At 51.9% G+C, this 46,069-nt stretch carries 32 protein-coding genes and 5 tRNA genes; 24 read left to right on the top strand and 13 right to left on the bottom strand.

All coding sequences use genetic code 11. The features are described from left to right. Positions 1-8: 8 nt before the first annotated feature. From PGL01S_RS27415 to PGL01S_RS27340, 16 genes are all read left to right on the top strand, one after another. Positions 9-81, top strand: a tRNA-Lys gene (locus tag PGL01S_RS27415). Between the two features lie 16 nt (positions 82-97). Continuing rightward, a tRNA-Leu gene (locus PGL01S_RS27410) sits at positions 98-182 on the top strand. 316 nt (positions 183-498) lie between these two features. Next, the gene (locus PGL01S_RS27405; RefSeq protein ID WP_127498370.1) at positions 499-2,301 is read left to right on the top strand and encodes a sensor histidine kinase; all 1,803 of its coding nucleotides are present in this window, start codon (positions 499-501) and stop codon (positions 2,299-2,301) included. Beyond that, a complete protein-coding gene (locus PGL01S_RS27400) occupies positions 2,294-3,904 on the top strand; it encodes a response regulator transcription factor (RefSeq protein WP_164775608.1) in 1,611 nt (536 codons plus the stop codon). The genes PGL01S_RS27405 and PGL01S_RS27400 overlap by 8 nt, the downstream gene beginning before the upstream one ends. 113 nt (positions 3,905-4,017) lie before the next feature. Beyond that, positions 4,018-5,361: an ABC transporter substrate-binding protein gene (locus PGL01S_RS27395; RefSeq protein WP_127498366.1), complete on the top strand. Its 1,344-nt coding sequence runs from the start codon at positions 4,018-4,020 to the stop codon at positions 5,359-5,361. A 68-nt stretch (positions 5,362-5,429) separates the two neighbouring features. Then, positions 5,430-6,308, top strand: a complete 879-nt coding sequence (locus PGL01S_RS27390) for a carbohydrate ABC transporter permease (protein ID WP_127498364.1) — start codon at positions 5,430-5,432, stop codon at positions 6,306-6,308. Beyond that, positions 6,308-7,126, top strand: a complete 819-nt coding sequence (locus tag PGL01S_RS27385) for a carbohydrate ABC transporter permease (RefSeq protein WP_127498362.1) — start codon at positions 6,308-6,310, stop codon at positions 7,124-7,126. The genes PGL01S_RS27390 and PGL01S_RS27385 overlap by 1 nt, the downstream gene beginning before the upstream one ends. Before the next feature lie 146 nt (positions 7,127-7,272). Continuing rightward, positions 7,273-10,341, top strand: a complete 3,069-nt coding sequence (locus PGL01S_RS27380) for a discoidin domain-containing protein (RefSeq protein ID WP_127498360.1) — start codon at positions 7,273-7,275, stop codon at positions 10,339-10,341. Between the two features lie 160 nt (positions 10,342-10,501). Further along, positions 10,502-10,588 (top strand) — tRNA-Leu (locus PGL01S_RS27375). 3 nt (positions 10,589-10,591) lie between these two features. Continuing rightward, a tRNA-Gly gene (locus PGL01S_RS27370) sits at positions 10,592-10,666 on the top strand. After that, a tRNA-Pro gene (locus tag PGL01S_RS27365) sits at positions 10,667-10,743 on the top strand. A gap of 178 nt (positions 10,744-10,921) precedes the next feature. After that, positions 10,922-12,718: a sensor histidine kinase gene (locus tag PGL01S_RS27360; protein WP_164775607.1), complete on the top strand. Its 1,797-nt coding sequence runs from the start codon at positions 10,922-10,924 to the stop codon at positions 12,716-12,718. Next, on the top strand, positions 12,715-13,806 hold the full coding sequence (locus PGL01S_RS27355) for a response regulator transcription factor (protein ID WP_127498356.1): 1,092 nt from the start codon (positions 12,715-12,717) through the stop codon (positions 13,804-13,806). The genes PGL01S_RS27360 and PGL01S_RS27355 overlap by 4 nt, the downstream gene beginning before the upstream one ends. Positions 13,807-13,938: 132 nt before the next feature. Then, a complete protein-coding gene (locus PGL01S_RS27350) occupies positions 13,939-15,675 on the top strand; it encodes an extracellular solute-binding protein (RefSeq protein ID WP_127498354.1) in 1,737 nt (578 codons plus the stop codon). Between the two features lie 87 nt (positions 15,676-15,762). After that, complete coding sequence (locus tag PGL01S_RS27345; RefSeq protein WP_127498352.1) at positions 15,763-16,653, top strand: ABC transporter permease; 891 nt, start codon at positions 15,763-15,765, stop codon at positions 16,651-16,653. A gap of 15 nt (positions 16,654-16,668) precedes the next feature. Further along, positions 16,669-17,556, top strand: a complete 888-nt coding sequence (locus tag PGL01S_RS27340) for a carbohydrate ABC transporter permease (RefSeq protein ID WP_127498350.1) — start codon at positions 16,669-16,671, stop codon at positions 17,554-17,556. A 36-nt stretch (positions 17,557-17,592) separates the two neighbouring features. On the opposite strand, the gene PGL01S_RS27335 is transcribed toward PGL01S_RS27340, so the two are convergent. The 4 genes from PGL01S_RS27335 to PGL01S_RS27320 all read right to left on the bottom strand — a co-directional run bounded on the left by PGL01S_RS27335 (position 17,593) and on the right by PGL01S_RS27320 (position 21,128). Continuing rightward, complete coding sequence (locus tag PGL01S_RS27335; RefSeq protein ID WP_127498348.1) at positions 17,593-18,099, bottom strand: hypothetical protein; 507 nt, start codon at positions 18,097-18,099, stop codon at positions 17,593-17,595. Beyond that, complete coding sequence (locus PGL01S_RS27330; protein ID WP_174806609.1) at positions 18,099-18,572, bottom strand: hypothetical protein; 474 nt, start codon at positions 18,570-18,572, stop codon at positions 18,099-18,101. Before PGL01S_RS27330 ends, PGL01S_RS27335 begins: the two co-directional genes overlap by 1 nt. A 147-nt stretch (positions 18,573-18,719) precedes the next feature. Then, on the bottom strand, positions 18,720-19,778 hold the full coding sequence (locus tag PGL01S_RS27325) for a permease (protein WP_127498346.1): 1,059 nt from the start codon (positions 19,776-19,778) through the stop codon (positions 18,720-18,722). A gap of 156 nt (positions 19,779-19,934) precedes the next feature. Beyond that, positions 19,935-21,128, bottom strand: a complete 1,194-nt coding sequence (locus PGL01S_RS27320; RefSeq protein ID WP_127498344.1) for an MFS transporter — start codon at positions 21,126-21,128, stop codon at positions 19,935-19,937. A gap of 205 nt (positions 21,129-21,333) precedes the next feature. Here PGL01S_RS27320 and PGL01S_RS27315 point away from each other — a divergent pair, with 205 nt between their 5' ends. Then, entirely contained in the window at positions 21,334-21,912 is a 579-nt protein-coding gene (locus PGL01S_RS27315) for a TetR/AcrR family transcriptional regulator (protein ID WP_127498342.1), read from the top strand. A 67-nt stretch (positions 21,913-21,979) separates the two neighbouring features. Further along, positions 21,980-22,216: a helix-turn-helix domain-containing protein gene (locus PGL01S_RS27310; protein WP_127498340.1), complete on the top strand. Its 237-nt coding sequence runs from the start codon at positions 21,980-21,982 to the stop codon at positions 22,214-22,216. Between the two features lie 59 nt (positions 22,217-22,275). Here PGL01S_RS27310 and aguB read toward each other — a convergent pair whose 3' ends face one another. From aguB to PGL01S_RS27290, 4 genes are all read right to left on the bottom strand, one after another. Then, positions 22,276-23,154 carry an N-carbamoylputrescine amidase gene (aguB, locus tag PGL01S_RS27305; RefSeq protein ID WP_127498337.1) on the bottom strand — a complete coding sequence of 293 codons (879 nt, stop codon included), beginning with the start codon at positions 23,152-23,154 and terminating at the stop codon, positions 22,276-22,278. 70 nt (positions 23,155-23,224) lie between these two features. Further along, on the bottom strand, positions 23,225-24,259 hold the full coding sequence (locus tag PGL01S_RS27300; RefSeq protein WP_127498335.1) for an agmatine deiminase family protein: 1,035 nt from the start codon (positions 24,257-24,259) through the stop codon (positions 23,225-23,227). Between the two features lie 231 nt (positions 24,260-24,490). Then, on the bottom strand, positions 24,491-25,264 hold the full coding sequence (locus PGL01S_RS27295; protein ID WP_127498332.1) for an HAD family hydrolase: 774 nt from the start codon (positions 25,262-25,264) through the stop codon (positions 24,491-24,493). A gap of 591 nt (positions 25,265-25,855) precedes the next feature. Next, positions 25,856-26,251: a VOC family protein gene (locus PGL01S_RS27290; protein WP_127498329.1), complete on the bottom strand. Its 396-nt coding sequence runs from the start codon at positions 26,249-26,251 to the stop codon at positions 25,856-25,858. Between the two features lie 127 nt (positions 26,252-26,378). Between PGL01S_RS27290 and PGL01S_RS27285 the strand changes: the two genes are divergently transcribed. Both PGL01S_RS27285 and PGL01S_RS27280 read left to right on the top strand, forming a co-directional pair. After that, on the top strand, positions 26,379-27,014 hold the full coding sequence (locus tag PGL01S_RS27285; RefSeq protein ID WP_244935781.1) for a peptide-methionine (S)-S-oxide reductase MsrA: 636 nt from the start codon (positions 26,379-26,381) through the stop codon (positions 27,012-27,014). 190 nt (positions 27,015-27,204) lie between these two features. Continuing rightward, positions 27,205-30,456, top strand: a complete 3,252-nt coding sequence (locus tag PGL01S_RS27280; protein WP_244935780.1) for a carbohydrate-binding protein — start codon at positions 27,205-27,207, stop codon at positions 30,454-30,456. Positions 30,457-30,721: 265 nt separating this feature from the next. Here PGL01S_RS27280 and PGL01S_RS27275 read toward each other — a convergent pair whose 3' ends face one another. Next, the gene (locus PGL01S_RS27275; RefSeq protein WP_127498322.1) at positions 30,722-34,642 is read right to left on the bottom strand and encodes an endo-1,4-beta-xylanase; all 3,921 of its coding nucleotides are present in this window, start codon (positions 34,640-34,642) and stop codon (positions 30,722-30,724) included. A 683-nt stretch (positions 34,643-35,325) separates the two neighbouring features. Continuing rightward, a complete protein-coding gene (locus PGL01S_RS27270; RefSeq protein ID WP_127498320.1) occupies positions 35,326-36,585 on the bottom strand; it encodes an MFS transporter in 1,260 nt (419 codons plus the stop codon). A 126-nt stretch (positions 36,586-36,711) separates the two neighbouring features. Here PGL01S_RS27270 and PGL01S_RS27265 point away from each other — a divergent pair, with 126 nt between their 5' ends. Beyond that, a complete protein-coding gene (locus PGL01S_RS27265) occupies positions 36,712-37,074 on the top strand; it encodes a DUF423 domain-containing protein (protein WP_127498318.1) in 363 nt (120 codons plus the stop codon). Positions 37,075-37,222: 148 nt separating this feature from the next. On the opposite strand, the gene PGL01S_RS27260 is transcribed toward PGL01S_RS27265, so the two are convergent. Both PGL01S_RS27260 and PGL01S_RS27255 read right to left on the bottom strand, forming a co-directional pair. Further along, entirely contained in the window at positions 37,223-37,501 is a 279-nt protein-coding gene (locus PGL01S_RS27260) for a DUF2277 domain-containing protein (RefSeq protein ID WP_127498316.1), read from the bottom strand. A 180-nt stretch (positions 37,502-37,681) separates the two neighbouring features. Next, entirely contained in the window at positions 37,682-38,311 is a 630-nt protein-coding gene (locus PGL01S_RS27255; RefSeq protein WP_127498314.1) for a YfbR-like 5'-deoxynucleotidase, read from the bottom strand. 224 nt (positions 38,312-38,535) lie between these two features. Here PGL01S_RS27255 and PGL01S_RS27250 point away from each other — a divergent pair, with 224 nt between their 5' ends. The 3 genes from PGL01S_RS27250 (at position 38,536) to PGL01S_RS27240 (ending at position 44,530) form a co-directional block, all read left to right on the top strand. Continuing rightward, entirely contained in the window at positions 38,536-41,313 is a 2,778-nt protein-coding gene (locus tag PGL01S_RS27250; RefSeq protein ID WP_127498312.1) for a glycoside hydrolase family 3 C-terminal domain-containing protein, read from the top strand. 147 nt (positions 41,314-41,460) lie between these two features. Beyond that, positions 41,461-42,618 (top strand): YecA family protein, encoded by a 1,158-nt coding sequence (locus tag PGL01S_RS27245; protein WP_127498310.1) that lies wholly within the window; start codon positions 41,461-41,463, stop codon positions 42,616-42,618. 157 nt (positions 42,619-42,775) lie between these two features. Further along, a complete protein-coding gene (locus PGL01S_RS27240; RefSeq protein ID WP_164775606.1) occupies positions 42,776-44,530 on the top strand; it encodes a methyl-accepting chemotaxis protein in 1,755 nt (584 codons plus the stop codon). A 27-nt stretch (positions 44,531-44,557) separates the two neighbouring features. Here the strand turns inward: PGL01S_RS27240 and PGL01S_RS27235 are convergent, their stop codons facing one another. Continuing rightward, complete coding sequence (locus PGL01S_RS27235) at positions 44,558-45,418, bottom strand: chemotaxis protein (protein WP_127498306.1); 861 nt, start codon at positions 45,416-45,418, stop codon at positions 44,558-44,560. Between the last annotated feature and the right edge of the window lie 651 nt (positions 45,419-46,069).

Below are 46,069 nucleotides of genomic sequence, written 5' to 3'. Positions count from 1 at the left end.
TTATTTGAGAGCCATTAGCTCAGTTGGTAGAGCACCTGACTTTTAATCAGGGTGTCGAAGGTTCGAGTCCTTCATGGCTCACTTTACCTTGCTTTTTGCGGTTGTGGTGGAACGGCAGACACGCTATCTTGAGGGGGTAGTGCCCACCGGGCGTATGGGTTCAAGTCCCATCAACCGCACCATATGATTTGAAATTACGGAGCCTTGCTTAGCAAGGCTCTTTTTTGTTTTTCCGAAAGGATATGGAGCCTAGTTATATCAGTCAAAAAATTGAACATGGAATTAACGATAAATTGAATTGCAGGTATTCTGCCCAGACGGTATAATGCATCATCACCATTTGGCATCGATTTCATGAAAAGCGAGGGGTAGCATGATCGGTTGGACGAGCTCTACACAGGTTGGTCAAAAATTACGGACAGAGGATAAGGTCCGGATATTTGGAGTAATGGATGACTCCGTCTTTCCGGCGGGTAAGAGTCAGGAAGGTCCGCTGCCATGAAGGTAATCAAGTGGCTTTTCGTCAACCGGAGTATTCGGACAAAGATTGTTTGGAGCAGCGTAATCACGTCTCTCGTCCCGATGCTTGTGCTGTCTTATCTTTTTTACGAATCAAGCACGAAATCGCTGGAACGTACGATGTACCGCAGCACCAGCCAGAATGCGCAATATGTAGCCGGCTATTTGAATCAGTACTTTCGAGATCTGTCCTCTTCGGCGCTGCAGGTGTACGGTTTCCCCCGTGTCATGAATTTGATGGAGCACGGCCGTAACATGAACGACGAGGATTTCTTTGCTCTTGGCGAGTCGCTGAAGAACTACTATGCGCTTGTCTCCAATAAGAACAAGGATACCGTCATTAAAGTCATGATTTTTGGCAAGGACAATAAGCTGAAGGACTTTTGGTCGAGAGCGGCCAGTTATGATTCTATCCCTTTTAACGAGAGCATCCCCCATTACGAGGACATGCTCGATTTGCCGTTCCAGAACTCACTCTCCTTTTCCTACAGGGATTCTTCGTTTAAGCAGGATTTTTTCGTATTTGCCATTACGATCTATGACCCGTTCTACCATAGTAAAATCGGCACGCTTGTTTTTTACATTCAGGTCAAAGAGCTCGCTAAAGTAATCGAGGCGAATAACCAGTCTCCGAATGTCATCGTGCTGCGCAACTCCAGGGGCGAAACCTTCTACCATACGAGCGACAAATACGATGGTATTGTACCTTCATTCGACATGCCGGATGCCAAGCTGAAAAAGAAGCCGAAGGAGATCCGCTTCGAGCAGCGCCAGGATCTGCTCGTCAGCACCTCTTATCTGGATAACGGGAACTCCACGCTAACCATCATTTATCCGAACGAAGAACTGGCCCGCCATCGCAATAATACGCTTCTGATCGCAATCGGGGCCTTGGTATTTGCGGTTGTGTGCATTTCGCTGCTGTCGCTCTTTGCCCAGCAGTATTTGACACGACCGATTAAACGGCTTGGTCAGGCGATGAAAAAGGTGCGCAACGGCAACTTCCACGTCACGCTGTCACAGCCGTACCGTTACCGGGATGACATATCCGAGCTGACCCGAAGCTTCAACTTCATGACGGAAAAAATACGGGAGCTGATCGAGCAGCGTTACCAGATGCAGCTTCGGAACAAAGAGGCTCAGCTGCTTGCTCTGCAAATGCAGATTAACCCGCACTTCTTGTACAATACGCTTCAAACGATTGGCGGCAAGGCGGTGCTGATCGGAGATTATGAAATTCCGGAGATGTGCCGTTCTCTTGGCGACTTGTTCCGCTACAGCTTCTATGAGGGGAATACGGAGTCTACAATCCGGCAGGAGCTGGCGCATGTCGGCAACTATTTGTATATTCAGCAGTTTCGGTTTGAGGAGTCGCTGCGCATGGAGTTTGACGTGCCCGAGTCGTTAATGGAAGTCTCCACGATTCGTTTCGTTATGCAGCCTATTATAGAAAACGCGGTCATACATGCGCTTGGCGGGCCGGATGACGCGCAGCTGCTCATTCGGGTCAGGGCTGAAACGGACGAAGGGACAATCGTATTGTCCGTCAGCGATAACGGTCCGGGCATAGCGCCAACCAAGCTGGCGGAGCTGCGCAGCGATATGGAGAAGAAGTCGATGGAAGTATTCTCGGGGGTCTCGATTGGGTTGAAAAACGTTCACGAGCGCATACGGCTTGCATACGGCGATTCGTATGGCCTCGAATTGGACAGCAAGCTGGGCGAAGGAACGGTTATTCGTATCCGAATTCCATGCAGAAAGCGGGGAGAATCTCATGTTTAAGGTAATGGTCGTTGATGATGAGCCATGGGGGCGCAAATCGGTTGGCAAAATGATAGATGAGCTGCAGCTGGATGTCGAGGTTGTCGCGGAAGCCCGAAACGGCGCGGAAGCGCTGGAGCTCATTCCGGTCAGCAAGCCCCATATCATCGTAACGGACATGAATATGCCGGTCATGAACGGCCAGCAGTTCCTCGAGCAATTGTATCACCGGTACAACCATATTAAGGTTGTCGTGATCAGCGGTCATTCGCAATTCGAATATATGAAAGCGGCCGTTGCCTACCAGGCATGCGAATACGTGCTGAAGCCGGTGTCGCATGCAGACCTGAAGGATGCCATGGTCAAAGCTATACAGGCCAGCCGCAGTCATATGAGCGTCGAGCAGCGCCAGCAATTCGCAAGCGAAATGCGCAAGCTGCGTACCGAGACGTTTCTGCAAAACGTGACGGGACGGCGAATAGTGGGCAACGCCGATATCGTCTCCCAAGCAGCGGAGCTTCTCACGAGTCCGCCTATAGGCCGCTATCGGCTTGCCGTCTGCATGTTTCGAAGATTCCGCGAGCTCTCGGAAACCAAGTTCAACGGCAATGCGGACCTGCTTATGTTCAGCATCGAAAATATGATGAACGAATTGACGAGCGGCGCGCCGCTATACGTTTTCAAATCGGACGACCGTCAGCGTCTTTGCCTGCTGTTGTCAGAGCCGGCTATGGACGGCGGGACCGTGCGGGAGCTGCTGCTTCCCTTCCACGAGACAACGAGCCGCATGCTGCAGCTATATGCCGTCGTTGGACTAAGCGATCCGCGCGAACGGCTGGACCAATTGCCGGAGGCTTTCGAGGAAGCGAGCGAGCGTCTGTACGACAGCCCGCTGCGTGGAAGCGAGTTCGTGGTAAAAGCAGCCGATACGCCGCGGGAGCTGCGGGAGCGCGGCGAGATGCTCGGCGGCTTCGACGCGAAGCTGCTGCAGCAAGCGATCGTCGGCGGACAAACGGCTTCGGTTCGCAGAATGCTTGGCGAGTTTGCGCGCAAAGCGGAGATATCGGAATCATTGTCCATCCGGAGCGCGCAGAAGGAGCTGCGCAAGCTTGGCGCTGCCGCCGGAAACGAGTGGCCGGCTATTGCCGCAGCCAGTCTGTTGCTGTCCGATCAACGCGCGATTGACAGCGTGATGACGCTCTCCGCGCTTCACGCCTACGTGGCTGAGCTGTCAGCGGCTATAGAGGCGCATATACACGCCAGGGCGGCTTCGAATGATGCGGCTAATCCCATGAGCGAGATTGTGGCGTATTTGGACGGGCATTATTTCGAAGATGTCGGACTGATCGATATGGCAACCCGCTATCATATGGACCCGAGTTACCTGAGCCGGCAATTCAAAGCGGCAACAGGGGAAAATTTCATCGAGTATGTAACGCGCAAGCGCATGGAAAAGGCCTGCGAGCTGCTTCGCGAATCCGATCATAAGGTAAGCGATATTGCCGAGCTGGTCGGTTACGAGAATCAACGGTATTTCAGCCAGGTATTCAAAAAATTTACCGGGCAAACCCCATCGGAATTTCGGGAGTCGCCGATGCCAGAATTCCAGCCTGCAAAAAATTGAACATCGCATCTCCAATTTATTTTATTCCTGCAGCCGCCGACAATCAGTAAACTGAGCATCAGGACGAACGAGAACGCTCGATCCGAGAACATCAGACAAAGGGGATATGGAAAATGAACAAGAAACTCGGCCTTGGTCTCAGCGTTGCCTTGATGACCGCGCTGCTGAGCGCTTGTGGCGGAAATAACGGCAACAATGCCGCAAGCCCGGCTAATACGGCTTCGGCGCCCGCCAACTCGGCAACGGAATCGGCGAGCGCGCCGGCAACGGAAGATACCGAACCGGTTACCATCTCGTTCATGCATTTCAAGAGTGACGCGACGGACGGCATCAACAAAATCGTCGAGCAGTTCGAAGCGGAAAATCCGAATATCAAGGTGGACGTACAGCCGGTCAAGTTCGATGACTACGCCACTCTGCTGAAGACAAAGCTCGCCAGCGGCGATATCGTTGACGTATTTACTTTAAACGCCGGCAGCACGACCAAGCTGTACAAAGACGGCGGTTACCTGGAAGACTTAACCGACCAGGCATTTATGAAGACCTTCGATCCGGGCGTGCTCGCCGAGCAAGCAACGGACGGCCGCAACTACATTATGCCGCTGAACGCAGGGCCAATCGCCGTATTTTATAACAAGAAAATTTTCGCCGATCTCGGTATCGAGATTCCTACGACATACGATGCGCTTATCGCGGCAGCGCAAAAAATCAAAGATTCGGGCAAAACGCCGTTCGCGCTTGGCTGGAAAGACGGCTGGCCGCTTGGCATGTGGCTGAGCCGCGACTTCCCGAGCAACACGGTGCTCGTAGACAAGCAGACCGATTTCTTCGACAAGCTGGAGAAGGGTGAAGCGAAGTTCGCAGACAATCCAGCCACGAAGACAACGATTCAGCATGCCCTCGACATGTTCAAATACGGCAACAAAGACCAGCTTGGCGTTGACTACAACGGAGCGGTCGACATGTTTGCCCGCGAAGAAGCTGCCATGATGTACATGGGCACCTGGCCGCTGCCGGACATCGAGAAGAAAAATCCAGAGCTGTTCGCAACCGGCATGGGTTACTTCCCGTATCCGTTCAGCAATGATCCGGCGCTTAACAAGCTGGAATTCAACCCGGACGCTTCCGTAGCGGTGAACAGCAAATCCGAGCATAAGGAAGCCGCGATGAAATTCCTTGCTTACTTGGCTAGCGTTCCCGCGGCAAACACGTGGGTAGAAAACGTGAAGACGTTGACTTACGTCAAAGGGGCTTCGGCTGACATCGCTCCGGCCGTATCGGATTTGAAGCCTTACTTCGATAACGGTCAGCTGTACAACTCGCAAGTGTATATTACGACAACGATCGACTGGACGACGCAGTTCTCGCAATACGTGCAAAAAGTATTTTTCAACAAGGCAACGGCAGACGACATCATTAAGGATCTCGACGATTGGGTTGCCAAAAACCATAAATAATAGAGCACTGGCGACGCGAACGGCATAGGTACAGCCTATGCCGTTCCTTTCGGAAAGGAGAGAAAGCGATGGAAGTCTTGAAAAAAACGATTCGACGCGAGATGTGGTATGTTCTGTTCCTCGTTCCGGGCGTTCTGTTGTTTACGTTCGCCGTTATCTTGCCTTTTGTAACGGGAATACGTTATTCGTTCACGAACTGGGATGGCATCTCCCGCAAGTTGACTTATATTGGCTGGGACAATTACGTGAATGCGCTCCAAGACGCCGATCTGTGGACGGTTCTTGGCAACACGTTCAAATATGCGATCATTCTAACGCTGCTTGTCAATCTTGTTGCGCTTCTGTTCGCGCTGCTGCTCGACAGTTATTTGCCGCTGCGGAATTTGTTCCGCACGATTTTCTTTTTGCCAAGCGTTATATCGGTCATACTCGCCGGCTTCATCTGGAGCTATAACTACAGCCAAGGGTTCCCGAGGCTGCTCGCCCATCTCGGGATGGACGTAACCAGCCCGCTGGGCAATCCCGATCGCGCCCTGTATGGTCTAATCATTATCGCCGTCTGGCAGGGCATTGGCGCGCCGATGATTATCTACATTGCCGGCCTGCAGGGCATTCCGGCCGAGTTGTCGGAAAGCGCGCGCATTGACGGAGCAGGGCCGCTCCGCGTGTTCCGCAACGTTACGCTGCCGCTGCTTGCGCCGTCGGTGACGATCAACATGCTGCTCGTCCTGACCGGTTCGCTGAAGGTATTCGATCTCGTGCTTGTTACGACAAACGGCGGACCGGGCTTTGCTACCGAGGTGATCTCGACGTTTATTTATAAAAACGCGTTCTCCTCGTTTAAGGCAGGTTACGGCATGGCGTTATCGATGATTTTCTTTGTCATTCTGGTCATCGTAACGGTCGTGCAAGTGACGATATTCAGAAAGCGGGAGGTGGAGATGTAATGAGAAGCACGCGATTGCTTGTGTTTATTGCCGTTGCGGCGGTTGCCGCCGTGTTTCTGTTCCCGCTCTACGTGGCCGTGCTGATGGCGCTTAAATCGGCGAAGCAGACCTTTGATTCCTTTTACGCGCTGCCGCCGTCCCTGGATCTGGCCAACTTCGTTCATGCCTGGGATACGTCAAAGTACCCGACCGCGTTTCTGAACAGCGTAATCATCACCGTCCTTTCCGTGCTGCTTATACTGATCATCTCCGCTTTGAGCGGTTACGCGATCGCGCGCGGCAACAAGCCGCTCTACAATTTCTTTTTCCTGTTGTTTCTTTCCGGCATGATGGTGCCTTTCCAGGTTACGATGCTGCCTCTCTACCAGCTAGGCAAATCGCTTGATATGCTGAACAATTATTGGGGAATCGTCGTGATCTACGGCGGATTCGGCGTCCAGTCCGGGGTTCTGTTCTTTACCGGCTTCGTGCGGGGGATTTCGCGGGAGATTGAAGAGGCGGCCCGCATTGACGGCTGCTCTACGCCGGGGATTTTCGTCCGTATCGTTATGCCGCTGCTGAAGCCCGTGACCGCGACGGTGCTTGTCCTTAACGCGCTCTATATATGGAACGACTTCTTGCTGCCGTTATTGTATCTGCAAAGCAAAGACTTCCGGACGATCCCGCTGCAGCAGTACTTCTTCTTCGGGCAGTACAGCAGCGACTTGAACCTTGCGTTTGCCTATGCGGTGATGGGGCTTATCCCGATTATCGTCTTCTTCCTGTTCATGCAGCGTTTCATTATCAAAGGGATTGCGGCCGGGGCGATCAAAGGCTGAGGCGCAATCGAAAATGAATACCGGCTAAGCAAAAAAGCGGACATCGATCACACAAATAATTGGATTATTTTGGTCGGATGACTGTCGTACAATGGGTGGCGAGAGCAGGGTTGTCTGCTCATCACCACTCATTAGGAGGGAAAATAATGAGAAAGAATGGCATGAAGGTTGTGCTGCTTCTCTCGCTGCTCCTGTCGGTATTGCTGCCTGTCGGCACCCGTACGACGTATGCGGCACCCGTGTCGATCTCTCAGACGGGCAATATTGTAACCGCTACCAACGGGACCATTACGGTTGCGTACGACCTGTCAACGGGTAAAGGCACGTTTAAGGAAGGCAGCACAACACTCATCAGCGATTTTTACTCGGACTATGCGATCAGCGGAAGCCCGACCAGATATAAGTCGACCGATTCGGCGACCCGGACCGCAAGCTGGACAACAACCGGTACCGACGGTTATGGCACAAGCGGCAAGCTGCTGACGATTACGAATGCGCTTGCGTCGGGATCCACGATAACGCTGCGCATCACCATGTACGAGAACCGTTCCTATATCCTCACGGATATGACAGTCAGCAAAGGGACTTCGCAGACTATCGACTTCCTAGAGCCAATCGCGGCCAATAATCTCGACATCGGCTCCGGCAGCGACAAACGCATTTATACAACTCCTTATACGAACAACTACGATTTTGGCGTAGCGCCGGTTAACGATTTCGGCAACAGCCAGAACGGCGACGACCGTCCGTACGGCGCGGGCGAAACCTGGTCGGCGTTCAACGGCAAGAGCTACTGGGTTGCGGCCATGTTCGACAATGCCAGCAAGAAGGGCGTCGTCGCCGGAGCGGCTACGACAAAGACGTGGAAGAGCATGCAATACCTGGCCCCGGCCAGCGCGGCAAACGGTCCGCTCACCGGATTCTCAGTATATAACGCCGGCGGGAAAAAGAGCGGTACGTCCGTCGCGAGCGATAAGTTTTTCCTCGGTTATTTCACGGACTACCGCGACGGACTGGAGACGTTTGGCCAGGCTTATGCCGTTGGCGAGCCAAAGCTGAATTGGACCGGCGATGTGCCAATCGGCTTCAACACGTGGTACGCGTATTACACCTATGGTACGGCGGACGCGATGCTTCCGACAACGGATTATTTTTACTCCCATCTGAAGTCGCTTGGCTATAATTACATGAATCTCGATTGCTGCTATAAGGGCGTGCCTGCCAAGACGCCGGTGCAGAATCTGAAGGACTTCGCCGATTACGTGCACAGCAAAGGGATGAAGGCCGGCACATACTCCGCTCCGTTCGCGATCTTTGATCCTCTGACGGACACGGTGCCAACAACTTCGTATACATTCGGCGACATTGCGCTTAAGGATGCTTCCGGCAACCCGATCAAGTCGTACATCAATACGTATATCGTAGATGCGACGCATCCCGGCGGTCAGGCGTACTTGCGTTGGATCATGCAGACGCAGCATATCGACCCGGGCTTTGATTACGTGAAGCTCGATTTCATCGACCTCGGCATGTATGAAGGCAGCTTCTACGATTCCACGAAGAACGGGATGGAAGCCTACCGGATCGGCATGCAGGTCATGCGCGATACCTTGCTCGCGGCGCCGCAGGACATCTACATCAACGAATCGATTGCACCGCTGCTGCCATCGGGTTACGCGCATGGGCGCAGGACGGGCGTCGATACGACAATCGGACTGGAATCGTATCCCGGCATTGAGCGCCAGGCGCTTAACACGGCGGCTTCCTGGTGGACGAACGGTACGTTGTATTCGTACAATGACCCGGACATGCTGTTCCCGGAAAGCGTGATCGACGGCTTTAATAAAGTAACGTTGAACGAGGGAACGCTGCTGTCCACGGCCATTATAATGGGAGGCGGTCATCTCCTTATAGGCGACAATGTGCCGTTTATATCGGAGGATCGGATGAAGACGCTGTTTAACTCCGATCTGCTTAATCTGGTGAAGGCCGGCAAGGCGGCCCGGCCGGTGTCGATGACGAACTTCTATCATAAGCTCGAGCATCCTCCGACTGCGGTATACTTAACGGCGGCGAATGGCGATAAATACGTTGGGCTGTCCAACTGGGATATGAACAATTCGCAAGGCGCATCCGTAGCGTTCAGCGATCTGGGCCTTAGCTCAAGCACGGCCTATACGCTGACCGAGCTGTACAGCAAGACGAAGCTTGGCACTTATACCGGCAGCTACAGCCGCACGCTGAAGCCGGGCGAGTCGATTATCGTGCGCGTCTCCCCGCAATCCAGCTCATGGCCAACGGCTCCTGCGAATCTTGCCTCCGGCAAGGCCGCAACTGCTTCGTCTGCCTGGTCCGCCCAAGCCGGCTTTGAAGCTTCCAAGGTGACGGACGGCAGCCAAGCGACAAGGTGGAGCGGGGAGAACGGCACGGCTAACAATCAATGGATCGAAGTTGACTTCGGTACCGGCACAAGCGTTAATCGGGTCGTCGTGAACGAGTACGCTTACGGCAGCCAGAACTTTCAGATCGATACGTACGCCCTGCAATATTGGAACGGCTCAAGCTACGTGAACCTGACGAAGGGCTTTACGATTGGCGACAGGCGAGTATTCGACTTCCCGACCGTAAACACGTCCAAAATCCGGCTGTATATCAATAAAGCAAGGTTTATCCCGTCGATTAACGAGATTGAAGCTTATAATGTGAGCGGCAATACGGGCTTCATCATTGATCAGGACAACAGCAACGCCTCGTACTCCGCGTATTCGGATATTCGTGCGGGAATTCAAAGGATGCAGACGTTTACGTTAACCCAATCAAGCCTGCCAAGGCTGGATGTCTACTTGTATGAAAGCTATGTAAACAAGGTGCCGGAAGATAACTACTATCTGGATATCGTTCAGCTCGATGCGAGCAACAATCCGGTGCAAAAGCTGTTCAGCGCTTCGCTTAATCCGAACAATATACCGGGAGCAGCGACGCCTTACGCGGTATATCCGCGTTTGACGGGGCTGGACACCACGAAGAAGTACGGACTAATCTTACGCTCTCCGCAAACGCTTGACGACAACTCGACAAACAACAAGTACGGGTTCGCTTACAGCGACAGTAATCCGTATGCCGGCGGACTCGAGCGGCTGTCGACGAACGGAGGAGCAACCTGGACAACCGAGAACAGCGGCAATCGCGATTTGATCTTTACGATCTACAAGTAACAAAGGAAAAATAGCCGACTAAAAAGGTGCCCCGCAGACAGGCGATACGGCTGTCGCGGGGGCCATTTTTGCCGCTTAAGAGAGCCGCGAAGCCAATGAAAAATAACTGTTGCATAACCCGGAATGATGGGATATAATCTTCATTACGCGTTAGAAAAATGCGGTCATGGCGGAATTGGCAGACGCGCTAGATTCAGGTTCTAGTGTCAGCAATGACGTGGAGGTTCGAGTCCTCTTGACCGCACCATACGCGGAAGTGGCTCAGCGGTAGAGCATCGCCTTGCCAAGGCGAGGGTCGCGGGTTCGATTCCCGTCTTCCGCTCCACGGGATGTAGCTCAGCTTGGTAGAGCACCTGGTTTGGGACCAGGGGGTCGCATGTTCAAATCGTGTCATCCCGACCATTTAGAGCATATTGCGGGCAGCAAGCCCACTGCATATAGGAAAGCCCTTTATCTATTCGGATAAAGGGCTTTTTTGTTGGATACGATTCCCTATTGCGGCTTTCCTCCGCGTCAGGCAGGATAAACTCATAAAGCATCGAATATTGTCTTGTCCCATACTAGTTGTGAGGTGATGGAGTTGCAAGGCAAACGCTTGTTTAAGTCGCCCGGAACGGCTCATATTAGGAAAACGGGCATCCTGTCCATGCTGCGCAACCGGTTTTTGTTCTCCTCTCTCCGCAAACGCATTATGGTGTTACTGACCATCGGCTTTGTAGGCTGTGCCATTCTGATGGCATCCGTGTCTTACAATGCGATCTACACGATGCAGCACGATAAAATCAAAACCTCTATGGCATTTGATCTGTATCAGCAAACGACAAAGCAGAACCAAATGTACAATAACCTGCTCCAGGTTACCCAACAGATGACGCCGGAAGGCACGGTAGGCCATCTGATGGAGACGTATGTGTACACCGCGGACATTTATAGTCAGCGTCTTCTATCCCGCGATATTTCCTATAACATTGGATTAATAACCTTCTCGAACCCGGCTATGCAGCTGGTCATGTACTACAATGAAGCAAGCGGGCAAGCAGCCTATTCGAATCTGCCGGTACGCGCGGACTTTAAGCTTGGATCCTTGCCGGATGTAGCCGGCATGGGGGAGCTGAGATACCAGTCCCCGCATAAATCCTTATGCCGGTTCAGCGATGATCTCGTGGTGTCCGTCACCAGGGAAGTTACCTTTTCGGACGGCACCAAGCTTGTTGTCTACGTGGAAGCCAAGACCGATATTCCGACGGACATGAGCTCGGTTACCGAAAGTTTGAATATGCCCTACACGCTTGTATTCACGAATTCCGAAGGCAATGTAACCTACAGCAGCAACGGGAACGCGTTTGAAGCGGGCCAGCATCTTGAGCTGAAAGGCCAGTCGGGCATGACCGACGATTATGTCTGGAACCGGATGACCGGCGATTACGGCTATGACATCACGATGCTGCTCCCCGTCTCTTATTACAACCATGAGCTTTATACGTGGAAAAATCATATGTATTGGATTCTCGCCATCGCCCTTCTAATGATGTTTATGCTTACGCTTGTGCTGCGGCGGCTTATTAACCGGCCGTTCCGGTTGATCGAGAAGGAGATGCGGACGTTCGGCAAAGGGTACATGGGCACTACGCAGTACCATACGGGAATCGACGAGTTCGACCGTATTTTCGACCAGTTCAACATTATGAAGCGGCAGATTCAGCAGCTCATCATGGACGTGGAGCAGAAGGAGAAGCGCCGGCATCAGCTGGAGATCGAAAAGCTTGCCTACCAGATCAATCCGCATTTCTTGATGAATACGCTGAATTCGGTGCGCTGGCTGGCCGTTATGCACAAGCAGGAAGAAATCGAGAAGTTTATCTCCTCGCTTATTATTCTGCTGAACTACAATCTGGGCAAATCCGAGGAAAAAGCGACCTTCCGATCAGAAATTCAGGTCATGAGAACCTATCTTGAGCTGCAGCAGATGCGGCATGATTTTGAAGTGAAGCTGGATATTGCCGAAGGGACTTATCTGGACAGCCCGGTCGCAAGATTCATTCTGCAGCCGATCGTGGAAAACGCGGTCTGCCACGGCCTAGACGACAACGGTATGCTGGAAATCAGCGTTGTGCCGGACGAGGCGGCGCAGATGGTGCGCATTACGATCCGCGACGATGGCAAGGGGCTTAGCCAGCAGACGTTGGCCCTGCTGCAGCGCGACACGCCGGACCAGCAGCAGACGGGCTGGGGGATTGGGCTCCGGTACGTCCGCTCCATGCTGGAATCCTCTTACGGACATAAAGCCCGCATGGGTATAGATAGCACGCCCAATCAGGGTACGACGGTTACGTTAACCCTTCCTTTTCTCGAACAACGAAAGGAGAGAGCCATGTGATTCGTGTATTAATCGTTGACGATGACAAGCTTGCGCGCAAAGGATTTATTTCGATTATGCCTTGGTCCAATCATGGCATGGTTGTCGTTGGAGAGGCGGCAAACGGCGCCAAGGCGCTGGAGTTTATGGAGCAGCATGAGGTGGATCTTATGTTTGTCGACCTGTCCATGCCCGTCATGTCGGGAATGGAGCTGCTTCAGGTGACGCGCCAGCGATTCCCTGGGCTTCGTTCCGTTATCCTATCGTTTCATGAGGAATTCGAAAATGTGCAGACCGCTTACCGCATGGGAGTGCTCGATTATATATCCAAGGTGCGTCTGGAATCAGAGGATGACGAGCAGATTCTGAAAAGAATTCAGCAGCAGATGACGGGCGTGACGGCGCAGGAAGCGTCCGGTCAGCCTTCGGCTGCATCGCAGCCCGCGTCTTCACCTGCCGCTGAGCAAACCAGCCGTACGCAGGAGGAGGAGGGCTGGAGCGGGCTGGAGCAGGAATGGCGCGCTAACTACTGGCTTTATAATGAATCGGTCTTTCAGCGGCTATGCAAGCAGACCGCGCAAGCCAAGGTGTCCTTCCGTCGCCTGGAAGGGCTGTTTATGCGCGTGTTATCTCAGCTTGAGACCGACCTTGGGCTTCCTGCCGAACTAGGCGCCGATGCGGCCGATGTCCGCTCGGCGGTCGAATGGATGCGCGATTTCAGGAAACGCGTATATGCGCAGGTGGCGGCAACCACCGATTTTACCAATACGACAACAAGCATTCTGAAGGCGGTTCTGTTCATACGCGAGCAGGCTTCGGGTACGCTGCATGCCGAGGACGTTGCCGATCACGTGCACATGAGCCGAAGTTATTTCAGTCAATGCTTTAAGAAGCTGTCGGGCTCGACGTTTAACGATTATTTGAAGCAGGAGCGGATCAGATCCGCTGAGCGCCTGCTGTGCGAGACGAATCAATCCATCGCGTGGGTTGCGCATGCCGTAGGCTATAACGACTCTAAATATTTCTCCCAGCTTTTTTATGAGCAGACCCGTCTCTTGCCGTCCGAGTTCCGCGCGCAGTTCGTAGGGGGGAAGATTGATTACAATTAATCGAACAAATATCTACCCCCGTTTCTTGATTGAACACAAAACAGGGCACATCCGTCCGACTTTTTTTAAGCGCTTTCATTGTACAATGGGTAAGCAAGGAACGAACGAACGAAGAGTTCTAGGAGGGGTTAGATGAAAAGGAATATGGCACTAATGCTTTCTGCTGCATTGCTAGGTGTAAGCCTGACAGCATGTTCTTCTTCCAATGATTCATCAAACAACAATGTGAAAGCGTCTTCAAGCCCTGAAGCAAGTTCTAATGCAACAAGCTCCGAGAGTCCCGCATTGTCCGGGGATGACCTCGCCTTCTCCAAATTCCCTAAGCCCGTTGACGTTCACATCGGCATGGTGGTGGACCCGACGGACAAAACGCTGCCGGAAGGCGACAGCGTAAGCAACAACCAATATACGCGTTACTTGAAAGAAAAGTACAACATTAACGTCATTGTGGATTGGACGGCTGCTACAGGCAACGACTTCAAGCAGAAGGTCAGCCTGACGATTGCATCGGGCAAGCTGCCTGACGGCATGGTGGTCGACGACCGCTCCTTCATGACGAAAGCCGCAAGCTCCGGGCTGCTCTATGATATTGGCGATCTATTTGATCAATATGCCTCCAAACAGGTGAAAGATATTATGGCAAGTACCGAAGGCCGCGCCTTGGAGAACGCCAGCTACAAAGGCAAGATGGTCTCGCTTCCAAACATTACGGTGGATACCGACGGCGTTCACGTCATGTGGATCCGCAAGGACTGGCTGGATAAGCTCAGCCTGCCGGTACCGAAGACGCTGGCGGAGCTCGAGACGACGGCAAAAGCGTTTATGGATAACAAGCTGGGCGGGGACAAAACCATTGGTATTGCCGGCCCATCCAAAAACTCGTTCCCGTATTCCACATTCCTCGTCTCTTCCAACAATATGGCTGGATTTGACCCGATCTTCGGCGCGATGGATGCTTATCCGGGCTACTGGCTCGACAATGGCGACGGTACGGTATCGTACGGCACAACATCCGAAAATACGAAGAAAACATTGGCTTTGCTGGCCGATTGGTATAAAAAAGGTCTTATCGACCCTGAGGTGGGTACCCGCGATAACACGGGTGATCCGATCAACGCGAACCAGACGGGTATTTTCTTCGGACCATGGTGGGCCGGCGGTTACGGCAACGGGGACTCCTTCAAGAACGACCCGACGGCCAACTGGCAAGCTTATCCGGTCTACTCCGATGACGGCAAATGGAATACGCATATGAAAACAACGGGCAGCACGTACACCGTGATCAGCAAAAATGCCAAGCCGGACGTGGTTAAGGCCATTCTGATCATGAACAACGCTCTTGTGCGTGATGAAGCAACCTTCGACCTGTCCGTTGCGGTGGGCTGGTATCCGCTCCGTAACGTAATGGCTGCGGCGAACGAAACGGAATACGAGTATACCGAGCTGATGAAAGTTCTGAAAGGCGAGACGGAGCCTGAATCTTACAACGTACCGAACAGCTTGTACAAACTGATGTATGCCGATGCGAAAAAAGTAAGAGACGTCGTTAAACCGCCGTATGACGAACTAGGCGTGACTAATTACAGCACGGCTAACTTCGGCGACTTCCAACGGCTCTATTCTCTCTTAATCGGTGACCGTCCGTTTGCAACAACTCCTATCGACAAGAAGGTCTACAGCGTGACTTACAACCAGACGCCAACGATGGAAACTAAATGGGCGAACCTGAAGAAGATGGAGGATGAGACGGTTCTGAAGATCATCCTTGGGCAAGCGTCGCTCGACTCCTTCGATAAGTTCGTGAAGGACTGGAAAGCGCAAGGCGGAGATGAGATTACGGCGGAAGTTGCAGAGCTCTTGAAGAAATAAGGATAAGCAAAGCTTGCGGAAGGCACCTTGCGTTTCGGTGCTTTTCGCAAGCTTTCTCATCCATTAGAGTGACAGGAGGTTAGCCGCATGAGGAAATTAGGCCATCAGAAGCACTATTATTTGATGCTGCTGCCGGGTATGGTCTGGCTTGTCATGTTCAGTATTGTGCCTATGTTCGGGATTCTGATGGCATTTCAGAATTATAATCCGGGAAGCGGGCTGTTCAAATCCGAGTGGGTTGGACTTGAGAACTTCAAGTATATGTTTCAGCTGAATGACAGTAAAACCGTAATCAGGAACACCTTAATTATTGCCGTAGGCAAAATCGTGCTTAATCTGATCGTCCCGCTTGTCTTTGCTATATTGCTGAACGAGCTTCGCAACCTGCGATACAAGAAGCTGGTGCAGACGGTTGTTTATCTGCCGCACTTTCTGTCTTGGGTTATCATGTCCACCATTGTTATCGGAATCTTCGGCTATTATGGCGTTGTAAATACAGTCTTCGGTTATTTCGGAGCGGATCCCAAGCTGTTTATGGCGGATGCGGGAATCTTCCGGCAGCTGATCGTAGGCACGGACGTCTGGAAGGAATTCGGATATAACGCGATTATCTACCTGGCGGCACTGACGGGCGTCAATCCTAATCTGTACGAAGCGGCCGCTATCGACGGGGCCAATCGTTGGCAGTTAATCCGGCATGTCACGCTTCCGGCTCTGATCACTACGGTCGTCCTGTTAGGAGTTTTAAGTCTTGGCAACGTGCTTAACGCCGGCTTTGATCAGGTCTATAACTTGTATAACCCGCTTGTGTATTCGACGGGAGATATTTTGGATACATGGGTCTACAGGCTAGGCTTGCAAAATCTTCAATTCTCGCTGGCGACGGCGGCTGGATTATTCAAGTCGGTCATTAGCTTTGTGCTGATATATGTCTCTTATCGTCTGGCCTATCGTTATGCCGATTACACGATATTCTAAGAGGAGGGCGCTGCTGTGGTCAGAAATACAACATTAGGTTCACGGGCGTTTGATATTGCGAATATCATCCTCCTCGGGCTGCTCGTTATAAGCTGCGTTTATCCGCTGTGGTACACCTTCTGTGTATCCATCTCCGAGAAATCCGCCGCTAACGCGGGTCTGGTAACGATTTACCCGATCGGCTTCTCTTTGACGCCGTATAAGGAAATTATTAACGACAGCATGTTCTTTAACGCTTTCTGGATTTCGATCCAGCGTACCGTGCTTGGCACAAGCTTCGCCTTGCTGATGACGGTATTAATGGCTTATCCGCTGGCACGACCGAAGAAGGATTTCAAAACGCGCAATATATTCATGTGGATCCTGGTCTTCTGCATGTTGTTTAGCGGCGGCCTGATTCCATGGTATCTTACCATTCAGAATTATCACCTGATCGATTCGATCTGGGCGTTAGTGCTAGGCGGCGGGGTACCGGTATTCGACGTGATCCTGATCATGAACTTCTTCCGCAATCTGCCGAAGGAGCTGAATGAAGCGGCGGTTGTCGACGGAGCGGGTCCGTGGTCGGTTCTGTTCCGGGTCTATGTCCCATGCTCGATCCCCGTGCTGGCCGCGGTAGCGTTGTTCATCAGCGTCTACCACTGGAACGAGTTCTTCAACGGGCTTGTACTGAGCAATACCCAGTCCAGTTATCCGCTTCAGACCTATATCCAGCAGCTTGTCGTCAACATTCCGGTGGGCACCAACCTGACGCCGGAGCAGTACAAGAAGCTCTCGGAGCTGTCCAATCGGACGCTCAACTCGGCAAAGGTATTTATCGCCATGGTGCCGATGCTGGTCGTTTATCCATTCCTGCAAAAATACTTCGTATCCGGCATCATGCTAGGCGCCGTGAAGGAGTAACAAAAAGAACCACATCCTTAATCAGGATGTGGTTCTTTAATTTTTTTGCCAGCGGTGACTGGAAAAAGCAGCCCGGTACGCCCCTAGCTGAATACTGAGCACGACCAGGTAGATAGGGATGGAGTAGAGGATGTGGTATCCGTGTTTGTAGTGGAATACGCCACACTTGACTCCAAGCCATTCGAACAGGAGGGCGATGGCGGCCCATACAAGCATATATCCGATGGTTACAATCCCGGATATTCGGAAACGCTCAAACCCATAGATGTACATGTATCCGTAAGGGGCATACATCAGATAAGAGATAAAGTCAAACACCTCATAATTTGAATTGTCCCCAGTGTCGTATAAATCGAATGGCGGTATAGCGATCGTATGGTCAAAAATGAGCCCTGACGTGACGCTTAAAAGCATGGTAAAGGCGGTCTGCAGGGGAGACAGCGTACGCGGCAGCAGCCGATAGAAGGTGAAGCCAACTGTCATCAGAGTGATCACATATAACTCATTGCTATTGAATTGCTGGTCATAAACGATTGACTCCATTATCGAATCCATCCTTCTCTTGAAGCCATCCACTGAAAGAGCTTTCCGAATAGCAAGGTATATAGCATGACCAGGATAATCATCAGGGACTCATTGAGGTAGTTCCATTCTTTATAAATAAGAACCTGATTCCGACGCAGTTCCATACCAAGCAGCAGTTGTATGCCAAACGCGTAGACGGCTATACCGGTCCGTACGCTAGTTTTTGACGATAAGAGAAAAACGTTAGCGAAAGCAATCAGGATAAACGTTATGGTGAAGTCATTATGCAGAATCAAAGCGATAAAATGCGGGATATTCGGATTGATTTGGAATAGTTTAAGGTTGTGGCTGCTAATGGTCAGCTTGTTCGTAAGAACGACTTCAATGGCCATAAATAAAAGGAGGTTGACCGCAAGCGGCAGCTTAAGGCGCAGATTCATCAGTACTTGAATACAAAACCATGCGTATAAAATAAAAATAACGATGACCACCGGGGACCCTCCTTTCGTATCCAATCCAGCCTGAGGGTAGATTTCCCTTTGTATGTTAAAGATATCCTTTGTTCTGATTAATACAGGCAATAAATAAACCACATCCATAAGGGTGTGGTTTATTTATTGCAGCCAGATAGGATGCTTTTATAGGAGAAGTACTCCTGCAATGCCGCTTAAAGTCCCTAGAACGACAACCGATACGACTACAAATAGCAGCACCCTATAAGGGAACGACTTCCTAATCATAAGAATCGAAGGAAGGCTGATCGAAGGAAGCGTCAGCAGCAGCGCCGCAGCGGGTCCGGTGCCTAATCCGAAGGATAGCATCGTCTGAATGATCGGAATTTCGGCCGCCGTAGGAATAACGAACAGCATGCCGGCTATGGCGAACAACATAATAAGCAAAATATTGTTGGATGCGGTCTCGCCTATGGTTGGGAACAGCCATGCCCGGCAGGCGCCGAGCAAAAGCACCGCAAGGATATAAGCAGGAACGACGTGAAGCAGCATGCTGCCGATTGCTTTCAGCCATCTAACGAGAAGCGGGGCGGAATGCTCTTCCTGCTCCATTTTCTCAGGGGCGGAAGCAACCTGTTCAGGGAGGGCCTCATCCGAAGCGAACCGGTTAGCGAAATAGCTGACGCCAAACGTTAGCAGCAGTCCGAATACCAGACGGATCAACGTGAACTTCCACGACAGGACGAAGGTCATAAAGACAAGCGTTGCCGGATTAATGGTCGGATTGCCCAGCCAGAAGGCTAGCGTTGCCCCGACGGAGGCGTTCTTTTTCCTCAGGCCTATCGCTATAGGAGCTGCGCAGCACGTACACATCATGCCCGGAATGGAAGCCGCACCGCCAACAAGCGTGCTGCCGAAGGACGTTTTTCCGAGTGCCTTAAGCAGCCAGCGGGATGGAATAAGCACTTGAAGCAGCGAGCCTAGCAAAATGCCAAGGATAGCGGCCTTCCATACCGAGTTGTAATAGGCTTTTGCATAATCCCAAGCCGATTGCCAAGAGGGATCGGGAGCAGCTTGATTCTTACCCGAGACAATCGAAGAGCCTATGGTATGCTCCGTTGCCGCGTTTATGGCTTTGAGATAATAGGGCCACCATTTGACATAGGTGAGTCCGGCGATAGCGATGATGAGGAAAATCGCAGCCGATAGAAGTATTTTCTTATTTATGGGTTCGTTTCGTTCCATATGCCCCTCCGGTAGTTATCGTTTGAAAATAGCCGGTTATCATTATAGCACAATTGAGGAAATGGATTATTTTTCAAGGGAATGGACGAAAAGTCTCGAATTATCCGTATTCGGTAAAGCAGTCAGGCTTCAAGTGAAAGCCTGATTGCTTAATTCTTACTTCCGCTCCGTAGCGAAGTACAGCAGAGCAAGGATTGGAAATGCGATTCCGAGCCATAACGCCGCACTCCATCCGCCCGCTGCGTAAGCCCATCCTCCTGCAGCCGATCCGATCGCACCGCCAAAGAAGAAGATCGCCATAAACAACCCGTTTAGCCTGCTGCGGATATCTGCTCCAAGGGAGAAGATCGAGCGTTGGCTGAGTACGAGATTGGCCGATACTCCAGCGTCGAGAAGAATAGCGGCGATAACGAGAACAACAACGCCGACTGGCGAGCTGGTTTGAATCAGAAGAGGCAGAAGCACCGAGACGATAACGGTTATAAGGGCAATTGCGGTAGCGGGTCTGGTCCAGCCGCGGTCTGCCAGACGGCCGGCGAGCGGCGCCGCGACTGCGCCTGCTACCCCAACGAGTGCATAAAGGGCAATAGCCGTTTGCGAGAAATGGAACTTAGGGCCGGCCAAGAGCTGCGGCACGGTGGTCCAGAACAAGCTGAACGCCGCAAACAGCGTTGCGTGATACAGGGCGCGGCGGCGCAAAATCGGGGTGGTCCGCAGCAGCCTCCACATGGAACCAAGCAGCGCCGTATAGTTCGTGGCTGCTGTTGGTTTTCTCACCGGCAGCACCTTGGCTAGTACAATGGCCAGAATAACAATCGCTGCGGCGGAAATCGCAAAGATGGCATGCCAGCCGAGGAAATCAGCTACTAGGCTGGATAATGGCCTTGCGAGCATAATGCCGAGCAGAAGACCGCTCATCACATTTCCAACGACGCGTCCGCGCGAGGCATCGGATGCAAGGTAGGAGGCGAAGGGTACGAGTACTTGTGCGGCAACCGAACCTAATCCAACAACAAGGGTAGCGGTTAAGAAAAGAAACGGTTGTTTTGCCAGCGCTGCAGTGATCAGCGCAGCAGCGGTAAGGAGCAAGGCGGTAACAACCAGCTTGCGGTTTTCCACAATATCGCCCAAAGGTACGATAAACAAAAGTCCCGCAACGTACCCGATCTGGGTCAGCGTTACAATCAGGCCGGCGCTGCCGGGAGACAGACCGAGGGAGGAGCTGATTAATCCGACCAGGGGTTGTGCATAGTACAGATTGGCAGCAATCATGCCGCATGCGGTTGCGAGCAGTATCGTTAACCACGCCGGAATATTTTTCTCGAGCGTTTGCTGATTTGAAGCAGCCATAAGTATCACTCCGTTCTCTGGGGTTTCACTTCCGAGCGAATCAATTACTATACGTAACGTTCACTAATTAATGATTAAATAATATACTGAACGTATCGTTTTGTAAATAGGCTATTTTCTTTTTCTTTGACTCTTTTTTTAGTATACTGAACGTATCGTTTTTGTTTTCCGGTTTATGTACAAACAGAAGAAAGGGATGGTTCAGGTGGAAGCTAAAAGAGGGCGGCCGCGTAATATGGAAACGCAAAAGGCGATCCTTACCGCTTCTTATGATCTATTATTGGAAAGCGGCTTTGAAACGGTCACCGTAGAGAAAATCGCTGAGCGAGCGAAAGTAAGCAAAGCTACGATTTATAAATGGTGGCCTAACAAGGCGGCCGTAGTCATGGACGGGTTCCTGTTTGCTGCCGCAGCCAGACTTCCCGTACCTGACACGGGAGTCGCATTTGATGATATAGTTATCCATGCTTCGAATTTGGTACGTTTTCTAACAAGCCCTGAGGGGAGAATAATAAAGGATTTAATTGGCGGAGGGCAGTTTGATGCAGGTCTGTCGGAAGCCATTCGTACCCGGTATATTGAGCCCCGCCGACAAGAGGCGGGAAGCCTGTTCGAGAGGGGAGTTCAACGCGGGGAATTTAATAAAGATCAGGATATCGCCCTGGGCATCGATTTAATTTACGGGCCGATCTTTTATCGCTTGCTGATGACGGGCGGCACGTTGGACGATAATTATGTGAAGCAGTTGGTGGCAAATGCTTTTGAAGGAATCCGTTCGAACTGAGGTCTTTGTCCGAAGACATGTTATAATGAAGTATCCAATCGATTAGGAACGAGAGAGGAAACGACATATGAATGGATTTGAAGACTGGAACCAGAAATTAAAAAGAGATTTTAACGCAACGAGCAACCTCGTTGTATTTACTGTCACTGAAGCGGGCAAGTTACTGGGTCTCTCCAAAGACCAAATGAAAGTATTCGTAGATAAAAACCAGTTAACCAAAGTTCCTATCATGAGAAATGTTCATAGATACCTGTTGTTGAAGAGCGAGATCGATCAAATATTAGCGAATCGGGCTGTTGAATAGCAGCAGAAGGACCCTCAGGTTAACTTAGTTTAGCCCGAGGGTCCTTCTGTTATTACGGTTTATTTAATCCGGATTTCTCCGTCATACGAAGCGATTACGCCATACAGATCCGGACGGCGGTCGCGGAAGATGCCCCATTCGATGCGCTGCGATTCCAGCTGGTCGAGATCGAATTCGGCAACAAGCACACCATGCTCGTCACGGCCGGCTTCGGCAATCAGATTGCCTTGAGGACCGGCAATAAACGACGAACCATAGAAGTTGATCGACGAGTCTTCGTCAACTTCTTCGCCGATACGGTTGGAAGCGATAACCGGCATCAGGTTGCATGCGGCATGGCCTCTCATGCACATTTGCCAATGATCCTTCGAGTCGATGCTGCCGTCCTGCGGCTCCGAGCCGATAGCCGTCGGGTAGAACAGGAGCTCTGCACCCATAAGAGCCATGCTGCGCGCCGCTTCCGGATACCATTGATCCCAGCATACGCCAACGCCGATTTTCGCATATTTCGTTTTCCATACTTTAAAGCCCGTATCTCCCGGATTGAAGTAGAACTTCTCTTCATAACCGGGACCGTCGGGAATATGGCTCTTGCGGTATTTGCCCAGCACTTCGCCGTCAGCGTCGATTACCGCAAGCGAGTTGTAGCGTGCCCAGTTCTTCTTCTCGTAGAAGCTGATCGGAAGCACCACGTTAAGCTCTTTGGCAATGGCGCGGAAGTGATTAACCGCTTTGTTTTCCTCCAGCTCGGTTGCGTAAACGTAGTAGTCCGCTTTTTCCTTCTGGCAGAAGTAAGGCGTCTCGAACAGCTCCTGAAGCAGAATAATTTGCGCGCCTTGTGCCGCCGCTTCGCGCACCAGCGCTTCCGCTTTGCGAATGTTCTCTTCTATATTCGATGTGCAGCTCATTTGTGTAGCTGCTACTTTGACCGTTCTCATGGATTTGCATGCCTCCTAAAAAAGTTTTGCGAAGCAAAGCCTGCTTCGTAAGCTTTAGTTGTAGCGTATATTAAGCCCGGCGAGCAGGCATCTGTTGCGTTGTGCAGTGTACGTTGCCGCCTTCGCGGATAACCGCCATGCCGTCGATCGGACGAATGCGGCGATCGGGGAATGCCGCCTGCAGGGTTTCGATAGCTTTGCGGTCGGCTTCCTCAGCCGCGCCGCCGAACACCGGCAGGATAATGCCGCCGTTAACAAAATAGAAGTTCAGGTAGCTCAGCGTCAAACGAGTGTCCTCGTATTCCGCGTAAGGCGGCTGATCGATCTCGATAATCTCGAGTTTGCGGCCTTTGGCATCTACCGCTTCGCTCAAGATGCGGCGGTTTTCTTCCGTAATCGCGTAGTTCTCGTCGGAAGGATCGTTGCACACCTGCAGAATTACTTTGCCCGGCGCCGCGAAGCAAGCGATGTTATCGACATGGCCGTCGGTCTCGTCGCCGCTCAGGCCGCGCTTCAGCCATACGATCGTGTCCACGTTAACGAATTCTTTGACATAGCCTTCAATTTGCTCGCGTCTGAGCTCCGGATTGCGGTTCGTATTAAGCAGGCATTCCTCGGTGGTCAGAAGCGTGCCTTCGCCATCCGTATGGATGGATCCGCCTTCCATGACGAGAGGAGCGTCGAATTGCTTCACGTCAACATGCTTCAAAATTTGCGGTGCAACGGCATCATCCAGATCCCATGGCGAATATTTGCCGCCCCAAGCGTTGAACTTCCAGTTCACGCCCGCCAGCTCGCCTTCTTGATTCACGACAAACGTTGGGCCGTTGTCGCGCAGCCAAGCATCGTTATGCTCGATTGGCAGACATTCCACGGCATCGTTGCCTGCGAACAGGGCGCTGACCTTCTCCAGGTCCGCCGGGTTCACAACAACCGTGATCGGTTCGAATTCCGCGATTGCCGTAACAAGCTCGGCGTAACCCGCGCTTACCTGCTCGTAATGCTCCGGATAGACCATCGAAGCTTGTACAGGCCAGGAGATGAAGGTACGCTCATGCGCCGTCCATTCGGCCGGCATTGTATAGTTCAATTGTTTAGGATTCATATTAGTTAATATTCCTCTCTTATCGCAATGAAAATGTGTCTTTAGCGGGCTTAAGCCGCTTAAACCCTTCTTATCATATAACAAAAAGGTTGACAGCTCAATTACGGGGTTTATCCAGTTTTTTAGCGGGATTTACCGTTTTGCCGCCGGATAAAAATTTGCTGAATCAGCTGCTCGTTACAAGAAGACCCCCGAGCCAACGTCTCGGGGGTCTTCTTATTGTTCCCAGCGCTATTCTTGGCGGGTTGCCTGCCATGCTAATTGGTCCTGCTCATCAATTAGTTCGCCAACGGATGGAAGGATTAGACCGGCATAAGGAGCAAGCTCTTCCCGCTGGCTTGTGCCGGATAGAACGCCAATGGCAAGTCCGGCCTCCGAGTTTTGGGCGAACCTCATATCGGTTAACGTATCGCCAACAATGGCGACTTCGCTTGGCTGCAGTCCGGTCAACCCGCAAAATTCGTTCATCATGACGGGACTTGGTTTTTTCTCGTAACGGTCCGAGGTGCCAATGAAATCAAAGTAGTGCGCAATTCCGTATTTGTTCAGGAAGAAGAGGGTTGATTCATAATCGTCGGCCGTAGCGATTCCAAGCTTCAATCCTTTATCTCTTAGCCGCGGCAGCACGTTCTCCAAATCTGCCGTAGGCAGCAACTGGTCGCGATGGGCTTGGGTGAGCCGGTAAATCTCTTCCGTCATCCATTCATGCAGTCCTGCCGTTTGTTCCGGCCCATAACCATATTCGGAAAGCACCTTTAAGTATGCCCCTGCAATATCCGCGGTTGTCCCCCCAGCCAGATAACCTTTCGAATCTACCTTCCCGTCCGGGAAGAGTCCAATGGATTCGAGCAGCGTTTCTTTTAAACCGGAAGCTGTCTCATTCGCATCCATACTGGATAACAAGTGATCCGTAAATTCCTCCGCGATCGGCACCCAGAACGAATGGAACTGAATCAAGGTGCCGTCTTTATCAAACAGAACTCCTTTAACCGGAAAACCGGACATCGTCATCCCTCATTTTGTTTTGTTGTTGTTTCATTCGTTCTAATTCTATAACTCCAATGTTAATGGGGTGCTAAGTATTTGTATATTGAATGAAATACAGAGTAAGCCAAAGTATTCTGACTAAAAACCACATAAAACAACATTATTTTTTAGCGGTATATCCATAACTATAAGCGTAGAGGGGACATTTGTACATGATACGGCGGCACGGTTAAGCTCGAAACCGAGATTGAACCGGCCTATAGCGAACGGGAAATCATTCATGCGGAAGAGAAGCGGGCGATTGGAGTGCTTGCGGCCAGACTAGTCGAAGACAATGAAGTGCTGGTTATCGAAGAGGGCAGTACGCCATGCAGATCGACGGGAGAGCGATATTTATCGGGGGAGAAGTGAATCCGAAGCATCTGAGGGTGTCGGGGCTAATGCGAGAATCGCCGATCTGTCCGATGTGGATTACGTCGTTTCCAATATCGAGCCTCCTAGGAGATGGAACGAGATTCTTCGGAATAAGGGCGTAACCTGGCGCTCTTAAGTTACTTTTATGCTTAAAAGCCCAACCTTGCGAGGTTGGGCTTTTTGCGAGACGTTAGCTTATTTCGCATTCTCATCCGGCTGATGAATGCCGATGACATTACCTTCGGTATCGATATAATAGCCTTGCCAAGCCATGCCCGGCAGCGCGTATTTCGGCAGAGCTACCTGGCCGCCGAGACTTAGGATTTTCGCTTCCGTCGCATCGTAATCTTCCACACCCATCGTGCATGCAAAGCCGCTAACCGGTTGCCCCGGCTGCGGAGGAGGACCCATGCGCTTCATCAGCGCGCCGTTAATGCCCATCGCGTTGGCATCGCCCGTAGTAGCTCCGAAATAGGGTACTCCCGCATATTCGCTCCAATCCTCGAACGTCCAGCCGAATACCTCGCCGTAAAACTTTTTTGCGCGCTCCATGTCATCGACATGAACTTCAAAATGAACGACTCTTCCCATGATAACCCTCCCGATTTTGGACTTCCTACTTTTTTCTTCTAATAGCGTTGCCGTTCCTGCTTGAGATAAACCGTTTACGGAAATTATAATGTATCGATACAATTCCTTAGGAAGTGGAGGGGACAAGGTGAACGAGAATAAGGCTGAGAAAACGATAACGCTTGGCATGGGCTGCTACTGGAGCCCGGAAGCTTTGTTCGGCGCGGTTCCCGGCGTGATTAGGACACGCGTAGGCTTTGCCGGAGGGACAACGGCCGAGCCTTCTTACCGCAGCATGGGCGATCATACCGAGACGGTTGAGCTGCAGTTCGACGCTGCCCTTGTTTCCTATGACGAGTTGCTGGAGCTTTTCTGGAACAACCATAATCCTTATAACATCAACGGTTATAAGGACCGGCAATATCAGTCCCTGCTGCTCTATCGGGATGATGAACAGGCAGAGGCTTTCCGGCGGATAAAGAGCCGTATGGAGGAAACGAAGGGCATTTTGGATACGGAGCTGTCGCCTTTTAACGCTTTTTATCCGGCAGAGTCCCGACATCAGAAATATTATTTAAAGAGGTTCCCGGATGCAGTGGAGAAGCTGATGTCGTTGTATTTATCAGAGGAGGAGCTGGAGAGATCCACCTTGGCTGCGAGGCTGAACGGAGTGGCGAAGGGATTTCTCAATCTGGAGCGTCTGCAAAATGAGATGAAGGGGTGGCCGGTAGCCGAAGACGAGCTGAAAAAGATACTCTCCTTGATTCGACAAATTCGGTGGTAAGTAGTACTTCCTTCATAAATGTTATAACATGATATATTATTAATAAGTAGTCTAAAGGATTTAATTAAATATGATATATTGACATAATATTAACCTGACTTTATATTATTAGGTGACTAAAGCCGATCGTATACCCGCATGCGAATCGGCTTTTCCTTTGCCAATTCATATTTTTTCAGGAGGGATGTTTGTGACCGGTAAGACAAGAAGAAGGTCAAAGCTTATCGTATTGCCTATTGCTCTTGCACTCTCTGTTAGTCCCTTGATTCCAAACGGAACACCTCGTGCCCATGCTTTTGAGGCAGCGGACGCGAAGACCGCGATTGAAGCCTACAATAACGCGTTCTGGGATGCGAGTGCGAAGTACTTCTGGAAAACCTCCAAGCATGACGGGTATCAGGACTTTTGGGTGGAGGCCGAGCTATGGGAGCTGGTGATGGATGCTTATCAGGAGGCAACGGACCCGGAGCTGAAGGCGAAGCTGCGCACCCAGATTGACGACGTGTTCGACGGGGCGATCGCGAAGTATGGCCAGGATTGGACAAACAACACGTTTAACGACGATATTATGTGGTGGGCGATGGCAAGCACACGAGCTTATCAGATTACGAATGACGCGAAGTATCTAGAGAGAGCGGAATATTACTTTAATTATGTGTACGATACCCAGTGGGATGACGAGTTTGCGGGCGGCGGCATTTGGTGGAAGAGCGATGACCGCACGACGAAAAATGCCTGCATCAACTTCCCCGCCGCGGAAGCTGCGGTATTCCTGTATAACGCGACTGGCAATGCTCACTACCTGGATGCCGCTTCAAAGATTTATCGTTGGGGCAAAACAATGCTGACGGACGGCAACGGCAAAGTATTCGACCGAATTGAAACGCAAAACGGACCGATACCGGATGCGACCCACTATAATCAGGGCACGTTTATCGGTGCAGCCGTAGGTCTCTATCAGATTACGGGAGACAAGGTTTATTTGGACGATGCGCTCAAGGGGGCAACCTTTACAAAGGAGAGACTGGTCGATGCCAACGGTCTGCTGCGTTACGAAGGACCTAACGGGGATCTGAAGGGCGGCAAAACCATTCTCATGCGAAACCTCGGCTATCTGCAGAAGGTTGTTCATGCCAGCAGCGAGAGCAAGTACAAAACCTTCGCGGATAGCTATAACGAGTGGCTGGCGTTTAATACGGATATGGCATGGAGCAACCGCAATGCGGCCAATCTGGTCGACAGCAACTGGGCTGGCCAGCAGCTGTCCGGTACCTTCGAGTCGTGGAGCTCGGCGGCGGCCGTGCAAGCGCTGACCTCTCTGGAGCCGCAGGATGCGGAACACCTGGAGTATGCCGTTAAAAATCCGTATAACAAGATCGAAGCGGAAAGCTTTAATATCGTAAACGGCCCGGGCATGGAGGGCAGCATTGAAGGCTCGCAGCAACTAGGCGGTATTCAGGACGGCTACTATGCGGCTTACAAAAATGTGGATTTTGGCTCGGGACAAGGTGCAAGCGGTTTCATTGCGCGGGCATCAAGCGGCACGGGTGGCGGTCAGATCGAGGTTAGGCTCGACGCTTTGGACGGTCCGAAGGTAGGGACCTTGAACGTCGAGGGCACCGGAGGCTGGAATAACTTTATTGACGCCGTTACGCTGCTGAAGGATGACCAGGGGAATACGAGCAACGTGACCGGCAAGCACGATGTGTATCTGGTATTCAAAAAGACAAATGACTCGTATCTGTTTAACCTGAACTGGTTCAAATTTACGAAGACCGATCCAACTCGGACGGATGCTTACGCGAAGCTGCAGGCAGAGAACTTTGCGAGCAGCGATGGACTCAGCGTGAATTCCTCCGGACAATTTGCGGACGGCATTCACAATAATGCGTATGCGTCTTATAAGGATATTGATTTCGGCTCGGGAGCTGCCGGCGTTACGCTGCATCTCGCAAGCGGCAATAAAGGCGGGTCCATTGAAGTGAAGCTGGACAGCCTTGACGGTCCGACGGCCGGCGTGATCGAGGTTCCCGCCATGGGCAGCTGGAATAATTGGTTGGACGTAACCTCCATCATGGATGATTCGCTGGCTGTTGGCATTCATGATGTGTATCTCATTTTCCATGGGGCGGATGGGAGCGACTATCCTTGCAATCTCGACTGGTTCACCTTCTCGCAGATCAAAGGCAAGGCAAGGGATGCCTACGGCAAGCTGGAGGCTGAGAATTTTACGAACAGCGTAAACGTGGGCACGGAGAACGGCGGCAACCAGACTTATCTGGCTGGCGTATACGGCCCGAATAACCCGTATGCGATGTACAATTACGTTGATTTTGGCGATGCTGGTCCAACGCAGTTCCACGTTCAGGCGGCAAGCGCAACAAGCGGAGGAACCATTGAAGCCAGAATTGACGGCATTAACGGACCCGTCATTGCTACAGCTAAGGTAAGCGGTACTGGCGGCTGGCAGACGTTCCAGGTGTTTGACGGTTCGATTACGGCTGCAGCTCCGGTTACGGGCAAGCATCTGGTGTACCTGTTGTTCAAGGGGAATGACTGGCTGTACAACTTCGATAAGTTTACCTTTGGCGATGCATCCGTCTTTACCGCGCCAACCCTGCCGCCAGACCCGGTTGATGACGGGGTTCCGCCTGGAGAGGTCGAGAATGTACAGTTCACGCGCGACAATAGCAAGCTGACCGTGCATTGGGACGGACCTTATGCGCTGGACGGAGATGTCGTGCGGCTTAAGCTGCTTCAGAGTGGCCAGCAAGTTGGCGAAGCTGCGGAGGTGAAGCGGGGCGTTCAGTCGGCTGTGCTGAGCGGAATCGAAACAGACCAAAGCTATACGCTGGAGATCAGCGCCGCAGATAAGTCCGGTAACGTGTCGGCTGGTATTAGAGTGGAAATCCCGGCAGTGCCCGTCTATACTTTGACGGCTAACGGATCGAAGCTTGAGGATGGCGCCGTGCTTGAGGATGATGCGTACTTAAGCTTCCAGGCCGGAGACGGCAAGACGGCGATCCGTTCGGCAAGCTTGGCTTTTGACGGTAAAACATATAACGGAAATAAGCTTAGCATTGAGCTTGCCGGTCATTTGGGAGCGCAAACCGTTGTTATAGCCGTAGAGGATGCGGCAGGGAACAAGCTGCAGAAGACGGTTCACATTCAGGTGAAGACAAGTACCGAAAGCATGAGCAAGCTAGTTGACCGGTATAAGGCTTCGGGCGAGGTCGGCAAGCCTCTGGCTTCCCAGCTTTCGGCGAGCCTGAAGCAGGCGCAGCATCATCTGGACAAAGGACATCGCGATCAGGCGATCAAGCAGATGCAGGACTTCATCAAGCAGCTGGATAAGGCGAAAAGCAGCGACTTAAAAGCGCAAGCCAAAGCCGTATTAAATGCCGATGCGGAAGCGTTGATTGCGGGTTTGGTAAAGAAGTAGGGAACGAGGGGGTTAAGACCCCTATGGACCTTAACGTATTAAAGTTGATGGAAAAAGAGTCGGTTAAAGTCCTCCAGAGACTTTAACCAGGCAGAAGTGGCTGTAGAAATGCGGAGTTTCATTCCTGTGAAAGTTGTTAAGTGCCTTTGGGGATCTTAACCTGCTAATGAGAACATTACACCAGGCGAATAAGGTCCCAAAAGGGCCTTAACGGAAAAAAAGGGCTAGCCCAAGTCAACTTGTTGACTGTGGCTAGCCTCTTTCGTTATTGCAGCTTCCAGATGCGGTACAGAATTACCGCTGCTTCCGCGCGGGTCAGCTGGTCTTGCGGAGCAAGCTTGCTGCCGCTGCCTTGAACAACGCCGACTTTTACAAGCGCTGCTACGCTGTCTTGCGCATAGCCCGCAACACTTGCTGCGTCGGAGAATGCGTTCAGGGAGCCGCCTGCCGGCAGCTGTTTGCCGATTACGGCAAGAGCACGCGTAGTCAGCACCATCATGTCTTGACGGGAGATGCTGCTATCCGGTTTAAAGGTGTTGTCTTCAAAGCCGGTCGCGATGCCAAGCTGCTTCGCAACAGCCAGTTCATTATAGTAATAAGCGTTTGCCGGTACATCTTTGAACATGGCGGTATTCGTGGTGCCGGTACCGTGAAGCTCGAGCGCTCTAACGAGAAGAGCGATGAAGTCTGCCCGCTTAATGGAGGAGGCAGGGGAGAAGGTGTTCTCTCCAGTGCCTTTGATCACGCCGCGGGAGGCCATAGCGTCAATCGCTTCTTTAGCCCAAGGTACTTTTGCCAGATCGCCAAATGTCTTGAAGACGGATACGGCTGCATAAGTGCTGAAATGCGTCGTTTGGAAAACGACGGCTCCAAGCGTTGCATCGTAGCGGCTGTTTGGTACGGGCGTTGCTTTGCCGCTGCCATCGATATACCAGATTACGATATGCTCCGGATGCTTGAGCTCTTCCGCGGTTGGCGCGTAAGGAACAGCAACCGTTACAGGCGCAGTTGGGTTGTTCCATGCAATCACATTGCCGCCTGCAACAAGGCTCAGATCGATAACCGGACGGTTGCCGATCAGCTCGCGAGTCGCGGCATCCACATTATCCAGAGAAGCTTTCGCTACCCGGATGGATACTTGATCCGTAGTCACGTTCGTATTCGCCAGCATATTGCTTGGAATTTGAATGAAAGCGTTAGCGATTTTCGCCGTCAACTGGTAGCCGTCTTGGCTCTTTAAGCTTTGCGTCGGCAGTTGGACGGCATACGTAGCGGCATTAGCCTGCAGCGGTACGTCAATGATGACTTGCTTCTTGCCGCCTGCCGCCGGAGCTGCTTGATCGAGCGCTTTTTTCAGATCGTCGCCGGTAACCGTGCCAACGGCATTGCCGTTAGTGGTTTTGACCTCAGGCTTCAGCGTTGTGGAGCCATCCGGATTCTTCACCACATTGCCGGTTTGCGGTACGGTGGTACCGACATTGCCGGTTCCTCCTGTGCTTTTGCCAGTGAGCGTAAGCTCGCCGTATACCGAAGTATCCTGATATCCGTTGCCGGTTGTATCGTTCCATGCGGCAACGCTGGTGCGTGCGCCGTCCGTTGCGTCATTGATTTGTACGTCGAAGCCCAGCTTCTTCTGATTGGCAGGCGTCACAGCCGTAAGCGGAATTTTCAGCTCAACGGTGTAGCTGTTAGCCGTTTTCTTGGTTTGCGATTCGAAGCCCGCTGCAATGCTTGGCGGACTAAACGACGTCTCGTTGTCGAAGTTAACCCGGTACTGACCGTCATCGCCTTGATAGAAGGTCGTTTTTCCGTTGTTTTGGTCCAGGAAGACTTCAACGGAGTCCTGTTCCCATGCATTTGCGTTTGCTTTGTTGAGCTGAGTGTCGCTGACTTGCACGAGCACGTACAGGTTCTGATCGTCCCAGAGCGCTTTAGCCGTGCCCGTTGCACCCTGCCAAGCCATCTGATAACGGTTGACCGGAATAGTCTGTGCGCTGTTCCATACGGAGTCTACGGTGCCGTCAATAACCGGCGTACCGTATTGAGCTTCAGCCTGGTTGGCATCCTTGGACTCTGGCGTATGTTCTTCCATGTATTTGTCCGGATCGATAACGCCGTAGTAGGCCGGTTTAGCCTGCAGGTTCTTATCGAACAGGAGTGGGTTGTTCTCGGCTCTCCAGCTTGTGTTGTCGTCCATGCCCCAGAACGTTACGCGTGCGATATGATCCGCATGCTCATGGTAAAGCTTGAACAACTGGGCGTACAGATAGGCTTGAGCTGTAGACAGATTTTCAGGAAGCGTGTAGTTGGTTCCTGCTGTAACGTCAAGCTCGCTTACGCTGACTTCAACGCCAAGGGAAATAAATTTCTCCAGCGAAAGCTTTACGTTTTCCGGATTTGTGTTGATATTGTAATGCCCTTGCATGCCAATACCGTCGATCAGCAGCTTGCCGTTGTGTGCTGCCGCGTAACTATCGTTAATATCTTTTACCATGTTGTAGATAGCCGTTGCTTTGTTCTGGTTGTCATCGTTGTAATCGTTGTAATACAGCTTGATGTCCCAGCTAGGATTATCGTCGAGCACTTCCCTTGCGGCAAGGAATGCCTGCTCCACGTAGTCCGGCCCGATGGCTTGATACCAAGGAGTCTGACGCAGCGAAGCTTTGTAATCCGCTGGATTGGACGGATTGTCATTCATCGCTTCGTTTACAACATCCCATGAGATAACCTTGTTGCCGAAATGCTTCATAACGGTCTGGATGTGCGTTCTCAGGTTAACCAACGCCTCATCGCGTCCGAGCGGTACCGTGTTGTTATTGTCGTCTACCTTGGTATTCAGCCAAGCTGGCGATTGCTGATGCCAGACAAGCACGTGGCCGTGCATTTTCATGCCTTCCGCCAGTACTTTGTCGACCATAGCGTCTGCTGCCGTGAAGGTGAAATTGCCCTTCGTTGGCTGCAAGGCATCCGGCTTCATTGCATTGCCCGCAGTTACGACGTCATGATGCATTTTCAGCAGCTCAAGACGTGTTCCTTCCAGATCTTCCGCAGAGATGGCGTTGCCGATCAGGAAGTCGTTTTTATATACTTCTTTAAGTGGAGTGATATCCTTCTGAATGCCAACAGGGCCGGAGCCCGTGCTTTCAAAGCTGATATCGTCGATATAGTAAGACGCTGTTGCATTGGAGCTCTGCACGTAAATGGTCAGATATTCGCCGCCTACGCTGTTATAGCGATAGTTGCCTTGCAGCTGAACCCAGCCGTCGGCTGCGGTAATCGTCTTGCTTGCCAGGCTTGGGTAGTTGGCGCTGCCGCCGTCCCCGACCTGGGAGGCGAGTTCCAGCTTGGTGCTTGTTTCAGGAGACAACAGCTTCACCCAAGCAGTCACCTTATACTCATAGCCTTTATCCACGTACTTCTCTACGCGCAGGGAAGGGCCGTGCCATTCAACGGTTCTGCCTTCAACCTTCAAGGCATGAGAGCCGTCTGCCGTATGGTTCGCTTCGTTCGTAACCGTTAGGGTTTCCGTGCCTGCACGGCCCGTAAAGCCTCCGGTTGTTTGATCCTCGAACGTAATCGTGTTGAACGGCAACGCTGGCGGTCTAGTAGGTTCTTCCCCACCGCCCGAATTGACGGTTTCGGTTATCAGAATATCTCCGATGTAGAAAGGAACGGCTTTGCCTTCTTCACTGGATTGAACGCGCAATTGGGTGCTGACGCTTGTATCGACCGTAAACTCTTTGGTCAGCGTAAAGGCACTTCCCGCCGCGATGGTTGAGCTTGTTAAAAAGCCGTAATTTTTGCTGTCCACTGCTTGAAGATAGGCTTGAGCGCCTGCAGGCACCGTCACATCCCCGTCCACGTAACCTTTCACGGTTACGGTATAGGTTTTGCCGTTTTGCAGACCGATGTCGGAGTATTTGAAGTCTGCTGCATCCCAGCTGTCCTTCCGGTTGCTTACATATAAAGCGCTTCCATCATTGTTGCCGTCAAATACTTTCCCTGTTACTTGAGTGAGGCTGGCGCCACCGGATTGAACGGCTTTACCTTTATCAATTGCAAAGTCTTCGTGATAAACAATGGTGGGATTCTCTGCAGCTTCCGCAACCGGTGCAAGTCTGCCGATCGGGATCAGCAGGGCTGCTGCGAGCAGGATTGAGACGAACTTTTTCAAGGATCTACTCATTTATTGCATTCCCCTTCGAAAAGAATTTTTATTAAGCGCTTACAAAACGTTGTGAGGCCCCTCCTTTCCTAGAAAAATTATAGCGTTTATTAAATTCGGAGTTACTATAAGAACTAAATGACTTACTGCACTAATTTAACATTTCATGTAAAAAAGGGGCCGCAGGGGCGGGAGTGGTTGGCCTTAACGATGCGCGGCATCGTTAAGGATGCAAAAGCGGTGGGAAACGCATGGCTTAACGATGTGCGACATCGCTAAGCAGCGAGAGATAGTCGTTTTTGGAAGTAATTCGTGCTCGAGCAGGTTCCTTAACGATGCGCGGCATCGTTAAGGAAGCAAAAGCGGCAGAAAACGCATAGCTTAACGATGTGCGACATCGCAAAGCAGCGGGAGATAGTCGTTTTTGGAGGTAATTCGTGCTCGAACAGGATTCTTAACGATGCGCGGCATCGTTAAGGAAGCAAAAGCGGCAGAAAACGAATGGCTTAAAGATGTGCGACATTGCTAAGCGGCGAGAAATAGTCGTTTTTGGAGGTAATTCGTGCTCGAACAGGATTCTTAACGATGCGCGGCATCGTTAAGGAAGCAAAAGCGGCAGGATACGCATGGCTTAGCGATGCGCGACATCGCTAAGCCATGTGAAAGCCCGTATATCGGGTTGAACCACGGTATACGGGCTTTTATTAACGGGCGAGCCTCTTCTTCTGCTTCTCGCGGAAAAGCACTAAGAAGAGCAGCGAAGCCGTCACGTACAGGCAGCCTGTGATGCTGAACGTAATCGCATAGCCCCAATAGTAGCCGTGTGACGCGATAATATGCGATTGCACCGGGCCCATGGTGGCCCAGCCCATCATAAAGGCGGTCTGCATAACCGAGTTGGCCAGGCTTTGAGTGCGTGCGGAGACCCGGTTCATGAGCGTCGCGGACAGAAGCGGGTTCGCCGCGTTCATCAGCGCCTGGCGGAATAGGAAGCTGACCGAAGCAACCAACAGCATATTCGTAAAGCCGGTAATAAGCAGGAAAGGCAACGACAACGTCTGGAAGATGACGATTGCCTTCACTTGTCCGACCCGATTGGCTAGCGTTGGGCCGATCAGCATGGAGAAGATGGTCATCACTTGACCAAGCGAGAGCAGGAAGCTCATGCCGCTGAGCGAGATCTCGAAGCGGTTCGTGAAATACAGGTTCAGGTAAGGGATAACAAGCCCGGAACCGATGCCAATCAGCAGCTCTACGGCGGCAAAGGCGGCGATGAAGCGGAGCTCTTTGCCAACCGGAGCGGGCGGAGACGCGGTAGGCTGATGACGCGGTTCCTCCGCAGCATCTGTCCGCCGTTTGCTTTCCCGCATCGCCTGTAGCGGCACAAATGCCCCGATTGTCGCGATACTGCCTGCCAGCAGAACGAGCTTGAACGAGAGCAGCGTGCTTACTCCGGCATCCTGCAGCACATCGGAGATAACCCCGCCGCCAAGACTGCCGGCTACTTGGGCTGCCAAGACAAACGCGGAGTAGATGCTGAAGATGCGCAGACGGTCTTTTTTATCGACGTTGTCGGCGAGGAAAGGAATGGCCAGCACCTGAAATACGGTTGCGAAAATCCCGGTCAGAACGGCCATTGTCACCAGACTGCTCTCCGATTCGAACAGCGAACGCCCGGCCAATATGATACCGCTGCATAAGGCGCCGATAACAAGCAGCCGCTTGCGGCTGATGCGGTCGCCAAACAGGCCGATCGGAATAAAGCAGATCGCCGTAGCAAGAGACTGCATGCTGACGACCGTCCCGCTCATGGCGTCGGGGTAGCCTAACTCGTGGATATATAGGTTGTATAGTACGGAGAACAAGCCCGTACCGAATTGATATAACATGTTCGACAGGAAGAAGAGACGGATGCTGCGGGACCAGCCTCTCCATTCCGCTGCGGTAGATTGAATGAATTTCATGTTGTAGGTGCCTCCTGATGCTGTTCCAACCAACTACAATACTACCGGTCGGGCTGTAAAGCAATCGGAAATTATTGCGGATCGTGATATGCTAGAGGAAGAAAATTGAAGGGATGAGGGAACGAAATGCAGACGTTTGTTGTGCTGGGTTGTATTTTGATGGCTGTAGCGGTAGCCATTGGCGCGTTTGGCGCGCATGCGCTGAAGAGCCGAGTCGAACCGGACAAGCTGAAGGTGTATGAGACCGGCGTGCAGTATCACATCATTCATGCGTTAGGATTAATAGGCGTTGGCCTGCTCGCGGACCGATATCCGGATTCCGGCATCATCGTAACGGGAGGCTGGCTCTTGGCGGTGGGGATTGTATTGTTCTCGGGAAGCCTGTACGTGCTCAGCCTAAAAAGAGTGCGTCTGCTTGGCCCGGTCACGCCGCTTGGCGGCTTGTTCTTTATAATTGGCTGGGTGCTCATTGTGATTGGCGTGCTGTAAAAAATGGGACAGCCTCCTGTATTCGACACTTTGGCTTCTCGCATTCTGCCTCCGGCTTCCTCGTTGAAGCTATCTCGCCGTTGCCGGTGCAGAAGAGGCAGCCAAAGCTTCGCCCGAACATGGCTGCGGCTGTCCCTTCAGTGCGCATTTACTCGGAACCGTTGCCAAAGCGCTTCGCGTTTCGAATCCGCGCGCGTTCGATTTCGACCTCGCGGTTGCGCGGCTCGGCATTCGTGACCAGCGAGCCGAGCAGCTTGCGCGCCGCCTCCGCGACCTCCTCGATCGCTAGATGGAACACTTCCTCATTCGCCTTAGACGGCGTGTTGAATCCGGATAATTTGCGGACGAACTGGAGCGCTGCCGCCTGAATTTCCTCATCGGATGCCGGTGGATCGAAATTATACAGCGTCTTAATATTTCGGCACATAAAGCTTCTCCTTTCGGTTGTCCAACGTTGCCTTTATGATACTATATCGACTGCGGCCGGGCCAGCCGGGTTCTAGCCGCTCCATGCTCATCACGCCGGCCATGAAGGATGTTGGAACAAACTATAAAAAGCCAGCCGCAAGAGGCTGGCTTTTGTGCGTTTGGATAAAGAGAGAGGAGATTACTCGGCTAAAGCCTCTTTCGTAATCCGTTCGATATCAATCGGGGATTTCACGCCTTGCGCGACAAGGTCGGGGAGTATATGCGTGAGGAAGTAATCGACGCAATGGAGCTTGATTTCTTTGATTTTGATCAGGGCTGACCGGTACATGACGATAAATTCTTTTTCCGTGTTGCCCAGCTGCAGCTCGATAAAAGCTTCGTAGATCTGATCCAGCTTATCCGCCACTTCGAGGATCTGGCCCTCCACGGACTGGTCCTTCCCTTCGCGCAGCTGTCTGCGGAAAGTTGGTTTGAACTCCTCCGGAATATGATCGTCGATAAAATGCGCGACCATGCCTTCCTCCACCTGCAGCAGCATCGAGCGCAGCTCCATGGAGTAATGCTTAACGGGGGTCTTAATGTCACCGATGAAAATTTCGCCATAGTCATGGCTGCTCGTAATTTCATAGAGCTTCTTCCAATCCACGGCGACTCCGTTCATTTCTTCAATATCCGCCAAAGTCTTCGCGTATTGAACGACCTTCCAGGAATGCTCGGCCACGCTATGCGCCTGAAATTTAAATTTCCCCGGGCAGCGAATAATCCTCTCGAGGTCGGTTAACGAGTGAAAGTACGTATGAATTCCCATAAGCTGAATTCCTTTCTTGGAATAAGGTAGTTTATATTCTGCTGCATGGCTCCAGTATATATCCCAATTGTTATTGGACCGTTAACGATATTTGGGAATTAATGTTTAAATTGCATTTGTACAATTAATATAGGAAAAAAGTTGAATGTTTATTATGTTTTCGCGATATAGAATTTGTTATGATAATAGTTAGTGCATGTAGAAACTGATTAGGAGATAACATTATGAATACACATGGCATTCCATTAGAAGGTTTTGCGGCGTTCAGCAGGAAGGTTGCGGCGGAAGGCGCCGTTTTGCTTAAGAACGACGGACAAGTGCTCCCGGTTCGAAGCGGGGAAAGGGTTGCAATCTTTGGCCGGACGCAAGTGAATTACTACCGCAGTGGGACAGGGTCGGGCGGCAGCGTAAACGTAACCCATACGACAAATCTGCTGGACGGCATGCGAAGCAAGAAGAACGTTAAGGTTAACGAAGAGCTGGCAGCCGTTTATGAGAAATGGATTGAGCAAAATCCTTTCGATAACGGCGGAGGCGGCTGGGCGGCGGAGCCTTGGCATCAGAAGGAAATGCCGCTATCGGCAGAGCTTGTATCGCAGGCTAGAACCCAATCGGACAAGGCGATTGTTGTTATTGGACGCACGGCAGGCGAGGATCAGGATAATGCGGCAAAGCCGGGCAGCTATCTGCTGACGGATGAAGAGATCGCTATGCTGCAAGCCGTTACGGCGCAGTTCGAGCAAACGGCCGTTGTGCTGAACGTATCCAATATAATCGATATGAGCTGGTTAAACAGAGAGGAAATGAAATCGATTCCATCCGTTATCTACGCATGGCAAGGCGGTATGGAGGGCGGCAACGCGATTGCCGACGTGCTGGTTGGAGACGTAACGCCTAGCGGCAAATTAACGGATACGATTGCTTATTCGATTGACGATTATCCGTCGACCCGCAACTATGGCAATGAGCTCAACAACTTGTACGAGGAAGATATTTATGTCGGCTACCGCTACTTCGAGACGTTTGCGCCACAGAAGGTTCAGTTCGAATTTGGTTATGGCTTGTCTTACGCAACCTTCGCCAGCGTGACGGAGCAGGCAAAGCTTGCGGTCAAAGACGGAAAGGAATATATCGAGCTTGGCGTTACGGTGACCAATACCGGTTCGGTTTACTCGGGTAAAGAAACGGTGCAGGTCTACTATGAAGCGCCGCAAGGCCAGCTGGGCAAGCCTGCAAAAGCACTGGCGGCATTCGCCAAGACCAAGGAGCTTCAACCTGGCGAATCGCAGCGGCTTACGTTAAGCTTCCCGGTTGATGCGATGGCCTCTTACGATGATGCAGGCGTGACGGGTCATCCTTCCGCATACGTGCTGGAAGCGGGGACGTACCGCATTTATGCAGGAAATAGCGTCCGGAATGTCTCGGCGGCAGCCGTAGACGGGCAAGAAGGCTATATCGTAGAAGCCCTTCGAGTGGTCGAGCAGCTTGCGGAAGCAATGGCTCCAACGGTCAGCTTCTCGCGATTGAAGCCGGGCGCCCGCAAGGAAGACGGCACGTACGAGCTGACTTCCGCGGAAGTGCCGGTTCGCAAGATTTCGCTTGCGGAGCGAATCGAGAACAACCTGCCGGCCAGCCTCGCGCAGACGGGCGATCAAGGCTACAAACTGCAGGATGTAGCGAGCGGTAAAGCAAGCATGGAGTCCTTCATCGCGCAGCTGAACGATGAAGATCTGGCTGCTATTGTCCGGGGTGAAGGCATGTCCAGCCCGAAGGTGACGTCGGGTACGGCGTCGGCTTTTGGCGGGGTGAGCGAAAATCTGCTTGGCTTCGGCATTCCGGTTGCCTGTACGGCGGACGGTCCATCGGGTATCCGTATGGACAGCGGCCATAAAGCTACGCAGGTAGCCATCGGTACCCTGCTTGCAGCGACATGGAATACGGGGCTTGTGGAGGAGCTGTATGTGCTGGAAGGGCGGGAGCTGCTCAGCAACGATATTGATGCCCTCCTTGGACCTGGCCTTAATATCCGCCGCAGCCCGCTCAACGGCCGCAACTTCGAATATTTCTCTGAGGACCCGCTGGTATCCGGGGCTTTTGCGGCAGCATGCACGCGCGGTATTATGAAGGGCGGCTCGAATGCGACGCTGAAGCATTTTGCCTGCAACAATCAGGAGCAATACCGTCACCGCGTGAACGCAGTTGTATCGGAGCGCGCGCTTCGCGAGATTTATCTGAAAGGGTTCGAGATTGCGGTCAAAGAGGGCGGAGCCAATTCGATCATGACCTCCTACAATCCGATTAACGGCCATTGGGCGGCCTCGAACTATGATTTGAACACAACGATTCTTCGCGGCGAATGGGGCTTTAAAGGGATCGTTATGACCGACTGGTGGGCGGTTATGAATGATGTCACAGAGGGCGGCCAGGCTGACCGAAAGTTCACGAACTGGATGGTTCGTTCCCAGAACGATCTGTACATGGTGGTGTCTAACTACGGCGCGGAATCCAATGTATGGGGAGACAATACGCTGGAATCGCTGGAGAACGGAACGTTAACTCGCGGCGAGCTGCAGCGCAGCGCCATGAACATTTGCGATTTTATTATGAAAGCGCCGGTATTCGGGAGAGAGCTGGTGACGGAAGAGAAGGCAGAGCGGTTTGAGCCGGACGCGGAGCTGTCCGCGCCGCAAGCGCAGTCGCTGACCGACCGTGCCCAGGTGGCGTTTACGGCGGGAGAGCCGGCTGTGATGAAGGTCGAGCAAAGCGGCGTATACCGGATTACGGTACATTTGATGTCGACCGAGTTCGCATGGGCGCAAAGCGCATGCAACGTGCTGATTAACGGCAAGCTGATGACCACCGTTCAGACGAACGGCACGGAAAGCGCCTGGATCCGCCAGAGGCTGGTGAAGGTGGAGCTTCGGGCAGGCTTGTATGAGCTTAAGCTGGATTTCGTGAAGCCGGGCATGCAGATTGACTGGATTGAGTTCGTACAGGAATAACGACCATGCGTATGCGAGAGGGATGCCTTTAGGCATCCCCTTTTTATAGCCTCATTTGAAATTATTCCGTTGTCCGTGTATGGTAGAGGCAGCGAAATTTTTGGATTGTTTTCTGAAATCATACAATTAAAGGAATGGTGTAACGTTTTGGATGAATTAATAAAAGAATTGCAGCAGATGAACATCCAGTATGCGATTAAAGGCGAGGTTAAAACCAGGCTTGCGGAGATTTTGCAGCTTCTGACAAAGGACAAGCTGAATCTGCTGGCCGCCAATTACGAGATCAAAGGACGCTCCAAGCTGAAGAAGCAGGAGCTTGCGGATGCGGTTCAAGCATCGATCATGACTTCGGAAGAATTGAGCATGGCGCTCCTCATGGCTACCTCCCAGGAGTGGGAGCTTCTGCAGAAGCTTCTGGTTGTTCCATCGCTGCAAGATGATACTGTGGTTCCCGGAGCTTATATTTTTCTGATGAACGCAGGACTTGTCTACTCGTTCTACGAGGAGGACAAGCTGTATTACGTACTGCCCGAAGAAGTGAAGGAGACATACTCGAAGGTTGTGAATCCGGCCTTGCTGAAGGAGCGCGAGCGCTGCCAGCAGGTATTCGACTATATTCTTGCGGCCACAAATTTATATGGCGTTTGCTCGTTTGATCAATTGATCGAGATCTACAATGCACAGAACGAGGATCAGCTGAATGAGGCAGAGTTTGAACGCATCAGCCAATTGCTGACCCGACGGGAGCAGAGCTGGCATGTGGCGGATAACAGACTGCTTGCGGACTATTATGACGAGGACAATGAGGAGGAGCTGGAAGAACTGCTGGCGAGCGTTGCCGGCAAGCCTTACTATATCCCGGACAAACAAGAGTTTCTCCGTTACGCGGACTATGGCTATTATGAGGTGACGCCTCAATTGGCCGGACTCGAGAAATATGTGCTCCAATATTTGTGTCCGGAAACAGACGTTGTCGAGGATCTTATCTCAGAAATTCAATTCGACTGCTCCATGGCAAAGCCGCTTGAAGAGATCATGATGGGCTTCGAAGCCAGGGGAATCGAGATTCCGTCAAGAGAGCAGCTGGAGATGGTTGTTCATCTGGTTATCAACGTATACAACAATACCCGGATGTGGTCGAATGGCGGCTTCAAGCCTAACGAACTGGATTCGTCCGGCGCGGGAGTGGCTCCTGTCAACAACGTCGTGCCGATGCAGCAGCGTGCCGGATCGGCCAAGGTTGGCCGGAATGAGCCTTGTCCATGCGGAAGTGGGAAAAAATACAAGAAATGCTGCGGCGCTTAGTATAGCACTGGCGAGAACACCTTTAACCTTCACGGTTAAAGGTGTTTTTGTTTTCGCCTAATGGAGGAAAATGCCAGGGTTATGTCGAAACCTAAGGAAAAATAGGGAAATTTGTAGGATGTTAATTGGAATAACTAGTCGAAGGGGTAAAGACAGCATGTATATGTTTCGGAGCCGGTTGATACTGAAGTTAGCAGTGATGATATTGGCGATTCTCGTTCTTCTGTCATCTGCCTTGATCTACATTCAGGTCCAGAATACGAAAAAGGCAAGCGAGGAAGCGATCGGCAATTTCAATATTCATATGGCGGAGGCTTATGCCGGGCAGTTTGATGTAAGCGCTTATGCGGATTTTTTGAAGGACCAGAAGGAGAATGATCTGTACTGGTCGATCCGGGAGCAGATGAATGAGTACCGGGAACGTATCGGGGCGATGTACGTCTATACGGTGCAGATTAACGATAAGGGTGAACCGATTCTGCTAATCGATGGGCAGCCGAAGGATTCGGACTCCGCTTCGCCGATTGGCGAGGTAACGGATATTCCATCGGACGCTATCGGGAAGCTGAATAACGGGGAAACGGCCAAATCCGGCATCATCCGCAATGAGGAGTACGGAGATTATATTTCCTCGTACGCACCTTTGCGCGATGCGGGCGGTAAGATGATCGGCGTGCTTGGCATCGATACCGACGTATCGGTATCGAAAACGATCTATAAGGACGTTATCGGGGACAGCGTGCCGCTTTTTATCATTATGGGAGTGCTCACTCTACTCGTGTTCCTGTTTATTGCCTTCTTCCTGGCACGTACGCTTAGACCGCTCGGGGTTATCGTAAAAGGAGCCGAAGCGATCGCCCAAGGCAATCTTGCGGAGGCAAGGCAGCAGCTTCAGGTAACGAAAGTGAAGTCGAAGGACGAGATTGGGAAAGTCTATTCGGCCATGACGCAGATGATCGCGCGGCTTGGCGTTACGCTTGAGGATGTTGTCCGCGACATGGCTTTGACTACGCAAAGCATCGTTCATTCGACAGAGCAGTTCGGCACCGAAGCGGCACAGATGGTAGCGATGAACGAAAAGCTCGAGTATTCTGTAGCGACGATGGCCGATGGCGCGCGTCATCAACGGGTTGGAGCGGAAGAAAGCGCCAGCTCGATGGAGGATATCACGCAGGCGATCCAGCGCGTATCCGAGGCTTCCATGCAGGTATCAAGCGTATCGCATGAAGCGCTGGAATCGGCCGAGCACGGAAGGGAATCCATTCACGGGTTGCGGCAGCAGGTCGAGCTGATGGCCTTGGTAGCCAAGCAAACGGCAGATTCAGTAGAGCAACTGCATACCTATATGCAGCAGATTGAGCCGGTGCTTCAGTCGATTACGAGCATCTCGGACCAGACGAAGCTGCTTGCGCTGAACGCTTCCATAGAGGCGGCCCGCGCAGGGGAGCATGGTTCGGGGTTCGCCATTGTAGCCGGAGAGGTGCGCAAGCTGGCCGAAGCGTCGGCTATCTCGGCATCTCAGGTAACATCTTTACTCGAACAGATTGGACAGGAGTCCGTTCACATCGGCGCGAGAATGCAGGCGGGCAGTGTCGAGATGGTAAAGGGCACGGAGCTGTCGGGCCGGGTAGAAGCATTGTTTGACCGGACGATGGATCAGTTCATTCATGTAAACAGCCAGATTCAGGAGATCTCGGCAGCGGCTGAAGAGGTGCTGGCAGGCTCCGAGGAAGTAGCGGCTTCGGTTGAGCAGATCGCTCAGATTTCCCGCACAACCGCAGACAGCTCGGCCACCCTGGAGCAAATGTCGAAGCATCAATTGGAAGCAGCCAAGCGGATTGCCGACACAACCGAACAGCTAAAGAGCCGCAGCGCAGGCTTGGAAGCGGCGGTAGGCAAGTTTAAGCTCTAGTTATGTAAAGGAAAGAAGCCCTGCCGCTCATGGCAGGGCTTCTTCTTCGTAATACACCTGCAGAGTGCTCAGAGAATGAACAATGCGGTCGATGACGGCTTGCGTTTGAAAGTATTTGCGGTGGGATAAAGGCGTCCAGCTTAGCAGACCCGGGCACTCTACCTCGATATCCGCGGTGACCACTTTTTTATAGCGTTCGTTTAATGGCTTGATAGGATAGGCGATGACATCATCGGTGTCGTAGAAGTTGACCCACTCGCCAATCCCAAGTCCTTGAAGCGGTGGGGCGGGAACCGCAATCGGCACGCCAAAGTCCTTAAAGCGCAAGGCCCATACCGCAAGCGGGCTGCCAAGCGTATAGAAGTGAGTCAAAGTCTCGCCATGCACCAGCCTGGACTCGCTTGCTCCGATAACCTCCGAGACTTTGGGTGTCAGTTTGTTATTTTGCAAGTCGTGGAAAAAGTTGCTCGATATGATAGACCCCAGGCTGTGAGAGATAATGCAGAGCGGAGCATCTTGTCCCGCGAGATCGGACAGGCGCTGCAGACATACGGCAAAACGCCGGTGAATCTCGTCATAAATATAATCATCGGGTGAAGGATCATTGTCGCGGGGGACAGCCTGATAGGCAATGGCTTCACCCAGCTGGTTAACGAAGAAGGGTCTTAACCGCATCCATTTGGCCCAGCGCAGCGGCTTGCTCCGAATACGGCTCCATAATCTTTCCTCCAGCCGGTTCACGATATCTCCCCAATAGATGCCTTCCACATACAGCTTTACGCTCGGATTCACAATAGCCATCTGGGCACACAGATTGTTGGCCAACTCGGCATGGAAATTCTCCCTGCTTTGTCCGATCCCATGTATGACAGCAACGGCAATTTTCACGGGGACAACCCCTTCCTATGCGTAGATCATACATTAATGTATTCGCATACATTCGCTTTCGTTAAAGCAGGAGCCCTGCTAGATAAAGGAAGATGATGCCGTCCTGCGGGCTGCTAAAGGGAGTTGAGATTGTTGAAGAGAGAGGCAAGTGGACTGCGGCGGATTGCAGTGGAACGGAGAATGTTCTATGCCGAATGGTCATTCCACGCTACGCTGGATTTCATCCAGCGTAGCGTGGGTAAAACGTATCGCTGCCTCGTCTACAGTGGATTCCGTACAGTAAAATTCGCTTATATGGCCCAGTAACCTCGCTTTTGGATGATTACGCTGGAATGAATCCAGCATATAGGCTTCGTGGCAGCGGAATAGCCCAATATTACTGGAGAGATTCCAACGTACGCTCCGGCGTGGCCGCTGGTTGCTAGGTTAAGGTCTTTGGGGGACCTTAACCCAGTGAAATAGCTGGTTAGATAGGGGGGGAGGGTCCCTAAGGGATCTTAACCATACCACTTCAAACGATAAGACCCTGCCAGGGTCTTATCCAACTCAAAAAAGCCAACAGTTACCTGGATAGAGGATCCGCGGGGTCTTATTCCAAGTGAACCGTTAGTTAAGGGAGTGAACTTGGCGGGGTTACCAAACGACTCAAAA

Origin of the sequence: Paenibacillus glycanilyticus NBRC 16618 (genome assembly GCF_004000805.1) — a bacterium.
Taxonomy (GTDB): Bacteria; Bacillota; Bacilli; order Paenibacillales; family Paenibacillaceae; genus Pristimantibacillus; species Pristimantibacillus glycanilyticus.
This window is presented reverse-complemented; position numbering and strand designations above follow the sequence as displayed.

What these genes read in the sequence shown, in the direction of transcription:
- PGL01S_RS27255 (WP_127498314.1), bottom strand. Translation starts at nt 38,311, where the DNA reads ATGGGAATTCATACGTACTTTCACTCGTTAACCGACCTCGAGAGGATT.
- PGL01S_RS27400 (WP_164775608.1), top strand. Translation starts at nt 2,294, where the DNA reads ATGTTTAAGGTAATGGTCGTTGATGATGAGCCATGGGGGCGCAAATCG.
- PGL01S_RS27295 (WP_127498332.1), bottom strand. Translation starts at nt 25,264, where the DNA reads ATGTCCGGTTTTCCGGTTAAAGGAGTTCTGTTTGATAAAGACGGCACC.
- PGL01S_RS27240 (WP_164775606.1), top strand. Translation starts at nt 42,776, where the DNA reads ATGTATATGTTTCGGAGCCGGTTGATACTGAAGTTAGCAGTGATGATA.
- PGL01S_RS27310 (WP_127498340.1), top strand. Translation starts at nt 21,980, where the DNA reads ATGAATGGATTTGAAGACTGGAACCAGAAATTAAAAAGAGATTTTAAC.
- PGL01S_RS27405 (WP_127498370.1), top strand. Translation starts at nt 499, where the DNA reads ATGAAGGTAATCAAGTGGCTTTTCGTCAACCGGAGTATTCGGACAAAG.
- aguB (WP_127498337.1), bottom strand. Translation starts at nt 23,154, where the DNA reads ATGAGAACGGTCAAAGTAGCAGCTACACAAATGAGCTGCACATCGAAT.
- PGL01S_RS27300 (WP_127498335.1), bottom strand. Translation starts at nt 24,259, where the DNA reads ATGAATCCTAAACAATTGAACTATACAATGCCGGCCGAATGGACGGCG.
- PGL01S_RS27270 (WP_127498320.1), bottom strand. Translation starts at nt 36,585, where the DNA reads ATGAAATTCATTCAATCTACCGCAGCGGAATGGAGAGGCTGGTCCCGC.
- PGL01S_RS27380 (WP_127498360.1), top strand. Translation starts at nt 7,273, where the DNA reads ATGAGAAAGAATGGCATGAAGGTTGTGCTGCTTCTCTCGCTGCTCCTG.
- PGL01S_RS27335 (WP_127498348.1), bottom strand. Translation starts at nt 18,099, where the DNA reads ATGGAGTCAATCGTTTATGACCAGCAATTCAATAGCAATGAGTTATAT.
- PGL01S_RS27290 (WP_127498329.1), bottom strand. Translation starts at nt 26,251, where the DNA reads ATGGGAAGAGTCGTTCATTTTGAAGTTCATGTCGATGACATGGAGCGC.
- PGL01S_RS27275 (WP_127498322.1), bottom strand. Translation starts at nt 34,642, where the DNA reads ATGAGTAGATCCTTGAAAAAGTTCGTCTCAATCCTGCTCGCAGCAGCC.
- PGL01S_RS27385 (WP_127498362.1), top strand. Translation starts at nt 6,308, where the DNA reads ATGAGAAGCACGCGATTGCTTGTGTTTATTGCCGTTGCGGCGGTTGCC.
- PGL01S_RS27395 (WP_127498366.1), top strand. Translation starts at nt 4,018, where the DNA reads ATGAACAAGAAACTCGGCCTTGGTCTCAGCGTTGCCTTGATGACCGCG.
- PGL01S_RS27320 (WP_127498344.1), bottom strand. Translation starts at nt 21,128, where the DNA reads ATGGCTGCTTCAAATCAGCAAACGCTCGAGAAAAATATTCCGGCGTGG.
- PGL01S_RS27265 (WP_127498318.1), top strand. Translation starts at nt 36,712, where the DNA reads ATGCAGACGTTTGTTGTGCTGGGTTGTATTTTGATGGCTGTAGCGGTA.
- PGL01S_RS27260 (WP_127498316.1), bottom strand. Translation starts at nt 37,501, where the DNA reads ATGTGCCGAAATATTAAGACGCTGTATAATTTCGATCCACCGGCATCC.
- PGL01S_RS27250 (WP_127498312.1), top strand. Translation starts at nt 38,536, where the DNA reads ATGAATACACATGGCATTCCATTAGAAGGTTTTGCGGCGTTCAGCAGG.
- PGL01S_RS27390 (WP_127498364.1), top strand. Translation starts at nt 5,430, where the DNA reads ATGGAAGTCTTGAAAAAAACGATTCGACGCGAGATGTGGTATGTTCTG.
- PGL01S_RS27350 (WP_127498354.1), top strand. Translation starts at nt 13,939, where the DNA reads ATGAAAAGGAATATGGCACTAATGCTTTCTGCTGCATTGCTAGGTGTA.
- PGL01S_RS27345 (WP_127498352.1), top strand. Translation starts at nt 15,763, where the DNA reads ATGAGGAAATTAGGCCATCAGAAGCACTATTATTTGATGCTGCTGCCG.
- PGL01S_RS27325 (WP_127498346.1), bottom strand. Translation starts at nt 19,778, where the DNA reads ATGGAACGAAACGAACCCATAAATAAGAAAATACTTCTATCGGCTGCG.